We start from the raw sequence: 57,671 nt of genomic DNA, 5'->3' as shown, positions 1-57,671 counted from the left end.
TTTTGCCTGAAGATGTTACACCGTGAAGGAGCACATTTCTTCCTTCATCAAAGGCTTCATCAATTTCTTTTTTAGCAATTAACTGTTCATGCGTTAATTTTTCGATTTCTTCAATTTCGCCCTGATACGCTTCTAATCTATCTTTTTGAAGAAAATATTCCTGGACCAAATTTCTATCAACCAAAGATTTCAGTTGTGAATGGGAAAAATTTCCTTCTTCCAAAATTTCAGATTTCCTGATGGGTTTTTCGGGATTTTCAGTCTGTTTCTCGAGAATCGCGAGAAACATTTCTTGCTGCTTGGGCGACCGTTTCAGCGAAAGAAGGATTTGCGGAAGACTGTTTCCGGCAAGTTCTTCTTCGTTTACGCGCAGGTACGCGATTTCTTTGGCTTTGTATTTTTCTGCAATCTTTTCGTCGATTTCAATATACTGCAGATCGATTAATGATTTTACGGTTTTTACGATATCTTTTTTAGGAATAAAAGCTTCAATTTCAGTAACATTAATAAGCTGCCGAACTTCTAATGCCTGGATGAGATACATTTCATTTACATCCAGATTTTCGAAATCTATCTTTACATTTGGTTTCAGTTTCAGGTACGTTTCACTTTCAAGTTTCAAAGAAGACGGGAAAGCTAAACGATAAATTTCGCCGAGATTACACATATAATATTCTGAAATCCAGTGCCAAAAATTAATCTGTTCTTTTGGAAGAATCGGCGAATCATCGAGAATGCTGATGATTTCTTTGGGAAGAAAAGTTTCGGGATCGTTCTGATGAATTTCAGCAACAATTCCCGTATAAATTTTCTTTCCGCGGAAGGAAACCAGCACCCGCATCCCAATTTCAAAATTTCCCAATAATTCATCCGGAACTTTATAGGTAAATGTTCCTTTAAGATTAAGCGGTAAAATAATTTGGGCGAAATTCAAAATGATCGGTTTAATTGGGTAAAAGTTTGTATGGGTAAGGTTGACAAATTTAGAAATAATTTTGGCTAAAGCCGCGGAACTTTCTAAATAAAAAAACGGGCTAAAGCCCGTTCGATATTAATTTCTCTTATGAGATTATTTGTTTTTTCTACGTTTCAGTTCTTTATTGATGAGTCCTAATTCTCTACCTGTTTGTCCTGCGACTGAAGTGTTTTCCTGTGCTCTTCGGGTAAGGTAAGGAACCACGTCCTTCACGGGACCATACGGAAGATATTTGCAGACATTATACTTTTCTTCGCCCAGATAATAAGTGATATTATCGCTCATTCCATAAAGCTGACCGAAATGAATCTGCGGATGATCATGCGGAAGATTCATGGCGCGCATCTTATCCATAACAAGTTCGGTAGATTTTTCGTTGTGGGTACCAAAAAACGCGGAAACGCGGTCTAAATTATTCAGTACGAAATTGATCGCGGCATTGTAGTTATCATCTGAAGCCTGTTTTGTGGGCTGGATCGGATCTGGATAATTCATTTCAGCTGCACGCTCGCGTTCTTTTTCCATATAAGCGCCGCGGACGAATTTGTAACCCAGGAAATAGTTTTTTGCTTTGGCTCTTTCTAAATCTTCAGCAAGATATTCCATTCGGCCGGTGCGGTACATTTGGATCGTATTCCACACGATTGCTTTTTCTCTGTTGAATTTCTCCATCATTTGGTTTACCAAATCATCGGTTGCGTCCTGCATCCAGGTTTCTTCAGCATCGATCATCAGAACCACATTTCTGTCGAATGCCATTTGGCAAACCTCCTCATATCTTTTTACCACTCTGGCCCATTCTTCTTTTTGAGAGGTGGTTAATTCTACTTTTTTTCCTACTTCTTCATAAATTTCAATTCTGCCAAAACCTGTAGGTTTGAACACTACAAATGGAATTGCCGGATTACCTTCAGCGAACTTGATGTTCTGTTTGATTTCTTCGCAGGTTTCATCAAAAACACTTTCTTCTGCTTTCCCTTCAATTGCATAATCGAAAATACTGCCTACGTGACGTTTAAACATTTGCTTCACCACCTGCATGCTCTCTTCACGGGTTTCGCCGCCACAAAACTGTTCGAATAAAGTTTTTTTAACAATATCAGTTACGAACGGGAAGTTTTTTTCTACCGTAAAATTCAGGGCCGAGATACCTAATTTTGTAACAACGGGCTGTTCGATCGCTTTAAACATCCAGTATGCTTTGCGAAGTTGTGCATCAGTCTTGTCTGCAAAGGCAATTTGTGTATTATTGAAAATGCTCATGAGTAAATTTAAATTGAGCAAATTTAACGATACTATATGAATTGAAAAAACGAATTTAAAGTTTAATTTTGTGAAAAATTTCATAATATGATTTCAGTTTTAGACCAGAATTTTTCCGACCTCAACATTTTTCTTGAAACTTTAAAACCTTCAAAATTGTTTATTCTGGTAGATGAAAACACGCATGAACACTGCCTTCCCACACTTTTAGGAAATCTGGCCACCGAAATTCCTTTTGAAATCATTGAAATTGAAGCCGGTGAAGAACTGAAAACCATTGAAACCGCAACACAGCTTTGGGAAATCCTGGCTGAGTTTGAAGCCGACCGTAAATCGTTGATGATAAATCTGGGCGGTGGCGTGATTACGGATTTGGGCGGTTTCGTAGCTTCTACCTACAAAAGAGGCATCCGGTTTATTAATCTTCCCACCACGCTTCTGGGCATGTGTGATGCGTCAATTGGCGGTAAAACAGGGATTGATCACCACTTTCTGAAAAATATTATCGGAACTTTTGCGGAGCCGGAACAGATTTTTGTCTTCCGGGATTTTTTAAATACATTGCCTTTTGCTCAGCTCAGAAGCGGTTTTGCAGAGATGCTGAAACACGGTTTAATTGCAGATCACAAACACTGGAATGATCTTATTTCAATAGAACACCTGAATCCGGAAGCTATTTTTCCTTTTATCGAAACATCAATGAAGATTAAAGAAAGTATTGTAGCGCAGGATTTTAAAGAGCAACACATCAGAAAGACGCTTAATTTCGGACACACGGTTGGGCATGCCGTTGAAAGTCTTTTTTTACAGAACGGAACTGCGATCCCGCATGGCGAAGCGGTAGCTTTGGGAATGATTTGCGAAACCAGACTGGCGTTTCTGATTAATTTAATTTCTGAAGAATCGGCAGAAAATATTATCAAAAACATCACGAAATTTTATCCTTATATATCCATCAGTGAGTTTTCTGATGAACAAATATTGTCTTTAATGATGAACGACAAGAAGAATTTAGGCGGGAATATCAGTTTCTCACTTCTCAACACTATAGGCGAGGGCAATTTCGACTGTGCGATCTCAGAAACAACGCTAATTTCTGCCGTCCATTATTATCGAAATTTGAATTAAAACCTATTTTACTACTATTTACTACATAATATCATCTAAAAAAACAGCCCGGTTTAAACAAAATATAGATTAAGTAATTATTTGCTAATCAGTATATTACATTAGAATATTTTTAAACCATTGTTTAAATTTTAATATTTTGAAAGATTTTTGGCACACCATTTGTGAATAACCAAGCGTAAAACAAAATTTAAAATGTGAATTGATAAAGGATTGTGCGTTGTATTAAATTTTTTAATCTAAGAATTAACCAACGCTCAAATAAGATTATCAAATTCTCAAAAAATTAATTAAAATTTAAAAATTATGAAAAAGTTATTTTTAGGTGCAGCAATCGCAATGAGTTCATTAACATTCGCACAACAATTTGGTATTAAAGCAGGGATGAACGTTTCTTCACTTTCTACAGATTCTGAATTAAGTGATCAAGCATCGAAAATTGGTTTCAATGCAGGTTTATTTATGAATGCTCCAATTGCTGAAAACTTCAGTATCCAGCCAGAGCTATTGTACAACAATTTAGGTTCTAAAGTTACTAGATCTACAACAGTGAATGGAACTACGTACACTGCAGAATATGCAAGACACTTAGATTATTTATCTGTACCAGTAATGTTCCAGTATAATGCTACTCCATCTTTCTACCTTGAAGCTGGACCTGAGTTTGGATTTATGGTTAGCGCAAGAGACAAATACAAGAGTACTGAAAACGGAACACCTCAAAATGTTATAGAAAATGATTTAGATACTGATGATTTTAACAAATTTAACTTTGGATTAGGTCTTGGTGCAGGTTACTATTTTACACCTAATGTAGGTTTAACTGCGAGATATGTTGCTGGTTTTACAGATATTGCTAAAGACAGACCTAGCGGATCCGATTCAGTAAAAAACAACGTATTCCAAGTTGGTTTAGCTTATAAATTCTAAGACAACAATCATATTACACTTAATATTACAAAGGTTGGGAAATTTCCCAACCTTTTTTTATTTATTCATCAGTATAATCTGGATTTGGCCCCGCCGGAACCGGATATTCTTCAGTAAAACAACCGAAACAATGGTTGGAACTTCCCAGGATAACTTTCAGATTATCCATACTTAAAAACTCCAACGAATCTACGCCCAAATAATTACGCAATTCCTCTACCGACATATTGGCAGAAATTAAATCATCTTTCGAAGGCGTATCGATCCCCAAATAACACGGGGCAATTATCGGTGGTGAAACGCTTCGGAAATGGATTTCTTTAACTCCCGCATCTTTCAAAATTTTCACCAAACGCTTTGAAGTGGTTCCACGAACAATAGAATCATCGATGATGACCACCCTTTTCCCTTTAATTTCGGACAAAATGGGATTGAGTTTTAAATTCACTATTCTTTCCCGCATTTCTTGCGTCGGAACGATGAAGCTTCTCCCGATGTACCTGTTTTTAATTAGAACCGGACGGAACGGAATTCCCGATGCAGTGGAAAAACCAATCGCTGCCGGAACTCCGGAATCGGGAACACCAATCACAATATCAGCTTCCACAGGAGCTTGCTCCCAAATTTTCATCCCAGATTTTTCGCGAATTTCATGAACATTGATATTTTCCAGCACAGAATCGGGTCTTGCAAAATAAATATATTCGAAAGCACAGATTCTTTTCTCGCAGTTTTCTTTAACCAAGAAAGATTTTAAACCTTTTTCATTTTCACTGGTATAAACGATCTCGCCGGGTAGAATATCGCGAACATATTGCGCACCAACCGCGTCTAAAGCGACAGATTCCGAAGCTGCAACGAAGGTTTTCTCGTCAATCGCTCCCAAAATCAGCGGACGGATGCCGTGAAAATCTCGGAAAGCAAAAAATTTATTTCGTGTCATTCCCACCACTGAATAAGCACCTTCAATTTTTTCCATCGTAGCCTTGATGGCTCCTCGCAACCCCAGATCCAAGTTTTTCTGAATGAGTCTTAAAATTACTTCAGAATCGGAAGTTGCCTTGAAAACAACTCCTTCCGCTTCAAGTTCTTTCTTGAGTTCCTCAGCGTTGGTCAAATTACCATTATGAGCGATCGAAAGGATAATTTGGTCGTATTCGTTTTTCGCAAAGAAAGGTTGAAAATTATACTTTTTTTTGTCGCCCGCTGTGGTATATCTTGTATGTCCAATCGCGGAATTTCCCATGAAAGTTTCGGGTTCGCGAATGTTTTTGTACACATCGAGCACGAGACCTTCATCTTTCACATTGACTATTTTTCCGTTTTTCATTACTGAAATTCCGCAAGCTTCCTGACCGCGATGTTGCAATGCAAAAAGCCCAAACTGCGAAAGCGAAAAGGTATCTAAATCGGTGTCGGAATACAACCCGAAGATTCCACATTCTTCAGAGGGAGCATCAAAAACGTCTTCTGATTTCAGCAAATTTCTTCCGTAGGTTCTTTCTTTGAACTGGTTTAAATAATTTACTTTATGTTGTTGTAAATCTTTCATTTTTTACTTTTCTCCCAAAAAATTATTTGTTCAGTACCTTTTTCAATCGTTCGTAGATTTCAACGTAAGCTTCTGTCACCTCGCCCAAATCTCTTCTGAAACGGTCTTTATCCAATTTTTTCATGGTATCTTTATCCCAAAGTCTGCAGGTGTCGGGTGAAATTTCGTCGGCAAGAACAATTTTTCCGTCTGCAGTTTTTCCCAATTCGATTTTAAAATCAACCAGGATAATATTCATTTTATCGAAAAGATCGATCAAAATCTCGTTGATATCTGAAGTAAGTTCATACATTTCATCGAGTTCTTCGTATGTTGCTGCCCCCAAGAAAACTGCATGATGATCATTGATAAGCGGATCTCCCAACTCATCTTTTTTATAGCAAATATCGAAAATGGTGACTGGTGATTTTATGCCTTCTTCCACCCCTAATCTTTGCGCCATACTTCCGGCAGAATAATTTCTTACCACCATCTCTAAGGGAATAATGTTCACTTTCTTAACCAACTGCTCTCTTTCATCGATTTTTTTTATAAAGTGTGTCGGAATTCCTTTCTCATTCAAATATTCGAAAATCAAGGTGGTGATGGCGTTATTCATCTCGCCTTTCAAATCTACACTTCCTCTTTTCTGTGCGTTAAAAGCGGTAGCATCATCCTTGAAACGAACAATCACTTCATTTGGCTGATCGGTTTCGAAAACTTGTTTTGCTTTTCCTTCATAAAGCATTGCTCCTTTTGTCATTTTTATTTTTTATTTGATTATTTCAACTGTTTTTTTAATTTAAATTTTAACTAAAATCCCTGTCAATACAGCGATTCCGAAACTTAGTAAAGTTCCTATCAATACGTATTCGGTCAGTTTTCTTTGCTTTGCTTCTGCCAAATCACTAAATCTGAAAACCGATTTTGCGGCAATCATAAAACCCACGCCTTCCCAATGGTCGACCAAAATGAATACAAAAACCAAAAGTCTTTCGAGGATTCCGATGTATTTCCCTGCATTCACTAAGGATTCCGTTTGTAATTTGCTGTGCTCTACGGTAACTGGAGTCCAAATCGAGATTAATGTTTTGATAAAAATAGAAGACGGAACCGTTAAAAAAACCACGGCCGTTATGAGTTTTAAAGATTCAGAATTAAAGAAATCTTCCCATATAAAGTATGGAAAATACAACATTGATAGCGCGGCAATAACTAAAACATGAAGCAACTGATCGACAAAAAACCAGGTTCGTTTGGTTTTTGCATTTTGAAAAGTGAGTTTTGCCCAATCGATCAAAAAATGGGAAAAGCCGATGGTTGCAGCGATCCACCAAAGTTCAATATTCCATAAAAAAACAAAAGCCAAAACTGTATGAAGCAAAATATGCAAATACAAATAAACACTTCCGGCTTTTTTCCGCTCTTTATCAGCAACCCACGAATTGGGCTGTAGAAGAAAATCTCCTAACAAATGTGCCAATATGAGAGGAATAAAAATCATTAGAGTTCTGCTATTTTTTTTCTGAAAAACAAATCGGTTTCCTGAATCAAATCGAAATGAGACCGCTTAATTCTCTGACTTACTGATGATTGAGTAATATTTAATTCCTTTGCTAATTCTTCTTGCGTTAGCTCCGGATTGATCAGCAAGCGGTGAATAATTTCCGCCGTGGCAATAGACCAACTGTCGAAATCGATCGAGGTCCATTTAAAAAGAATATTTAAATCGCGGTTCACTTTATCATTATCGGTATTTATTGCCAAGGTGCGTCCTTCGGTAGTTATGTCATTTAAAAGTCGCCCGGAATTTACGTAGGCAGAGCCGTTGGATTCGGTGATTTTATCAGACAGAAAAACTTCGTTTCCAATGCCGATTGCTAATCTTACATCCAGATTCTCAAATGTTTTGATGAGTGATTTAATCATCATTGATTTTGCAAAAACTTCATCCACACTGCATTTTAACTGAAATTCGTCGCCGCGATAAACTTCCCAGTTTTCGGGAGTTGCAGACCAACTTCCTAATAAATTTTTCAACTTAGGAAGCCACAATTCGGAATCGGTATTTTGAGAATTGATAATATCTCCGGTAACAATAGCAATCATTTCACAAATATAAGCAATTACCCTTATAAAACATAAATATAAGCTAAATCGCTAATAAATTTATTTTATAAGGAAATTTACTTATAATTTATTTTTAAATTTTAAAATCCTCATAAATCAAAAAACACTAATTACTTGAAGTATTCCACACCATTTTTGAAAATATTATGATAATTGGCGGTCGGAATATTCTTCAGCAAACCTTGCGAAAATCTTTCCGGATGCCCCATTCTACCAAAAATTTTCCCGGATTTACTTGCAATACCTTCAATCCCGAATAAAGAATTATTTGGATTAAAAGGCATTCCGTGCGCAATATTCCCTTCAAAATCAATATATTGCGTCGCAATTTGTCCGTTTTCATATAATTCTTTAATCACTTCCTCAGAAGCCATAAACCTTCCTTCCCCGTGAGAAATCGGAATGGTAAAAACCTGATCTTTCATCCCTTTTAACCACGGCGACTGATCACTGACAACTTTCACATCAACCATTTGAGAAATATGTCTTCCGATCGCATTGTGCGCCAAAGTAGGCGAATTTTCATCTAAATCGCGAATTTCACCATATGGCAAAAGCCCGGATTTTACCAACGCTTGGAACCCGTTGCAAATTCCGAGAATCATTCCATCGCGGTTCAATAATTCGTGAACTGCATTTTTCATTTTCTCGTTTTTCAAAACATTGACAATGAATTTTGCGGAACCATCCGGCTCATCACCGGCAGAGAAACCTCCGGAAAACACCAAAATTTGAGACTGATTGATTTGCGAAATCCACGCATCCAGACTTTCGTTGAGAAGCTGATGATTCAAATTGATCAACGGCAAACTTGAAACTTCCGCACCTTCTTTTCGGAAAGCATTTTGAGTTTCATATTCACAATTGGTTCCCGGAAAAATAGGTGCAAAAACACGAGGTTTTGCAATTCCGTGTTTTTGAATTGTTATGGTTTTTGCTTTTGTGGCATTGAATTTTTCGTCCAGTTCTACCACAATTTTTTCTTTCTCTACCGTCGGAAATAGTTCTTCAAAAGTTCCTTTCCAAGCCTCAAATAAACTTGAGATAGAAATTTTTAAATCATTAATTATTAAAACTTTATCAGCTTTAACCTCACCAATAAATTGAAACAAATTATTTTTCAAATCTGAGGTAGTTTCAATAATTAAACTTCCAATATTTTTATTTAAAAGTAAACCTTCTTCCAAAGAAATTGCAGCTCCTAATTGATTTCCAAAACACATTTTTGCCAAGGCCACTGCTACTCCTCCATCTTTCACAGTTTTAACAGAAACGATATTTCCTAATTGAATATTTTCATAAATATCATCGAAAACTTTCTTCAAATTTTCATAATCCGGCAAACCATTTTCCTGAGGAACATGTTGGAAAAAATACAATTTGTTTCCCGCTTTTTTCAGTTCCGGAGAAATGATATTTTTCTTTTCGCCATTTGCACAAGCAAAAGAAATCAGCGTTGGCGGTACATTGATATCCTGGAAACTTCCACTCATCGAATCTTTTCCGCCAATTGCAGCGAGTTCCAAATTCATTTGTGCATCGTAAGCTCCCAGCAAGGAAGCCAAAGGTTTTCCCCATTTTTCGGGTTTATTTCCCAGTTTTTCGAAATATTCCTGAAAACTCAAACGGATATTTTGATATTTCCCTCCCATTGCCACGATTTTCGCAACGCTTTCAACCACCGCATTTGCAGCTCCAATCATCGAGTTTTGCGAAGAAATTTCCGCATCAAAACCCCAACTTGCCAAAGAAACAGTTTCGATATTTACTGCGTTTAAAACAGGAAGTGTTTGTACGCTTCCTTCCATCTCAGTTTCCTGATATTTCCCTCCGAAAGGCATCGCAACGGAAGTTCCGCCAACGGATGCGTCAAACATTTCTGCCAAACCTTTTTGCGAAGCATTGTTTTTACTAGAAATTGCCTTCAAGAAATTCTCCTCAGTAAATTTGATATTTTGATTATCAACTTTTTGCAAATGTGAAATTTCCGCGCGTTGAGATTTTGCACAACCGTTAGTATCTAAAAAATTGCGGCTTAAATCCACAATTTTATTTCCTTGCCAAAACATCTGCATTCTTCCGGAATCGGTTACTTTCGCCACTTCTACAGCTTTGATATTTTCATTTTCGCAGAATTTGATGAATTTTTCTTTGTCCTTCGCTTCAATCACCACCGCCATTCTTTCCTGAGATTCGGAAATAGCGAGTTCGGTTCCGTTTAACCCTTCATATTTCAAAGGCAAAATATCAAGGTTAATTTCCAACGAATCAGCAATCTCGCCGATAGCAACAGAAACGCCACCGGCTCCAAAATCGTTGGATTTTTTAATTAAAGTAGTAACATCAGGATTTCTGAATAAACGCTGAATTTTACGTTCTTCCACCGCGTTCCCTTTCTGAACTTCTGTAGAAAGCGTATGAATAGAGGTCTCATCTTGTTCTTTTGAACTTCCAGTTGCTCCTCCAACTCCATCGCGGCCGGTTGCCCCACCCAGCAAAATCACCAAATCTCCAGGTTGTGGTTTCTCCCGTCGGACCCAATCTTTCTTCACCGCTCCAACTACAAAACCCACTTCCATTCGTTTTGCTTTGTAACCTTCATGGTAAACCTCATTCACTAAAGTCGTCGCCAAACCAATTTGGTTACCGTAGGAAGAATAGCCGTTTGCAGCTTGTTTAGAAATAGTTCTTTGCGGAAGTTTTCCAGGTAAAGTTTCAGAAATCGGTTCCAAAACATCTGCAGCTCCGGAAAGTCGCATCGCCTGATAAACAAACGCTCTACCGGACAATGGATCGCGGATTGCGCCACCTAAACACGTAGAAGCACCACCAAAAGGTTCTATCTCTGTCGGGTGATTGTGTGTTTCATTTTTAAATAAAAGGTACCAAGGTTCCTTTTTGCCATCAAATTCGGCTTCAATTTCTATGGTACACGCATTGATTTCATCAGAAACAACGAGGTTTTCCAGCTTACCGGTTTTGTGGAAATATCTTGCACAGACCGTAGCCAAATCCATCAAAGAAATCGGTTTTGCTTCTCTTCCGAGAAATTTTCTTTTCTCTAAATAATCATTAAAAATTCTTTCTAAAGTATCTTTAAAAGAATCATTAAACTGAATATCAGTTAATGCTGTTTCGAAAGTGGTATGTCGACAATGATCGCTCCAATAGGTATCGAGCACTTTGAGTTCGGTTTCCGATGGATTTCGGTTTTCAGATTTGAAATAATTCTGAATAAATTCTAAATCATCGAATCCCAACGCAAAACCATGTTGGTGATAAAACTCATTAAGTTGATCCGTAGAAAAATCAATAAAACCCTCGTGAATAATAACCGGATCTGGGGTTTCTTCCGACGGGATTTCAAAATTGGACAAATCTTTTTCCTGACTTTCGACTTTGTTAATTAAATGATTTTTTATTTTATCAATTTCATTTTCTGTAACGCCAAAAAGTTCAATCAACTTTCCGCTTCTCACTTTTGAGTTTTCATTTTCTGTGAGTAGAGCGATACATTGTTGCGCAGAATCTGCTCTTTGATCGTATTGGCCAGGTAGAAATTCAGTAGCAAAATGAAGGTTTTTAGCCGGGTTTTCGGTGTGAAGAATATCAACGACCGGATCTACAAAAGTATTGAATATTACTTTGTTAAGATCGTTTTCTTCGATCCCGAACAGATCATAAATGTTATAAACTTTCACATCCTGAATATGAGGAACGATGGTTTTTACTTCACTGAAAATCTTAGGACTTTCCACATCGAAAATGCCGCGTTTTTCTACAAAAATTCTTTTTTTATCAGACATTCTATGTCAATTTTAAAGGGAGTAAAACATTAAAAAATGCAGACAAAATTGCCTGCATCAATTTATACTTTAAGGTCAGCTTCTAAGCCAATTAAATCGGAATATTTATCAAGAATTGGTTGTGCTTCATTCTGGACAAACTCCTCGGTTTGAATCGGAGCGAATCCGATGAAATTTTTCGGGTCGAGCATTTCCATAAATTTGGACTTATCCATTTTCAGGGAATCATCGTTCAAAATCCTTTCGATCAGGTCGTTTTCTTTGCCTTCGATTTTTACTTTTTTAGAAGCTTCCATGGAGTGCACGCGGATGGTTTCGTGGATTTCCTGACGATCGCCTCCAGCTTTTACTTCTTCCATAATGATATATTCTGTCGCCATGAAAGGAAGTTCGTCCATGATATGTTTTTTGATACGGTTTTCGTAAACCACTATTCCGTTCATAATGTTGTTCCAAATCAACAAAATAGCATCCACAGCAAGGAAAGATTGCGGAATTGCGAGTCTTTTGTTCGCTGAATCATCCAACGTTCTTTCAAACCATTGCGTTGCTGCCACCATGGCGGAACTCGAAGAAAGCGACATCACGAATTTCGCTAACGAGCCGATTCTTTCGGAACGCATTGGATTTCTTTTGTACGCCATCGCTGAGGAACCGATTTGATTTTTTTCGAAAGGTTCTTCAATTTCCTTTAAATTCTGCAATAGTCGTAAATCATTCGTGAATTTATGGGCAGATTGAGCAATATTCGACAATAAAGCCAAAACTTTCGCATCAATTTTTCGGTCGTACGTTTGCCCGGAAACGCCAAAAACTTTATCAAATCCAAAACGTTTTGAAAGTTCTGTATCCAAATGTTTTACTTTGGAATAATCGCCATTGAAAAGCTCCAAAAAGCTAGCTGCAGTTCCGGTTGTTCCTTTAACACCGCGGAATCTTAAAGTTTCGAGGAAAAATTCGAGTTCTTCAAAATCCAAAATTAAAGATTGTAACCAAAGTGTAGCACGTTTCCCCACGGTCGTCAATTGCGCTGGCTGATAGTGCGTAAATCCTAAAGTCGGCAAATCTTTATATTTCAAAGCGAAATCCGACAAATTTTTAATGACATTCACCAATTGTTTTCTCAAAAGCAACAATCCGTCGCGCATTTGAATTAAATCGGTGTTATCGCCTACAAAAGCGGAAGTCGCGCCCAAATGGATAATTCCTTTTGCAGAAGGAGCCGCATCGCCGTACGTGTGCACATGAGCCATCACGTCGTGTCGGAATTTTTTTTCGTATTCTGCAGCTTTCACATAATCAATGTTTTCTGCGTTTTCTTTGAGTTGTGCGATTTGTTCGTCGGAAATATCCAAACCAAGATCTTTTTCGATTTCGGCAAGGGCGATCCACAATTTTCGCCAGTTTCTGAACTTGTTGTTCGGCGAAAAATTATAGAGCATTTCCTCACTTGAATAGCGTTCTTCAAGAGGATTTTTGTAGGAATTCATTCTTTCTTTTTACTTTTTTAGATGCACAAATTTAAGAAAATTATAAGAATCTGAGGACTTGCATTTGCATTTTTTAGTGCTAAAATCAACAAATCCTGTGGGTTACTTTCTGCCTTTGAAATCTTTCATCGTATCGTAAACTCCGAAAACATTTTTCATCACCCAATCGAATATTGGCAGTGGCAAAAGCCCTTGAGAAAGTCGAATAAACCAATACGGCATTGGCATTGCAAGCATTTTTGTTTCGTTCTCAATTGCTTTTATGATTCTTTCTGAAGTTTTTTCAGGTTCCAGAATAGGAAGCAGTTTCGATTTTACACCATCAAACATTCCTGTATTAATATAAAAAGGCATGATGGTGGTGAAGGAAATATTCTTTCCGAGTTGTTCCATTTCCAATCTTAAACTGTCGCTCCACCCGACAACTGCCCATTTTGAAGCGGTATAAACCGACATTTTGGGATTAGAAATTAATCCGGCAGATGAAGCAATATTGCAAATCGCTCCTGAATTATCCGCCATCATTCCGGGAAGAAATTCGAGCCCAATATGCATGAAAGCGTTGGAATTGATGAGCATGCTTTTCTGAATCTCGTCATGGTTATGTTCATGAAAATATTTTCCGACTACAATTCCTGCATTATTAATTAGAATATCAATCTTTCCTACCTCTGTACGTACTTTCTGCGCAGCAATTCTAATTTCATCCAAATTCGAAACATTCACATGATAGGTAAAAATTTCATGGCCAAATTTTGCGAATTCCTGTTTTGTAATCGCTAAATTTTCTTCATTAATATCCCAAATCACCAGTTTTTTGACGCCTCTTTCCAAAGATTTTCTCGCCATAATTTTCCCAATTCCGGAACACCCGCCGGTAATTAGAATTTTTTTACTTCTGAAATCCATTTTATCTTTATCTCTTTAATTTGGAGTAAATTTGTTTGAATTATAAAATAAATGTAATGAATTTTGAAAAGATATTAGCAGATCAGCGTACCTTTTTTAACAGCCAGAAAACCAAAAGCATCAAGTTCAGAAAAATGTATCTGGAAAAACTGCGAGATTTGATCATTAAAAATGAAGAATTGCTTTATGAGGCCATTTACAAAGACTTCGGAAAATCGAGATTTGATACTTTTACGACAGAAATTTCTTTCATTTTAAAAGACATCGATTTTTACCTGAAAAACCTCAATTCCCTGTCGAAGCCAAAGAAAGTAAAAACCAACCTTGCGAATCAACTTGGAACGAGTAAAATCCATAGCGAACCACTCGGTTGTACACTGGTGATTGGTGCGTGGAATTATCCGTACCAACTTTCGCTTTCTCCTCTGGTTACTTCTATGGCCGCAGGAAACACCTGTATTGTAAAACCCAGCGAAGTTGCTGAAAATACGATGAAAGCAATGGCAAAAATCATCAATGAAAACTTTCCTAATGATTATATTTTCGTGGCAGAAGGCGCTGTGAAAGAAATTACGGAAATACTAAAACTGAAATTTGATAAAATATTTTTCACAGGAAGCACAAAAGTTGGACAAATCGTATATGAAGCTGCTGCGAAAAATTTAACACCAGTAACTTTGGAATTGGGTGGAAAAAGTCCGGCAATTGTAACTGCAAATGCTGATTTTGAGGTAGCAGCCAAAAGAATTGTTTGGGGAAAATTTCTCAATGCCGGACAAACGTGTGTGGCTCCGGATTATATTTTGGTGGATGAAAAAGTGAGAGACAGTTTTCTGGATACATTGAAATCTTACATTCAGAAATTCAAGTACCAACCAGATTCGGAACATTATACAAAAATAATCAATCGAAGAAATTTCGACAGACTGGTAAATTTCATTGAAAAAGATAAGATCTATTTCGGTGGAACACACGACGCTCAAAAACTTTATATCGAACCCACGATTTTGCATGAAATCAGTTGGGAAGACGCTGTAATGCAGGAAGAAATTTTTGGTCCGATTTTGCCGGTTCTCACTTTTAATAATTTTAATGAAGCTTTGCTTAAAATCTCAGAAAAAGAAAAACCCCTGGCTGCTTATCTTTTCACCAATAATTCCGAAGAAAAAGAGAGTTTTACTTCGAAAATTTCCTTTGGTGGTGGATGTATTAACGATGTGGTGATGCACTTGAGCAATGAAAATTTACCATTCGGAGGTGTTGGTAATTCGGGAATTGGAAATTACCATGGAAAATTTGGCTTTGAAACTTTTTCCCATCAAAAAGCCGTTCTCGAGCGTGTAAATTGGGGCGAGCCCGATTTGAAATATCCGCCATACACGGAGAAAAAAATGAATTGGATTAAGAAACTGCTATAAAAAAAGTTCCGGAAATTTCCGGAACTTTTATGTTTTATGATTTTGGACTCCACTTCTCGAAAAACGCTTTCACTTTTTCTTTGCTATACCCCTTTCCCTCTTCTAGCACCGCGCTATCTTGGGTATGAATCATCTTTCCGTTTTTGTCCAGAACGACAAAAACCGGGTATCCGAATTTCGCTCCCGGATTATCATATTTCGCAAAAACTTTCTCGTTTTTGTTCTCCGGCGAATAATTCAAGTGGTAATAAAGGAAATTTGCATCTACGATTTCTTTCAATTCCGGAGTTGTTTGAACAAAATTGTTGAACCTTAGACACCAAATACACCAGTTTCCTCCGGCTTGTAAAATGATATTTTTATTCTCTGCTTTTGCTTTTTTTACCAATTCGGAGATTTTACCTTCGGCATTTTCTGTTGCGTTATAAGGTTTCGGAAGTTTGGCTTTCTCCTCAGCTGCGGCTTTCTTCTTTGCTTCAGCAATTGCGGCGGAATCCTGTTCTACGGCAACAGTTGCTCCGGAAGATTTTTCAGCCGATTTTGTATCAGATTTTTGTGCACATCCTATTCCTGAAATAAAGACCGATGCGAACGCAAATATTTTTAAAAAATTAATTTTCATTGATTTTTGATTTTGATGTGCAAATTAACAAAATTAGCGGGACCATTCAAGTTAATAATTGCTAAATTTGCAAACTGTGAATTTTTTATTTAAAATTATCATTCTTTTTTCGAAGCTCCCGCTTCGGGTTTTATATGTACTGTCAGATGTTATTTTTTTTCTGATGTACAGTCTGGTGGGCTATAGAAAAGAAGTGGTGACCGAAAACCTCAAAAATTCATTTCCAAAAAAATCTGAGTCAGAAATTGACAAAATCCGTAAAAGTTTTTATCGCAATTTCTCTGATTATATCGTAGAAACCCTAAAAGCTTTTACCATTTCTTCCAAAGAACTTCGTGTAAGGGTTCAGCATCTTAATCAGGATGTTTTTCATGAGGCAAATGCTGAAAACAAAAACGTAATTCTGCTTACTGGCCATGTTTTTAATTGGGAATGGTTTAATGCTTTGGCTACCATCATTCCGCAAGAAAACTGCTTCCCGGTTTACCGCAAGGTTCAGAACAGTTTTTGGGAAGAAAAAATCAAAGGTATCCGCAACCGTTTCGGCAATACTGCGCTCGAAGCAAAAGAAGTTATTCGGCATATTCTCCGCAATCCTAATGACGGAAAATCAGTGTATATGTTTGTAGCAGATCAGTCACCGCATGTATCAGAAGTTTCTTTCGGATTAAATTTCCTGAACCAGAAAACTCCAGCTTTCATCGGGTACGATAAACTTTCTACGAGGATGGATCTGGCTTTTGTTTTCTGTGAAATGAAAAAAGTGAAGCGCGGCTATTATCAGATCAATTATTACAGAATTTATCCCGACGGCGAGCAGTTTGTGGAACATGAAGTGGTAAAGAAATTTCATAAACTTCTTGAAAACACTATCAATAAAAGGCCAGACAACTATCTTTGGTCCCACCGCAGATGGAAATACCAGCACGCCATAAAAGTGATGGATGACGCAAACTAAAAATCAAAATCCTTGAATTTAGCCATTGCCATATTGAACTGGAACGGAAAAAACTGGTTAGAAAAATTTCTTCCCAATGTAATTTTGCATTCAGAAAATACCGACGTTTATGTGATTGATAACGCTTCAACGGATGATTCTGTAGTGTTTTTGAAACTGAACTTTCCGCAGGTAAAAATTATACAGAATACTGAAAATCAAGGATTTGCAGGCGGTTACAATGAGGGATTAAAAAAAATTGATGCGGAGATTTACTGCCTGCTGAATTCGGACGTGGAGGTTACCGAAAACTGGCTGAAGCCGGTTTTAGATTTATTTCAAAAAGATTTAAAGATCGCGGCGGTTCAACCCAAAATTTTAGATTACAACCGCAGGAATTTCTTCGAATTTGCCGGTGCTGCCGGTGGTTTCATCGATAACCTGGGTTATCCGTACTGCCGTGGGAGAGTTTTTGAAAATATTGAAGAAGACAAAGGCCAATTCGATGACGAAACCGAAATTTTCTGGGCTTCTGGCTGCTGTTTATTTATACGTTCTGAAGATTTCTGGAAGCAGAACGGTTTCGATGCGAGATTTTTTGCGCATCAGGAAGAAATCGATCTATGCTGGCGGCTTAAAAACGACGGAAAGAAAATTTTCTACACCGGAAAATCTACAGTTTATCATGTAGGAGGCGGAACTTTGAACAAGCAAAGCGCCCAAAAAACCTTCCTTAATATGCGGAATAATCTTTCCATGCTTGTGAAAAATCTTCCGTTTTCAGTAGTTTTCTGGATTATTCTTTCACGACTGATTCTTGATGGCGCGGCAGCTTTATATTTTGCATTCAAAAACGGATTGCCTCATCTTTGGGCAGTTTTGCGGGCTCATGTCAGCTTTTACGCGGAGTTGCCGGAAACTATAAAATTACGCGGTAAAAAGCAGATAAGAAATTATTATCAATGTAAATGGCTGATTTTTAAACACTTTATTTAATTAGTCACCAGTGTTTTCTTTATTTAAAATTTTCTAATCTTTTCTTGAAATCAAATAAAATGCATTACATTTATATAAATGAATGTAGATTTATATTTCATCATAACAATCATTGTTATCATTATTTTGGCGATCGGGTTGCTGATTTATTTTTTTCAGCATAAATTTTTCTTTCAGCCGGAAAAACTTCCACCAGATTTCAAATTCGCTTACGAACATTTAAAAGCCGATGAAAAAACGGTTGAGCCCGAATCTGGCGCGAAAATAAATTATCTACATTTTCAGGTTGACGAACCGAAAGGCGTTGTGATTTACCTGAAAGGAAATACCAAAAGCATCAAAGGTTGGGGCAAATTTGCCATTGATTTCACAAGACTCGGCTATGAAGTGATCATGATGGATTACCGCGGTTTCGGAAAAAGTACCGGAAAACGCACGGTAGAAGCCATGAAAAGAGACTCCCAATTTATTTATGATATTGTAAAAAACGAATTTTCTGAGGAAAAAATTGTCGTGTACGGCCGCTCACTTGGCTCGGGATTCGCGGCAAGACTGGCAGCAAAAAATAATCCACGCCTTCTTATTTTAACCTCACCACTCTATTCTCTTCTGCGGACTATTCACAGGTATTTGCCGTTTATGCCGGCAAAACCTTTTCTGCGGTACAACATACCCACATTTCAGTATTTAAAAAATGTAAAATGTCCTGTTAAAATTATTCATGGCAGCGATGACCGACTGGTCCCTATCAAAACCGCCGTAGATCTTTCAGAAATTAATCCTAAACTTACAAGACTCTACGTGATTTTGGGTGCAGGTCATATAAATGTGCATCATTTTGAAGAATATCACCATGTGATGGAAGAAATTTTCGATGAACGGAAAACAGTAATCGATAAAGAAAAAACCAGTTTAAACGTAAGACATAGAAATTAAAATTGCTTCTGCTTTTCACAATTCATTTATCTTTGCTGTAAATTTTTATTCTTAATGGAACTTATTATCATTATATTTCTGGTGCTGCTTAACGGAATTTTTTCCATGTCTGAAATGTCACTGGTGTCTTCCAGAAAATTTAAACTCGAAAATGCTGGCAAAAAAGGCAGTTCAGGAGCTAAAAAAGCGCTTGAACTTTCGGAACATCCCACGAAATTCCTCTCTACAGTACAGATCGGAATCACGCTTATCGGAATTTTACTCGGTGTTTATTCTGGAGAAAATCTGACAACAGATTTGCAGCATTTTCTGAGCAGGTTTTCCGCTATTGAACCCTATTCAAAAACTTTAGCAACGGCCGGTATTGTAATATTCATTACCTATCTGTCGATACTGCTGGGCGAACTTCTGCCGAAGAGAATTGCCATGACGTATCCGGAAATTGTAATAACGATGGTAGCAAAACCAATGGATATTCTGTCGAAAATCACTTCCCCGTTTGTATGGCTGCTCAGTACTTCAAATAATTTAATCCTGAAATTATTGGGAATTAAAAGCAGTTCCGACAGTATTGTGACCGAAGAGGAAATAAAATCGATCATAAAAGAAAGCGCCCAGGAAGGTGAAATCGATATCATAGAACACAATATTGTAGAGCGCGTTTTCGAACTTGGTGACCGAAAAATCAACACATTGCTTACGCACAGAACTGCAATGACTTTTTTCAGTACTGAAGATTCGTTACCGGAAATTCTCGCGAAAATTAAAAACGATAAACATACCGCCTATCCGGTAACCAAAAAAAATAACTTAGATGACATTCTTGGAATCGTTTTACTGAAAGACCTTTTTCCCATTGAAGAATCCGAAAAATTCGATATTAAAAAATATGTAAAACAGCCTCTTTATTTTAACGAAAACAGTTATGCCTATAAAGCTCTTGAAGTTTTCAAAAAAGAGAAAAACCACTACGGAATTGTAATCGACGAGTACGGAAACACGGTGGGAATGATTACTTTGGGTGATTTGCTGGATGCTTTGGTTGGTGACACCACGACCGAAGATAACTTCGATTACCGAATCACCGAACGGAACGAAAATTCCTGGCTGGCTGACGGGCAGGTTCCGATTGTAGAATTCCTAAAGTATTTTGACATTGATTATGAGTTCGATAACAAAGATAATTACACCACTTTGGTTGGCTTTTTCCTGAACCAACATCACGGCGTGACACAGGTTGGTGATAAAATCAATATTGAGGATCTTGAACTCGAAATTCTTGATAAAGATGGCCAGCGTGTAGATAAAATCCTCATTACAAGAACTAAGCCTTAATAATCATGGCAAAAATCCTTCAATACTTTCAGGAAAAGGTAGTGTTTCTTCCCGTTCCATTGCACCCAAAACATGAATTCAACTTTGAAGTTGATTTTGAAGAATATTTATGGGAAACTCCTTTTGAAGGCTTAATAAATGTGCTGCACTTTAAAATTAAAAATCCCAAAGGCATAATCCTGTATTTTCATGGGAATGCCGATAACCTTCACCGTTGGGGAAAAATTGCCTCGGAGTTTACTAAATTTGGTTATGACATACTGATAATGGATTACCGTGGCTACGGAAAAAGCTCAGGTTCAAGAAACGAAAAATTTCTGTATTCTGACGCACAGTTTGTATATGATTTCGCAAAACAGCATTATGGCGAAGAAAATACTGTAGTTTACGGAAGAAGTCTTGGCGGTGCATTTGCCGTAAAAATGGCTGCCGATAACAATCCAAAAGTGGTTATTCTTGAAGCTACATTTTATAATCTGCAGGATATCGCCAACCGTTGGCTTCCTGTTAAAGTAACTGATAAAGTTTCAACCAAAATGACATATCATTTTCTTTCCAACGAAAATATTCTCAATATCAACACCGCTCTTTACCATTTTCATGGAACCAAGGACAAAATAGTTCCGATAAATTCAGGAAAAAAACTTTTCAAAATATTTGCGGATCACCATCCTTCTCTTCCAAAAAAATTTATAGAAGTTGAAGGCGGAACTCATGATGATCTGGCGAAATTTCAGCAATACACTGATGAAATGAGAGAAATTTTAAAATAACTTACAAATCATCAAATTAGAATTAATTCAAAAACCTAGAGCAATTCATGATAGATTTCTGCGCCATCGATTTCGAAACAGCCACCCACGAACGCAACTCTGCCTGCGAAATGGGAATCTGCGTTGTGGAAAACGGAGAGATTGTAAAAACCCAGACCTGGCTTATAAAACCGCCGAGTTTCCCCTACTTCCATCCCCGTAATATTGATGTGCATGGAATTGTTCCTGAAGATGTGCAGGATGCACCTACCTTTGAAGATATTTGGCATGAAGCGGAAAACCTGATGTACGGCAATCTTATGATTGCGCACAATGCAGCCTTTGATGCGGGTGTACTGCGGAGTTGTCTCGATTATTACGGTTTTTTCAAGCCAAAAATTAATTACCTCTGCAGTATTTCGGTCGCGAAGAAATCCTGGAAAAACCTGCCGAAATACGGACTGAAAAGTTTGGCAGAACATCACCAACTCTCGTTCAACCATCACCGTGCCGGGGACGATGCGGAAGTTTGCGCTAAAATTTCGCTGCTGGCTTTCGATAAACTGATGGTTACCTCGAACGACGAAGTACAGGAAGTAATGAAGAAAAACATGAAATTGCTCTAACTTCTCAAACTTTTAAACAAAAAAAACGGCATCAGCAGTAAACTGTACCGTTTAAATTATATTTTGAATCATTTCTTAATTGCTTAAAACCTCTGCCATCAGGTTAAATTTGGGAATATCGATCGCTAAATTTTCGCTGTTGTGAAGATTGATGCAAAAATAAACACCGCTCATACTGCCAACTCCCGAGCGCAGCACAACATTAGAAAAATATTTGAATGTTTCTCCAGGGTTGATCTCGGGAGTAAGACCTATTACACCATCGCCTTCCACTTCAGTGTAACCGAAACCTACATCATAAATCAGCCATTTCCTTTTCAAAAGCTGCACCGGATGGTCGCCAAGGTTTTCGATGGTTACATGATACTTGAATACAAAACGGTTTTCAGACGGAAAACTGTTTTTAATATCATATTCGGGAATTACAGAGACTTTAATATCAAAGGTAGTTGTAGAAAACATTTCAGTAGGTTTTTTAGGGGAAATGCAAAAATCCCGCCTTTTCAGTACGGGATTTCATTTATTTTATAAATCGCTCGGATAAATTTATAATTCAAGCGCTTTTCTTTCGTCGCCTCCCATTAAGAATTCAACAGGATTGTCGATTGCTTCTTTTACTGCAACCAGGAAACCAACAGATTCTTTACCATCGATAATTCTATGGTCGTACGAAAGTGCAACATACATCATCGGACGAATTACTACCTGCCCGTCAATCGCCATCGGTCTTTGCAGGATATTGTGCATTCCCAGAATTGCAGACTGAGGCGGGTTGATAATCGGCGTTGACATCATAGATCCGAAAGTTCCGCCGTTTGTTACCGTAAATGTACCGCCAGTCATTTCATCAACAGTAATTTTACCGTCTCTTACTTTTTCTGCCAAAGATTTGATGTTGGCTTCTACTCCACGGAAGGTCATGTTTTCAGCATTTCTTAAAACCGGAACCATCAAGCCTTTTGGTCCAGAAACCGCAATTGAAATATCGCAGAAATCGTAATTAACTTTGTAATCTCCATCAATTGAAGCATTTACATCAGGATACATTTGAAGTGCTCTGGTAACCGCTTTGGTGAAGAAAGACATAAATCCTAAACCTACACCGTGTTTTTGAGCAAATTCTTCCTTGTATTGTTTTCTTATTCTGAAGATTTCAGACATATCAACTTCGTTGAAGGTCGTCAACATTGCGGTTTCATTTTTCACAGAAACCAATCTTGCTGCCAATTTTCTTCTGAGAACTGAAAGTTTTGTGGTGCTTGAAGATCTTGATCCGCCAGTTAATGATGCAGCACCCATTGCAGGTACCGACGCAGTTTCAGCGTCCTGTTTTGTAATTCTGCCATCTTTTCCTGAACCGGAAACTTGCGATGCATCTACTCCTTTCTCATCAAGGATTTTCTTTGCAGCAGGTGAAGGAGTTCCGGTTGCGTAAGAAGTTGGTTTTGCCTCTTCTTTTTTCGCTTCCTGAACGATTGCAGGTTTTTCAACCACTTTTTGTTCTGCTTTCGGAGCTTCTGCGTTTTCTGCTTTTGGAGCTTCCGAAGCAGGAGCTGAACCTTCAGGTTTTTTGGCATCCATGTCGATTAAACAAACTACTTGACCAACTTGTACCACTTCACCTTCTTCGGCTTTTAAAGTGATAATTCCGCTTTCTTCAGCAGGTAAATCAAGAGTTGCTTTGTCGGAATCAACTTCAGCAATGGGTTGGTCTTTTTCTACATAATCGCCGTCTTTTACCAACCATGATGCGATTTCAACTTCTGTGATGGATTCTCCCGGTGAAGGGACTTTCATTTCTAATATTGACATCGGATATATTTTTTTAATATTTGTTAATTAAGTTCTTTCAAAAATTTTTCAGGGATAAATTGCTTTAAAATTGGAATTTGTTTTTTTTCGATAACCGTAAATTTCCAATTTTTAAAATCTGATGAATTAGCTACTGTACTTTTTATAGTGTTTATCTCAAAAAAATCAGTTTTTTCATTATAGCGCACCTGATTATAACCAAACTGACCTTGCAATGCTGACAACAAATCCTCAGGTTTTACCTTAGAATCCTTGAATTTCATATCAAGTCTTTGATTATAAATTAGTTTTAAATATTTTTTTCCGTTTTCATTTACAACATTCTTCTCATCGATGATTATATTTTCAGGAGGATGCATTTTAAATTCCATTTCAGGAGCATTCATCACCATCTCCATCATTTCGATTAATTGCTCCTTTGGAACTATTTTAAAGAAATCTTCATTTGCATACAGATCCATTGCTTTCTTAAAATCCTTATTAGAAATCAATGAATTATAATCCCGAAATTGGTTTTCCACATCAGTTTTAAAATTCTGTCCGAAAAATAGGGCAGAAAAAAGAATAAACAGTGAAAGAAAAATATTTTTGGTCATAAAATTACGCAGTTACCGGTCTTTTTGCAGGAGCATCATCACGGTCGAAAACTCTGTTGATTACATTATTTTGGTTTCTTTCGAACATTTTGTGACTACCCGGAGCCGGAGAACCACTTGGAACCGGTGCGATTACCTGAATTCCTGTATCTCTGAAATTTCTCAAAATATAACTCCAGGAACCCATATTTTCAGGTTCTTCCTGTACCCAATACAATTCTTTTCTATTGCTGTATTTTGCAAAAATTTCTTGGATTTTATCTTGTTGAATAGGATAAATTTGCTCGAATCTTACCAAAGCAACATTTTCCATATTCAGTTCTTCTTTTTTCGCTAATAATTCGTAGTAAATTTTCCCAGAACAAAGAATTAGTCTTTCAACTTTAGCAGCATCTGCAGTCGCATCATCAATAATTGGCTGGAATGTTCCGTTTGCAAAATCTTCAAGCGGAGAAACCACTTTTGGATGTCTCAACAAAGATTTAGGCGACATCACTACCAAAGGTTTTCTAAAGTTCCACTTCAACTGTCTTCTCAACAAGTGGAAGTAGTTTGCAGGCGTAGTTACGTTCGCAACCACCATATTTTCGTTCGCACAAAGCGTTAAAAATCTTTCCAATCTTGCTGAAGAGTGTTCTGCACCCTGACCTTCAAAACCGTGAGGCAAGAGCATCACCAAACCATTCTGGATTTTCCATTTTTCTTCAGCGGCTGCTAAATACTGGTCGATGATAATCTGAGCTCCGTTGACGAAATCCCCAAACTGTGCTTCCCAGATTGTAAGTGTATTTGGTGAAGCCATGGCATAACCATAATCGAAACCAAGAACTCCATATTCTGAAAGATGCGAATTATAAATATCGAAACGGCTCTCGGAAATATGTCTTAACGGGATGTATTCTTCTTCTGTATCTTCTGTTTTCACCATTGCGTGACGGTGAGAGAAAGTTCCTCTTTCCACGTCTTCCCCGGAAATACGTACATTTTTACCTTCAGTAAGTAAGGTTGCATAAGCTAGCCACTCTCCAATTGCCCAATCGAGTGAATTGCTCTCGATCATTTTCAAACGGTTTTCGAAAAGTCTGGTAATTTTCGAAATGAATTTTTTATCAGCTGGTAAAGTAGTCATTTTCACTGCCAGCTCTTTCAGCATCTTTAAGTCGAATCCGGTATCTACGCTGTTTTGCATAGCGCCGCGCGGACAAAGCGGGAAATCTTTCCAGGCATCTTCCATAAAGATAGCCATGGCATTTTTTTCAATTTCCTTCGATGCGTCATAATCTGCATCCAATAGATTTTTGAATTCGCTTTCCATTTTTTTCAGCACCTCATCAGAAACAATTCCTTCCTTAATAAGCACTTCTTTGTAAATCTCGCGTGGATTTGGATGTTTTGAAATCGCTTTATAAAGATTCGGCTGGGTAAAACGAGGCTCATCACCTTCGTTGTGACCGTATTTTCTGTAGCCTAATAAATCGATGTAGACGTCTTTACCAAACTGAGCACGGAAATCTGCTGCAAATCTGATGGCATGTACTACAGCTTCCACATCATCAGCATTTACGTGCATCACCGGAGATTCGGTAACTTTAGCAATATCTGTACAGTAAATAGAAGAACGTGCATCCAGGTAATTGGTGGTAAATGAAACCTGATTGTTTACAACAATATGAACTGTACCGCCGGTTTTGTAACCTTCGAGGGTCATCATCTGCGCAACTTCGTACACAATTCCCTGGCCGGCAATTGCACCGTCACCGTGAATTACAATCGGTAAAACTTTTTTGTAGTCGTGGTAGGTATCATCTACTTTCGCACGGCATATACCTTCAACCAAAGCTGCAACGGTTTCCAGATGCGAGGGATTCGGGGTAAGGTTGATTGAAACTTCTTCTCCGTTGGCTGTTTTTATTTTTTTGGATGAACCCAAGTGATATTTTACGTCACCTGAAAATACATCCTCCTCAAATTCTTTTCCTTCAAATTCTGAGAAAATCTGTTTGTAAGATTTCCCGAAAATATTGGTGAGTACATTTAATCTTCCGCGGTGAGCCATTCCTAACACCACTTCATCAACTCCGTGTTGCGAAGAACGCGTGATGAGCTGATCAAGCGCAGGAATTAGCGATTCACCTCCTTCGAGTGAAAATCTCTTCTGCCCAACGAATTTGGTGTGCAGATAATTTTCAAAAGCAACCGCCTGGTTCAGCTTGCCTAAAATTTCAGTTTTCTCAGAAGCATTAAGCTGAGCACGGTTTTCGTTTACCTGAAGCCATTTTCTGATATACAGTTTTTCATCCGTATTATTAATGTGCATATACTCTACCCCGATAGATTCGCAATAGATATTTTCTAAACGTTTTACAATATCCTGAAGTGTTGCTGCGCCCGGCATTCCGATTTCTGTAGCGGAATTGAATTTACGGGTAAGGTCGGCCTGCGTAAGTCCGAAATTTTCGATTGCCAGTGTAGGCTCATAATGTCTTCTCTGGCGAACAGGGTTGGTATTGGTAAACAAATGCCCTCTGTGTCTGTAAGCCTCAATTAAATTTAAAACTTTGAATTCTCTCTGAATATCATCCGGAATTTGACCACTTGATGCAGACTGGTTGGCAAACTGCACTACTTTTTCAGATGAATTTGCTGAAACTGAAGTATTTTCAGAATATTCGTCACCGTAATTTTCGAGCGCAAAATCAAATCCCTGGAAAAATGCTTTCCAGGAAGGCTCCAGACTATCGGGATATCTTAAATATTGTTGGTATAAGTCTTCGATTAACTGCGAATGAGCAGCGTTCAGGAATGAAAATTTGTCCATTATTTACAGATTAACTGTTGTTGATTTATTTTACTACAAATTTAAGCAAAATAAGTGAACTAATAAAGCTGAAAAATTTTAAAAAACAATTAAACAAATCATCTGTAAACCGGCAAAGATAATTTAATCACTGTATTACTTTCCACAGCCGGTTCTTCGAGGAAGGTTTGCTGCAGATCGCCGGTACGCATCGTATCTTTATTGGCCTGCTGAAGGAGTTGCTGTATTGCACTAATTCGGCCTGAATAACTGCCCCGGTAATAAATGACATAGTTTCTGGACGCATTCACCGTTCTGAAGGTGAAGTTGTTATCGGATACACCAATTCTTTTGGAAAGCGGTATTCCGTAGTAATAAGAAACTTCTTTATCTTTAAAATTGTTGGCTTTAGTGATTAAAACCGGCTCGCCGTACTCGTCTTCTCTCTTCCCCAAATCCATTGTTATAAAGTTGAGGGTTTTGTTATGGTTCATCACGATATTCTTGAAAAGCGCGTCTTTGGTATTTTTGGAATTTACATTAACGCCTAAGAGAAGCTGGCCTTCTTTTTCTTCCACCATCAAACTGTCGAATTTCAAATTTTCGCGCGCCTGTTCTTTATTGACTTTGTTGCCTAAGATGTTAAAGAGCGTAATCATTCCGCTTTCAATATTCTGGTTGATATCGTCTTCTGAAATTAAATTAAGTGAACGTTTGAGGAAAGGCTGCTTCGGAGTATGAACATACCAAATGACTCTGGTCTTTCCATTTGCCGGAATAAATTTTAAATCGATAAGATAAGGATTGCGGTTTCGGCCTTCGAATAACTGATAACGAAGTGTTTTGTTTGGATTTTCGTAACGGATAAACAAGTCACCAAAAACATCTTCGTTTTTTTTATCGTGGTAACTCATAGAACTTCCCTGACCTTCATAAGGGGTAAAAAAATCGAAAGTAAGATTTTTGTTCCTGGCAAAGAAGCCACTCCAGCGGCTGAAATTCTGGAGATTATTAAACTGTGGAAAAACCTTATCGACAGGATAATTGATTTCTTTTTCAACGGTGAAACTCTTGCTTTCTGCCACGAAAGTCATAGAGACGGCGTACACTGCCAATAAAAAGATGATAATTAAAGTTCCGAATTTTAACCAACGCATGGGCAAAAATACAAAAATCTCTCACACAAAAAACGCGGCAGTATAAATATTACCGCGTTGTATAGGTGTTTCTGTTTTAAGGAATAATTGTTCCGGGGTGTATAACCGCATTCTTCTTCACGACTACAATACCGTCTTTTATCGAATGGGTATCGTAATCACCATCCTGGAGATGTTTACCGCCAATAATTCTTACATTATCACCAATCCTGCAGTTTTTGTCCAAGATCGCACGTTCGATATAGCAGTATTTCCCTACACCAAGATTTGCTGTACCGTTCTGGTCATTTATTACGATTTCTTTGGTATTCTGGTAATAGTCGGCACCCATCATATAAGTATTTATGAGTGTACTTCCTTTATCGATACGGCTTCTGTTTCCCACAATTGAGTTTTCAATTTTATCTGCCATTACCACACAACCGTCACCAAAAATAGCTTTGCTTACATAGGAACCCAGTATTTTGGATGGTGGAAGCATTCTCGCGCGGGTATAAATCGGCGAATGGCTGAATAAATTAAAATTCGGGAAATCCTGTGTAAGCTCCAGATTGGCATCAAAAAACGACTGTATTGTACCGATATCTGTCCAGTATCCGTCATATTGATAACTGATCATTTTAAAGGTTCCAATCCCGTTCGGAATAAGTTCGCCACCGAAATCATCTCCCGGATCATTATCGAACATTCTTTTCAGCATATTTTTACTGAACACATAAATACCCATTGAGGCAAGAAACTCTTTACCCTCGGATCTGCTTTTTTCAGAAACTTCAGATTTCCATTCATCCAACACCTCATGGGGCGGTTTTTCGATAAACGAGGTAATATTACCGTCGTCATCCGCTTTTAAGATACCAAATCCAGGCGCATCATGACAGTTTACAGGAATCGTTGCAATGGTAATATCCGCTTCCTTACTGCAGTGAAAATCGATCATCGCACGAAAATCCATCTGATAAAGCTGATCGCCGGAAAGTATCAGAATATAATCATATTCATACTTATCGAGATGCTTCATCGACTGTCGCACCGCATCAGCCGTACCCTGATACCACTGGTCGTTTTCGACATTCTGTTCTGCAGCCAAAATATCTACAAAACCCTTACTGAAGATATCAAAATGGTAAGAATTTTTGATGTGAGAATTTAAAGAAGCCGAATTAAACTGCGTTAAAACCAAAATCCTGTTGAATCCCGAATTCAGGCAGTTGGAAATCGGAATATCCACCAATCTGTATTTTCCGGCTATTGGAACCGCCGGTTTAGAGCGCGAATAAGTTAAAGGAAACAACCGTGTTCCGCGTCCACCGCCGAGCACTATTGAGATGACACTTGGTTTCATAGGATTAAATTTTTGTGTTTGCCAGCAAGATTGATACCTAACAATATTAGTGATTTTTAAGCACTTTTCAAAATACAAAGACGTAAATCATGCTGAGACATGATAAAAAAATTTAGGAAATATAAAAATCCGGAATTCTAACTGAAAAACCCAATGTTAATGTCGTGCAATAGAAATACAGGACTCGGTATATAACAAAAAAAATCTCCCAAATGATTGAGAGATTTTCGCGATCCGGACGGGACTCGAACCCGCGACCTCCGCCGTGACAGGGCGGCATTCTAACCAGCTGAACTACCGGATCAATTTTTTTTAAAAGTAATTGATAAACTTTTTGCGATCCGGACGGGACTCGAACCCGCGACCTCCGCCGTGACAGGGCGGCATTCTAACCAGCTGAACTACCGGATCATTGATAACTAAAGAACTTCTTTCGTTTTGGTGAGTGCAAAAATACAACTTTCTGGCTATCTACAAAATGTTTTCTCACAAAAAATGCTTTCTTTTTCAGAAAGCATTCATTTTCACGGGATTATTTTTTATAAATGCGCTGATAATTTTTCTGAAATTACCTCTTTTGATGCCACACCTACGATTTTATCAACCACCTGTCCGTTTTTGAAAATCAAAACTGTTGGGATATTTCGGATTCCGTAGTCTACAGAAACCTGCTGATTGTTGTCAACATCCACTTTTCCCACTACAGCTTTTCCTTCAAAATCTGTTGCAATTTCTTCTACAATTGGCCCCAGCATTCTGCATGGTCCGCACCAAACTGCCCAAAAATCAACTAAAACCGGTTTATCGGAATTTAAAACCATTTCCTGGAATGACTGATCTGTTATTTCTAATGCCATTTTTCTATATTTTTATAATTAAATTACTTTTTCGATACAAAATTACAACTTTTCAGCGACTTTGGCTAATCCTCTATCTATGTGAAACATTTGTATTTTCTATCTTAAATGATGCTGAATTTCCTTCAGGGCTGTGACCAAAGCATCAATTTCTTCTCTGGTCGTAAGATGACTGAAAGAAACTCTTAAAGGTGTGGAATCCTGCATTTCCTCCTCATCCAGAATCATCATCATCACCATCGAAGGTTTTGAAGCCCCTGATGAACATGCACTACCCTGCGAGATTGCGATTCCTTTCATGTCAAGTTTGAGGCCGATCATTGGATCTTTAAAGGGTAAAAGCACGCTTAAAACCGTATATAAGCTTTTGTCATCCTCGGCACTTCTTCCGTTGAATTTAACGCCTTCAATTTCAGCAGAAAGTCTTTCCACTGTATAATTTTTTATCCCTTTAATATGAGTGGCATATTCCGTCATATTTTTCAGAGAAAGCTCCAGTGCTTTACCAAGGCCTACGATTCCGCACACGTTTTCGGTGCCCGCACGTAAAGCCCGTTCCTGAGGTCCTCCTGTGATAATACCCTTTAATCCTGAAGATTTTCTTACAAAAGCAAATCCGCTTCCTTTTGGACCATGAAATTTATGGGCACTGCAAGATGCAAAATCCAGCGGAATCTCGGAAAAATCAAGTTCCATGTGTGCCATCGACTGTACGGTATCCGAATGGAACAACGCACCGTTTTCTTTACAAATCTTCGCTACTTTTTTAATATCCAGAAGATTTCCGATTTCATTATTGGCATGTATTAAACTTACCAGTGTTTTCTTTTCTGAAGCTTTAAGCAATTCCTCTACTTCATTGAGGTTGAAATCTCCTTTATGGTCGGGACGAAGATAAACCACTTCAACTCCCTTCCTTTTCTTCATATCCAAAACCGTTTCAGCAACGCATTTGTGCTCCATTGGTGAAGTAATGATGCGTTCTACACCCAAATGATTGATGCAGGATTTAATAATCATGTTGTTGGATTCGGTTCCGCAGGAGGTAAAAATAATTTCAGAAGGCGATACATGGAGATAGTCAGCCACTTCGCGCCTTACATTTTCGATGAGAATTTTCGCTTCCTGGCCGAGACTGTGGGTGGATGATGGGTTACCGTAATTTACTTTCATCACATTTACCATTGCATCGATTACTTCTTCGGCAAGTGGCGTGGTAGCCGCATTATCCAAATATATTTTATCCATTTTCTTAACTTTCTTTTTAGCGGTATAGCGGGTATAAAATTAGTGAAAAAATTCAAACTGGCTTTCATCTGCCCAAGACAACATTTCAGTATCGCCGGATGTGTCGCCAAAAGCTATGGTTTTATCGAATTTTCTGCCTTGCAATGCTTCATTAATCCTGTTCACTTTTTCCGGGCCGTTGCAGTTTTTTCCAATAAAATCCCCTGTAAAAATATCATTTTTAAACTCTGCCCGGGTTGACAATAGATTCATCCTGAGCTTCTCCGCGAATGGTTTCACCCACATGTCCAGGGAAGCGGTAACGATATAGCATTCAGTTTGGTTTCTGTCGATATTGGTAATGAATTCTAAAGCATTTTCACGAAAAATTTCGTGTTGGTATTTGTCAAAAAAAGCCTGCGATTTTTTTTCAATTTTCGTACGGCTTTGGCCTTTGAGGATTGAGGCAATAAAACTTTTTTTCACTTTCTCAGCATCCGCGAGCTTCAGTTTTAAAAGCAAAAAAAGCGGAATATGTTTCAGAAACTGTAAATAAAATTTCGACGGATTATAGAATTTAAGATACAGAAACATGGTGTCTTTGTAGGTTAAAGTACCATCAAAATCGAAGAGATACAGTTTTTTCATTTCCAGTTCATTAAAGTTTTAATTTTTTAAATATAAACTCCGGTATATTCTTAATAATCAACATAATAATTTCCCAAACCGGCAAAACATATGCTGTGTTTTTATTCTTTCTAAAAGCTTTATAAATTCCTTCTGCAGCCTGTTTTGGCGTTGCTGTAAGTGCAGGATTCAACGGTAAACCTTCTGTCATTTTGGTGTCCACAAAACCAGGTTTTATGGTAAGAACATGAACTTTTCTACTGAAGAGATAATTCCTTAAACCGCTTAAATACGCCGATAATCCTGCTTTTGCGCTGCCATAAATAAAGTTGCTCTGCCTCCCGCGGTCTCCTGCGACAGACGAAAGCACAATTAAGGTTCCGGAGCGCTGTCTTTCCATTTTACCGGCAAAAAAATTGAGAACAGGAATTAGTTTCGCGTAATTTATATCAATAATTATTTCAGTATTTTTATTGTTATACAGGCCTTCTTCCGTGTTTTCGCCCAAGTATCCTGTAGCGCAAAACAGTAATTCGGAATTGATCTCATCAAGCTGAGTATAGTCGATTTCCTTCATCAAATCAAGTTCGATGATTTCGGTACGCTGAAAAAATTTCACATCAAGATGGCGGGCAAACTTTTCTGCAGTTTCGTGATTTGATGTGAGAAGATAGATGACCGGATATTTTTCACCAGCTTCTAAAACCTTTTCTACAAAGGCCTGGGCGATTTCTGAATTGCTGCCGAGAACGATCATATTTTGTAGATTTAATTGCTGTTGCTGAGGATTCTCTTGTGTTGAACCGACACAAATTTAGGATTCTGAACGTTTCGAAGATAATTGGTAAGTGATGATTTGCTCATGCTGTCTTTGGTTAAATAAATCCTGCCGCCAAATTCTTCTACAATTTCATCTAAATCTGAAACCAATTTTGCAAGCTTTGGATTTACTTTAAAATCCAACGCCAAAGTATACCCTTCCAGAGGGAAAGAATTGTAAGCCGAAGGATTTTCTTTGCCGAAAAGTTTCAGGACAGCGAGGAAAGATCCGTTTCCGCTTTTGGCGATGGTTTCAAGTATTTTTTTCATGCCCGCTTTTCCTTTATCCTTCGGAATTACCATTTGGTACTGGATAAACCCTTTCTTTCCGTAGATTTTATTCCAGTCATTCACCACATCCAAAGGATAAAAAAAGGTTTCGTAATCCACAAAATTCTTCACCTCTTTTTTTTGTTGCTTACTGTAATACAGATAGTTGAATAACTTTACACTCCATTTATTAAGCATAAAATCAGGAAAATAGAAAGGCACTTTTGGAATGAATTTCTGTTTTAGCCTCAGTGGATTCTGGTGCAATTTCTTAGGAAGTTCATGTTTAAAAGCATGTTCGCCACGCATTATGATACTTCTGCCAATATTTTTTCCGGTTTGCAGGCAATCAATCCACGCAACATTATACGTCCAGGACTCGCTTTCATCAAAAAGTTTAAAAATTTCATCGAGATTTTCTGCCTTGATGGATTCCTGGCGGATATAGGCAGTCTCAATATTCTTTAATTTGAATTTTGCAGAGAGAATAATTCCTGTAAGTCCCATTCCGCCAATTGTTGCCCAGAATTTATCCTCATTTTGAGTTCTTGAACACGTAATTACTTCGCTGTTTTCATTGAGCAAAGAAAATTCCTCCACATATTCGGAAAAACAACCTTCGGCATGATGATTTTTGCCATGCACGTCCGAAGCTATAGCTCCACCGACGGATATAAATTTGGTTCCCGGAGTTACGTACAGGAAATACCCCTGCGGCACAATTACTTCTAAAATTTCAGAAAGTAAAACCCCTGACTCGCATTCAATGACACCGTTTAAACGGTCGAAACTGATGAATTTATTAAGCCGCTTGGTTGAAAATATATGTTCTGAAAGGGAAGCGTCGCCATAACATCTGCCGTTACCGCGGGCAATAACTTCATTATTGTTTCTAACGAAATCTTTTATTTTTTCAATAGAATCTTCTGACTTTATTTCCTTTTCCACCACAGGGAAATTCCCCCAATTTGTTACTTTCTGTATAAAATTCGGTTTCATTATTTGAAATAAATTTGAAGTAAAAATGCTGCGAGCCAAAGCACAAAAGTGACCTGAATATATCTGTCGCGGTATACTATTTTTGTTGGCGATTCGGTTTTATTATACACGAGCGTTTGCTGCAGATATCTTAAAAACGCAAATACAACAAAAATTACAGTATAAAAAACCCTGGAATGGAATTTCTGCTGAACTTCCGGTGAAAGCGTAAACATTAAATAACAAACGATTGCAAGGGTACAGCTTATTGAAAGCGCGATATCGGCAAACTGAACATTGTAACCATCGAGTGCCCGACGGGTTTTTCCGGAAATCTGCGCATTGATAAGTTCGCCTCTTCTTTTACCGATTGCCAAAACCAGCGCCAGAACGAATGTTAGCAGAATTGCCCACTGAGAAATATAAATACCTGTCGCATATCCGCCTGCCAAAACCCTAAGTACAAAACCGATGGCGATGATACAAACATCGATTATGGCTACATGTTTCAGTTTGAAAGTGTAGGCCACATTCATTAAAAAATAAAATACCACGATGGAGGCGAACTTCCAGAAATTATTCTGGAAATATGCTCCTCCGCAAAATATCAAAACTGAACAAAGGGCAATTAATCCTATAAAAATAAAAACCGCTGTAGGCTTTGAAATCGCTCCGCTTGCGAGTGGTCTTTTGCTTTTTTCCGGATGTTTTTTGTCGGATTCGATATCTGAATAATCATTTAAAATATAAACTGTACTGGCCGCAAGCGAAAATACTGCAAAAGCAAAGAAACTTTTGATCAGCAAATCGGGATTGGTAATATTTCCGGAAAAGAAAAGTGGCGCAAAAACGAAAAGGTTTTTCACCCATTGTTCAACGCGAAGCAGTTTTAAATATTTCGTCATTCGTATTACAGAGTATCACAAAATTAGTGATTTTAAAATAAATTTTCAGTAAAAATGAATCAAAGATAAAAAACTGGGAAAACGATGGAAGGAGATTATATTAAATATTTCATACCCAACCCTCTCTGATTGATTTTACCAATAATTCGTGCACATTGTTGCAACCCGATTTTTGAAGAATATTTTTGCGGTGATTGCGAACGGTGTGAATACTCCGTGCCAGCAGATCCGCTATTTCCTCACTTTTTTTACCCTGAATCATATGCTGTAAAATCTCCAATTCTTTTTTCGAGAAAAGCGAATCTATCATTCTAAAATCCTCTTCCAGATGCACGTTGTAATAAGAGGGCGCACCTTGCATCCCTATAAAAGACAGTTTTGGAATGCCATGGATATTAAAATGCGTTAGATCAGTAAAAATCCCTAAAGTTCTTACCCCACCTTCCGGAAAATAATAAATAGGTACAATTTGTTGCTGCACGCGTTTGTAACTTCCTTCTTTGGTTTTTAGACGGAAATCATAAGCAAATTTATAACTGAAAAATAGATCGGGAGCTAAGCCTGTGAAAAACCGCACTGCACTTTGCTCATAATGGTAATAATACGGCAGATCGTCTGCGTGTATACTATCCATAACAACTTGCAGGTGAAAATCTTCAGGTGCATAACCCAGTACTTTTTCCACATTTGGACTTACAAATTCCATTTCGGCAGTACGTGTATTGAAGATTACATAAAAATAATCGCCAAAATGAAACACATCCATATAACGGTTAATAAGTTCTTTCTGTGAAAGGTCTATTTGTTCAATTATTGATCTTGGAATGTTTTCCCAAATATTTCGCAGTTTCTCTATCTTATCCATTAAAAACAAATGATTTATAACTTATAAATAGCTAGATATAGCTATTTCTTTGTGAATATATTAAATTTATTTTTGCTAAAAACGTTAACATAAAAATATTTACTATGAAAACAATTACAAAATTAGGATTAGCTGTAACGCTACTATTCTTAGTGAGTTTTTTTACGCAGGCAAAGGCACAGTCTCACAATATAAAAGCAAGAAATTGCAAGTATTGGAAAGAGCCTCCGAGAATGGGAAGTGGTGCACAAGTTACAGATTTTAGTGTTTGCAAAGTATGTTCGGAGAAAAAAGACAAAGAAGAAGCTGCAAAACGAGCCGAAGACAAAAGACGCCACGAAGCCTTAGTGGCCAAAACCAAAGCCGAAAACGAACGCAAAGCTAAAGAAGATGCCGAAAAACAAAGATTGCAAAACGAAAAAAACAAACCAACAAATGCAACTATTGTAATGTCGCCGAATACGGGTAAAAGTACGCCAGCAAAAACAGAAGAAAAAAAAGACGTAAAAATGGAGAAAAATTATTTCTACGTTTCTCCTGAAACTGCCGGAATAACGCGCGAGAAACATTATTATGGGAGTTACGACTTTAGTCACGGTGATGATGGTTGGCATAATTTAATTGATTCTAACATCCCATACCCCGTAGAACGATTGTCGGAAGGGTTCATTATCAATAATCAAAAGGTTTTTGCACAGAAATACATTTTATGCAAAGGCATTGCAAATGATACAGACAATCAGTTCAATTTCCCTCCTAATATAGGCATTGTACAATTAAATGAATTCCCATTTAGTTTTAATGGTAAACACTATCCTATTTATAAGAAGTTGTATGACTTGATTGATATAAAAGGAAATCGGATTTTGAACGATAATACAATTATATTTATCGACCATATTATAGATGACTGGTTTATTATAGAACGTGATCCTAACCGCGTGAGTGAAAAAGGTAGGTCGCTCTACAACTACAAAACGAAACAAAATTTGATTTTTGATTATCCAGACCTTTATGAGGTTCTTCATAGAAGCTATACCAAAGAATCAATTAAAGATGATAAGTTGATAAATGAGGATTATCGGGCAAAGTTAGGAGGTAGATATAGTAAGCTTTATATACTTATTAAAGCAGATGGCACAGTAAAAACAATTAAAAAATAAAATCATGAAAACAACATTATTTACATTAGTATTACTTGTTTTTGCGGGGATGGTTTGGGGGCAGGAATTTTTCAAACCAAAAAAAGAAAATTTGAAGATTTTTTGACTGCATTTAGGATTTAGTAGAACCACTTCACTTTAAATAATTAAAAATTATGAAAACAAAAATACTTACTTTATTATTTCTGTCAATAGCACAATGTGTATTCGCGCAGGAAGAACCCGTATCGTATGAATGGCTGGAAAAGCAATCCAAAATCATTTCGGATTTGCAATACAAAGCCAACGGACAGGAAATAGATTTTGGCGACAACAAAGTGGTAACTGCCAATTATATTAAAGACAATTTTAGTGTTAGTTTCAGCGATAAGCTCGCCTCTGTTTCAGTTAATTTTAGTGCAAATGGCAATGAAGGGCTTATCGTTGTAGAAAATATCGATCTTACAAGGGTTCAATATCTGGCTGACGACAACGACGGAGTATTACTTTGGTTTCCAGATACTGAGCTGGAATGGCAACTTTATTTGGGTGGAGAACCAAATGTGCAAAAAGATAAGTTCTTTTATTTCAAAGCAGCTAATGAAGCTGATAGTAAAATGATGTTTACAACTTTTTGGCAAATCATAAACCGTTTGAAAATTGATAAAGAGTTAATTACTAAAAACGAAGCCGAAAAACAATGGAAAGACTGGGAAAGCCTTGCTATTGAAGATTTTTACATTAAATACCCTAAATCTATTTTAGCACACGAATTTAATGATGAAGCTTTGGAAAAAGTAGGATCTAAATATTACTTTGAGAAAAAATATTCGGAAGCGCTGCCTTGGTTACAGCGAGCTGCAAATCTTAAGAATGGATATGCAAACTATCTATTAGGCTATATGCACAATAAAGGACAAGGAGTTGATAAGGATGAAAAGAGAGCTTTTGATTATTACTTGAAAGGAGCAGAACAAGGTAATATCAATTCTTTAATAGAAGTAGGAAACGCATATGACTTCAGATCTAATATCGTAACAACCAATGATGATAAAGCAAGAGAATATTACCAAAAAGCAATTGATTTAGGCAGTATAGAAGCAATGAGATACATGGCAAATTCGTATGATGATAGCTCAAGAGAAGCGTACTATTGGTTTGATAAATTTCTAAAAAGCGGCGGAGTTATTACAAGTGGGTATTATAAAAAACAAATAGGTAAGGTTTTATATCTCAATCAGCGATACGATGAAGCAAAAAAATATCTAACAGAAGGATGTAAAGAAGACGGATGTGATAGCAGTTCTGTTGCTGGCTATATTGAAGAAATATATAAAAAAGGACTGGGCAGTACAGCCAAGGACAGAAGTACAGGACGATATTGGTGGAAAGAGTGCTTTTGTTGGAAATATAAATAAAAAAGATAAAGATAATTATGAAAGTAAAAATAATCATTACAGCAATTATATTGCTGTTTAGCCTTACAAGCTTTGCGCAAACCAAAGACGAAACCATAAGCTGGCTAAAAGAGAACCTACAAGCCAATATTTCGCCAGGTGGCAGTTCTTTTAAAGAAATTACAATACAATCTGTAAATGAATGCGAAATAGTAATCATGCATAAATTAGGTGAAGCAAATTGGAAATATACGCTTCCCACTAAAATCAAAAATATTATTCAACCCGGATTTCAGTATGAGGATGAAGTCGTTTTATTGGAAATAGATGATAAAGCTCCGATTAAGTCAAAATTTTGCTTTCTTCAACTAAAAGATAATGAAGAAAACCTTCGCGCAGAGGTAGTAAAAGCGATGAACCATTTATCCACATTTTGCAAGGAAAAGATATTTTAACCAACGGTTTAAACCGTGGACAAAAACTATGGGTGGCTAAAAAAACAAAAAAACATGAGTCTATTCAATCTATTCAACAAACCTGAAAAAACAACGCAAACTCCAACTTATAAAGTTGGACAAGAATGGCATTACCATACGTGCCCCGGCGAGGAAGAATCTACGGTAAAAATCACCAAAATAGAATATTATACCGCGGTGGGCTGCATTATTCATATTGCGATACTTAATGTTAATATTCAAAATCCTCAGCATCCTAATGGATTAAAAGAAATATTGCACATTCCCATTGCCGAAGCCGCTTTGCGCAAAAGTACCACACAGCTCAAAGATGATCGTTGCGAATTACCCGATTACGAATTTGGGTTTGTGCATTGGAAAAACCTATACGACGAAGAAAAAGCCGGCTATTTTGATACATCTGTGGACGAAATTGTCAATTATTTAGAATCGGGATCTTTTGAAAAAAAATAAATGAAATGAAAAAACTGTTTTTAATTCTTTTGTTAGGAGTAAGTCAATTATCGTTGGCTCAAAACCATAAAATTGTAACACTGCTCAACAAGCAACTACAAAAGGAAATGACTCATTTTTATGACGATGAAGAAAGAAAAAACTTTATCGTTACAGAAGCTTTTCGTATTGATGAAAACAACATCTTGCATTTTGGTTATACAATAAAGAGTTACGATGGAGGAAAAATAAACGTCTACAGTAAAATTCCATTAAACAAAATAATCAATATTGGAAGGGATCACAACATTTATTTTGAAACGTTAGACAACGACGTTACCGAAACCCAAACCCACTACGAAAAAAACGGCAATATCCTGAAAAAAAAGTCAGAACAAACTCATTTGTTTTCCACCGAAATCAATAAAGAAAGCTATCCCCACCGATTTATGAAACAAATGGATAAAGCATTAAAAAAAGCAGGTTACGACATCGAATGCAGTTATTGAATTGGCTGTAGAAATCAAGAAAAAAATATTTTATGAAAACAATCTTATTCTTGATGCTGATAATTAATATTCAGCTCATTGCGCAAACCAACAACAACAATAATTTCGACATTACAAAAACATATTTGTCCCAAATACAAGAAGCAGTAGATTACGCGCCTAATGCGATGAATCAGAAAATAAACAAACTTAAGCATGTTATTGAGCAAGGAAAACATCAAAGGAATATCTTAGAAAAGCAACTCCAAAAAACAAAAAGTGAAAAAGAACAACGGGAAATTATCCGTGATTTTAATTTTATTTTACAATCTGTTATTATGCTTAAAACAGATATTCAAAAAAACTTTCCCGTTTCTTCTGAAATAAATTACCTTAACCGTAATATTCCTCTTTTACTAAAGAAGTTGTAAAAATAATTTAGGCTTTATTTTTGAAGAAATCCTCACATTATAAAATCCAAGCCTAAACTTTTTAACTTACACACTTTACGATATAGTGTCCTAAATCGTTAACTACTTTTTTGATAATCTTTATAAAAACGTAGTACTCAACCGATACAGCTTTTTCCTGAAAACTTTAAAATAAAAAAATCCGCCGAAGCGGATTTAAAAATATAATGATTGTGATTTGGTCTTATTTACTGACCGGTTTGTGCATCGTTGATCATTTCTTCATTTGCGGTAATCGCAAATTCAACACGTCGGTTTTCTGCTCTGCCTGCATCTGTATCATTAGAAGCGACAGGTTCTTTTTCACCAACCCCCATTGTAAACATTCTGCTTGCTGAAACACCCTGAGAAACCAAATAGTTTTTCACTGCTGCGGCTCTTCTTTCAGACAAAGAAAGGTTATAAGCATCTGTCCCTTTACTGTCGGTATGTCCATAGATATTAATGTTAGTATCCATGTTATTTTTAAGAACCTGAGCCAGCTTGTCTAAGTTTGCTTTAGCTGCTGATGTTAAATCTGATGAATCGAAACCAAAGTTTACCATATTTTCTTTCATGGTCACTTTAATACCTTCTCCTACTCTTTCAACTTCTGCACCCGGCAAAGTTTCTTTAATCTCTTTGGCTTGTTTATCCATATTTCTACCGATAACATTACCTGCAACACCACCTACGATTCCGCCAAGAACTGCTCCGGCTGGTGCATTTTTGCCTTTTCCTAAGTTGTTTCCAAGAACTCCGCCAATTACAGCTCCTGCTGCAGTACCGATTACAGTACCTTTCTGTTGGTTATTGGCATTTTTTACTGATTCGCAACTTGTTAACATCATTGTAGATGTAATGAAGAAAGCTGCTATGTTTGTTGTATTAAATATTTTCATTTTTATAATTTTAGATTATTTCATTCCTGTTCTTGCAAAGTTATATACAATTCTTACGTTTTGACCACCTGAAGGGACGTTTTGTTCCAAACTGAAAGAATCTGTTGTTTGGCTGATTAAGTTTAAAGAGTAGCCTTGGGTTACAGCTTTTGCTTTGGTATCTTCCAGTAATTTTTTGAATTTAAATTCGTTACCGTTTACCACTTCAAATTTAATTGGCTGAATAACACTCGGGCAGGCACCACCTCCGTTAAGGGTATAAGATCCGCTCCAGTTATTAGGAATTAATCTCCAGTGGCTGCCTACGAAACATTTTGCATCTGCACCTTCATCAAAAGGCTTTACACTGTAATTTTTGTCGTAGTCGACACTTGTGATTTCCCAATCTCCTTTTAGCTGTAGAAATTCTGCTCTATTTGCCTGAGCGGTTTTTGCTGTGGAACAGGAAATGCTGATTGCAGCACCTAAAATTCCTGTAAGTAGTATATTTTTCATAGTAGTAAAATTATAACTACTAGTTACAAAAAACCGTGCCAAGTTTAATTTACAGATAAGAAAAGCCCGGATAAACCAGGCTTTTTATAGATAGTCTAAGTAACTATTACTTTCTTTTTACAGTTTTCTTCACCGTTTTCTTTACAGCTTTTGGCTTTGCTGTCTGTACAGGTGTTCCGGCTTTATAGAAATTTGTGAATGCATATTCCGCGGCTTTACGAAGGTCAATGACTCCGCCAGCTTCAGAGATCAAATCGAATCTGTTATTTGTATTAGAGTTGATCATTGCATTAACAGAAGATTTGTTGGATGTTTTCACCAATGCTTCAATGATCTGTTGCGGTTTTAAATTCGGCATATATGCCCAAAGAACAGAGGCTGCACCGGCAACTACAGGCGATGCCATTGAAGTTCCCTGCAGATACTCATATTTACCATCCGGAACGGTGGAATATATTTTATCTCCCGGCGCAAACACATTCACCATCTTTTGGTTATAGTTGGAAAAATCTGCCCGCAGGAATTCATTATTATTCGTAGAAGCTCCCACTACAAGCATGTTATTGATTAAGGGTTTAGCATCTGTTACCTCTTTAAAATTTGTTGGATAATAGACATTTTCAGCAATATTTTCATTTTCGTTGCCTGCAGCTTTAACCAAAAGAACACCTTTGTCCTGTGCGTACTTAAAGGCATCCCAAACTACAGTTTTACCCGGGGAAACAGGCTTGCCAAAACTCATATTCAGAATTTTAGCACCATTATCTACAGCGTATCGAATTGCATTTGCGACATCTTTATCCCGCTCATCACCATTCGGCACCGTTCTTACGGTCATAATTTTAGCCGTTTTGTAACCAACTCCGTACTGCGTTTCTGTACCTTGCGGATAACCTGCAATGATTCCAGCAACGTGGGTCCCGTGCTGGGCATCGGGACCTTCATAATGATTGTTGCCGTAATATTTCTGAGTATAATCTTCGTAATTATCACCAACCACAGATGCTCTTGGATCGAAATCAAGGTTATACTGCCGTGTGGCCTGCGGTGTGTAATAATCTAAAGCTTCTTTCATTTGCGCCTCCAAAAACTTCTGAACATCTGCAGGAGATTTTCCTTTTACAGAAGGATCTTGTGCGACCTGACCAAGCACTGATGCTGCCATTGCCTGCTCCTGGGTAGTTGGTCTTATTGCTGCCACCGCCTCTGGAGTCAGATTCTGGCCATTCAACAACTTAACCATATCCGGAATCATTTTCTGAATTCTGGAATAAGTTTCGTAACCCTGCTTTGCTTCGATGCTTTTCTTGGTGAAGATTTCTTTGGATTTCATGTACATTGCAAATTCTTCGGGCATTTTCGCCTGATTTGCTTTGTTTGTGGCAGAATTTGGACCTTCAAAAAGTGATTGGTATTTTTTTACCACTCTGGTCACTTCCATATTGTCAATATCAATATCAACATTTTTTCCACCAATGAAATTCCAACCGTAGATATCATCGACATAACCGTTTCCGTCGTCATCTTTTCCGTTGTTTGGGACTTCATTAGGATTTTTCCACATGTTTTTAATTAAACCCGGATGATCAACTTCTACCCCACTATCAAGAACGCCCACAATTACAGGCTTTGGTTTTAAACCTTTGGATTCAAGATATTTATAAGCATTTTGTGTATTAACTCCGTAAGTATTTGAAGAAGAAAAATCTTTGTGATACCAGGTCATTAAATCTTTGTCCTTCATGGGATCCAAAGCAACGTCGGTACTTTGGGCAAAAGAAGCAACTCCTGAAAGGAAGGCAGCTGCAATAAGTACTTTTTTCATTATAAATTTTTATTTGGTCTGAATATTCTTTAAATAAGTCAAAGTTTCCGGTCCTTTGTTACAAATCAGATCCAGAATTGAAAGGTCTTTCTCGAACCCCAACTTATCACTGAAGGTTTGGTAATATTCTTCCATTTCAAATTCTGTTTCTTTTTTAGCTGAAAATTTCGCACGATAATTTTCTTCCAACGGAATTTTGACATAGTCATTATTCAAAGAGTATGCCTTTTCGGTCTTCAGAATATCCTGAATAATTTTTAAGGCATTCAGATTAAACTCAATCAAAGAATCCGTTTTAAATTCAAATATTTTTTCAATTTTTTCCTCATAAAATTCAAAATAAGGAGAGCGCTGATACGCAGTTTTTATCGATTTCCAGTGAAGTTGCTGCCAGTTTTCGCGGTGAGAAATTTCGGTTTCCTTCATTATGCGTTTGCCGGTGTGCCGCGTGGGAATGATTAAAGACAGTCTTCCGTTGGCACCATAAATATTGGCCCTGTTCCGATAGGTTTGTTTCGGAAAGTTTTCGAATTGCTCCAAAACCACCTCGTTTTCAACCTTCAAAAAAACCGCAAACCACGAAAGGGGTGGCAGATAAAATATGGGTAATAAAATTTTCATAATCGGTTTAATAAAAATCCCCCTCCGATGGAGAGGGACTGTATTTATATCAGGATAGATTATTAGTCTTCGTTATTTTTCTTTTTGAAGAGTTTAGCAAAGTAATCCCAGCCAAAAAACAGTACTAAAAGTATCACCGCTACCCACCAGTAAGATGTCTTGTTTGCTTCGCCGGTGTTGGTGGCTTTGAACATACGGTCCCAACGGATTTTTTTACCGTCCGGTTGGTAAGATGAGCTTTTATCAGAAAACAGGCCTTCCACACTCATCCAGGTAAACATCGGGCTGCCGACAATATTTTCTTCCGGCACGAACCCGAAAAACCTGGCGTCGAGTGAAGCATCTCGGTTGTCCCCAATCATCATATAATAATCCTGTTTGATGGTATATTGATTCGTTTCCTGGCCGTTTACAAAGATTTTTCCGTTTCTGTTTTCGAGTTTATTATGTTCGTATTCAGAAATAATCCATTGGTATTCAGGTAAAGTTTCCTGATTTAAAGTTACCACATCTCCTTTTTTAGGAATTTTCAATGGTCCATACCAATCCTGATTCCATTTTTTATTGATTGGGAAAATAGACTGAGTCGTATCTAAATTCTTCGTATAGCTGTCTCTTGCGGCATTCACTTTATAGGAAAGCGCTGCCGAATCTTTTGGCCAGATGTGTTCTTTAAGGTCGATAACCTGTGGCAATTCTTTTATTTCTTTAGCCGTTTGATCGGTCAGACCTTGAAAATCGTACAAATAACCGGTTTCTGTTTGTATTTCCTGCACAGGCAGGAAACCGTATTGTCTGTAAAGCGCCGGAATATCTAATTGACTCCCTGTAGTTGCAATAAATTTGTGCTGTTTCTGCTGATCTCCTAAGATTGTTTCCGGCTTTCCGTTAACGAAAAGTCTTCCGGCTTTAATTTCAATAATATCTCCGGCTACAGCAACACAACGTTTTACGTAAGGATCTTTTCTGTCGATTGCTTTATGCACCGAATCCTGAGGATAATTAAAAACTACAATATCATTTCGCTCAGGTTTGCTGAACTGAAAAATTCTGGCGTAAGGTAATTTCACCGCTTCCACATATGATTTCGGATCGTCTTTCGGATTGCCTTTTTCGCCTGTATCCATAATGGTTCCCTGCAAGAACGGAATTGCCACAGGACGCATCGGCATTCTGAATCCATAACTCCATTTATTCACAAACAGGAAATCTCCCACGAGAAGGGTACGTTCCATGGAACCTGTCGGAATTCCGAAAGGCTGGGTCATGAACACGTGAACGATTGTCGCAAAAACTACAGCAAAAGTGATGGAACCTGCGAAAGACTCTTTCTTTTTCTCACTTTTCTCGTCCTCAGTTAAATACAGTTCGTCTTCAGTTTCTATCTCTGGATCTTTCGAATAATTGATGAAAGCCATATAAATGAAAGGAAGAATCACAGTAAGTAACCGCTGCGAGAAGGTGCTTTTACCGAAATGTTTCATCAGAAACAGATGAAAAACGGTCATCATAATAGGCCCGACAATCGGAAGATAAGCCATTGCGACCCACCATTTCGGGTGGCCGGTTTCTTTCTGTATGATATAATAATTATAAAAAGGTACAAAAGCAAAAAGCGGATTGTAACCCATTTTTTTATAGAGTTTCCAGGTTGAAACCCCCATCAGAACTGAGAGGATTAAAACATAAACTGTATAAGTGAGAAAATAATTCATAATGTGGTGTTGGTGGTTGTTTAATGGCTTATTAGTTAGCAGGATAGTGTAACTGTTACAAAATAATTTTTACTAAGAGAAAAGAACATCTTTCATGGAAAAGTTACCTGTTTTTCCCTGAATCCACTCTGCAGCAATTACAGCGCCCAGCGCAAAGCCGTTTCTGGAGTAAGCCGTGTGTTTTATCTCGATTTCATCGACCTCACTTCTGTAAAAAACGCTGTGCGTACCGGGAACCTCATCTTCACGGATTGCAAAAATTCCCAGTTCCTTATCTCTGGTTTCATCGAGCTTCCAAACTTCAAATCTATTGTCATTTTTGATGATTCCTTCTGCCAGGGAAATCGCCGTTCCGCTTGGAGCATCTTTTTTGTGAATATGATGAATTTCTTCAAGCTGAATATTATAGTCAGGAAAATTTTTCATCAGATCAGCTAATTTTTCATTCAGCGCAAAGAAAAGATTTACTCCCAAGCTGAAATTTGAGCCATATAAAAAAGAGGTATTATTTTCAGCTGCGATTTTTTCGATTTCGTGTTTTTGGTCGAGCCAGCCTGTCGTTCCGCAAATCACCGGAATTTTATTCTCCAGGCAGGTTTTAATATTGTTAAAAGCCACTTCAGGATTCGAAAATTCGATGACTACATCAGCATTATTTAGGTTTTCTGAATTTGGAGACTCATTAAGTTTTGCAACGATTTCATGATTTCTTTGGGTCGCTATTTCATCAATAATTTTACCCATTTTTCCGTATCCTACCAGTGCTATTTTCATACTTTACGTTGATTTTGCTTTAAAAATTATAACTTAAACTAAGACCTGCTTTTGAATTCTGTTTTCCGAATTCATCATAAATTACTGTAGGCTGCAAAGCCAAATCGGGATCCTTTCGGCCTTCATAAAGGTGTGCGTCCACTACCGCATCTACGATATTGAGAATGTAAACTAAGCCGGTAACCGCGATGGCGTAATCGCGCTGCCGCTTTGCCCTGTCCTGCGTTCTTCCCAAAGCTTCTGCCGTAATTCCGGGAATGTCGGAAAATTCATGAGTCTGGCCATTGAGCTGCGCAATAAATGCATCCCGGTATCTGTTATACTGTTTCTGGTTCCAAAGGGTAATCCCGATTCCGGTACCGATTCCGCCCCAAACGATTGGGATTTTCCAGTATTTTTTGTTATAATACTGGCCGAGTCCAGGTAAAACAGCCGAATATAATCCTGCTTTTGTGGGATTGAATTTTGCCACACTTGGCGCAGCGTTGGATTCCTGAATTTCGGTATAAACTTCGATTTCAGATTTTGGGGTTACTGCAGAGATGGAGTCTGTAGGATAATTTTCAACACGAATTGTATCTTTCGGACTTACCTGTGCGAAGATTTTCATTGAAAACAGTAGGACGAAAAGTACCGTTAGTTTCTTCATTTATCTGAAATGTGAAAGAATATTATCGAGCTCTTCTTCGTTTTTGAAATCGAGTACAATTTTTCCTTTTTTTCCGTTGGCAGCAGCTTTAATTTCAACCTTAACATCCAAAATATCGGCAAGGTTTTTCTCAGCTTTTTTAATATGATTCGGGACTGCGGCTTTCTCTCTTTTGGGTGAATTATCCGGATTCTTAAGCCGGTTGGACTCTTCTTCTGCCTGGCGAACGCTTAAATTATTCTTCACAATCTTGGCAAAAAGTTCTTCCTGCTTCTTCGGATCATCCAAACTGATGATTGCACGGCCATGGCCTGCCGAAATTTCTCCGCTGCGGATCGCATTCTGCACGTCCGGATTTAGCCTTAAAAGACGGATGGAGTTGGTGATGGTACTTCGTTCCTTCCCTACACGCTGACTCAAATTTTCCTGAGTCATCCCGATTTCTTCGAGAAGTCTTTGATAAGTTAAAGCAATTTCGATGGCATCCAGATCTTCTCTCTGGATGTTTTCAACCAAAGCCATTTCCAGCAGTTCCTGATCGTTAACCAAACGGATGTAGGCAGGAATAGTTTCCAAACCTGCAATTTTACTTGCACGGAATCTTCTTTCGCCGGAAATAATTTCGAATTTACTGCCGTCTTTCCTTAAAGTGATGGGCTGAATAATGCCTAAATTTTTAATCGACTGCGCTAAATCATTCAGGGCTTTTTCATCGAAATATGTTCGCGGCTGCGAGGTATTCGCGTAAATATCATCAATAGAAACCTGTACGATATTTCCCACAAACTTATCAGCTCCTTCATCGGTAGCGGAGTTTACCGTAGCTTTGGATTCGGCACTTAAAATAGCGCCCAAACCACGTCCCATTGCTCTTTTCTTGTCTTTCATTTTTTATGAATGATGATTTTTTATTATAGCGATCCGTATTAAAAGTCCAGTTTAATTTTTTACTAAGTTCTCGTTTTTCAACAAAACCTCTTCAGCCAGCTGAAGATACTGTATCGCTCCTTTGCTTTCTGCGTCGTAATTCAGGATACTTTCACCGAAACTTGGTGCCTCGCTTAAACGCACATTTCTGCTGATGATGGTTTCGAAAACCATTTCCGGGAAATGAGAATTGACTTCTTCCACCACCTGATTCGAAAGTCTTAAACGGGAATCAAACATCGTCAGCAATAATCCTTCGATATCCAGATCTTTATTATGAATTTTCTGCACATTCTTAATGGTATTGAGCAGTTTACCCAAACCTTCCAGCGCAAAATACTCACACTGAATCGGAATAATCACGGAATCAGCCGCAGTTAAAGCATTAATTGTGATTAATCCCAAACTTGGTGCACAGTCGATAATGATATAATCGTAATCTTCTTTTACAGACTGCAAAGCTTCTTTCAGCATGTATTCACGGTTTTCGCGGTCAACAAGTTCGATTTCTGCTGCCACCAAATCGATGTGGGAAGGAATAATATCCAGATTTGGAGAAGCGGTTTTCTGAATACAGTTTTTCGCATCTGTACTGTGCTCCAATAAATTGTAGGTTGAGAAATTAGCTTCATCAATCCCCAATCCTGATGTTGCATTAGCCTGAGGATCTGCATCAATCAAAAGGATTTTCTTTTCCAGAACTCCAAGTGCGGCTGCCAAATTAACCGCAGTAGTTGTTTTACCAACGCCGCCTTTCTGATTTGCAACCCCTATAATTTTAGCCATTAGTTAAATTTTAATCACCAAAAATACACTTTTTTATCATTTTCGGATGATTGTTAATAACTTGGTTTAAGTTAAAGTATTGTTAATTAAAGCTTTATAGCGGAAAAAAATTATCCACAAAACCTGATATTTTGTGGATAACTGAAAATTAAGAAATTCATGCTGAGCTTTTACTCAAACTGCATAGAAATTGGGAATTTAAAATAACTTCGCACATACGCCCCATTGAGTTTTGCAGGCGTCCATTTTCCTTTGATTTTTTTGATGGATTTTTCTGCTTCTGCATTAAAAGCCTTATTGCTTCCATTTGCTTTGATGTTCGAGATGGTACCGTCTTTTTCCACAATAAAAGTGACTGTAGTTTTCATAAGCCCAAAAGAGTCGTCGAAATCCTCTGAGTTAAAATTCTGCACGACCTGCGCCCGAAAGGAATTAATTCCTCCATTGAAACCCGCTTCAACATCTACCCTATCAACCGGAGTATTATCCACTTTTTTCGGAAGTTCAGGTACAATTGGAGCAGTGATTTGCGGAGTTTCTACAACCGGCGGAGTAAGTACCGGCGGATTGTCCAAACTTGTTTCTGTTCCCGGAATCGCATTTTGTTTTTGATCCGGAGTTACAGGCTTGGCTTCACGGGCGTTTTTTGTCGGTGTAGCAACCCTGGAATCATAAGTATTTATTTTTGGCGCAACTGGAGGCGCAGGTTTAATAACATCAGGCTCTTTATCTCTGATAATTGGGATCGGTGTTAAATCATGAATAACTGGCGGCGCCGGAAGCACTGTTTCTTTCACCACCAAGGCATTAATTAATAATGGAGTTAAAGCAATGGCAGCAAAAAAGGCAACTCCGATAAAGAGTGACTTTTTCATAATCAAGCCTTCTTCGTTTCGCAGCACGTACGCACCATAACTCTTGTTCCGGTTTTCGAAAAGAATCTCATTAAACCGAGATTCTCTGTCAGAAGTTAAAAAATTTTTCATGATCCTGTAATTTAAATGTTAAATATAGCAGTATTAAATTATCTAATTTGAATTAAATTTTTAATACCTTTAAATAATCATCAAAAAACAAACCAAATTTTTAACAATTAAAATTAAAAACTATTCTATTCATAGCAATGTGAAAATTTTAAACTAACCCAAACTGAATTTCATGACGAAGCAGACGAATTGATTTAAATAATTCTTAAATAATATGTTTATGGTTAAAAATATTTAAAATAAATTTTTAACATATTAAAAAAATACCATAAAAAAGCTGCAATAATTTCTTACCGCAGCTTTTTGATATTTCTAAATAACCTTTTAAAACAACTCTTTACGGATGATGTTCTGACTTCTTTCTGGTCCTACAGAAACCAAATACACACTAATTCCTAAATAGTTTTCAATAAACTCAATGTACTTTTTGGCGTTTTGCGGAAGCTCGTCGTAACTTCTAACTTTAGTAATATCTTCAGTCCAGCCTTCAAGCTCCTCGTAAATCGGCTCGTATTTATAAAGTTTTGTTGTGGAAGAAGTGAAATAATCGATGATTTTTCCGTCTTCAGTCTTATATTTTGTTGCAATTTTAATTGTTGGTATACCGGAAAGAACATCTAATTTAGTAATCACCAAGTTATTGATTCCATTGATCATGGTGGCATGTTTCAGGGAAACCAGATCTAACCAACCGGTTCTTCTTGGTCTTCCGGTTGTGGCACCAAATTCAAAACCAATCTGTCTTATTTTTTCACCCAGTTCATTGTTCAGTTCGGTGGGAAAAGGGCCTTCGCCCACTCTTGTAGTGTAGGCTTTTGCTACGCCGATTAAATTCTGCAAACTCGTCGGAGGAACACCCGCCCCAGTACAGACACCACCCGTTGTAGGCGAAGACGAAGTGACATAAGGGTAAGTTCCGAAATCAATATCGAGCATTGCAGCCTGCGCGCCTTCAAAAAGAATGTTTCTTCCGTCGTGGATGGCCTGGTTAAGTTCAACTTCAGTATCTACGATTCTGTCTTTCAGTTTTTCACCCAGCTCGAGGAATTCTTTATAAATTTCATCAAATTCTAAAGTGGGTTTTTCAAAATATTTCTCGAAAAGAGAATTTTTAATTTTAAGATTTTTTCGGATTTTTTCTTCCAGAACTTCAGGATTCAGCAAATCTACCATTCGGATGCCGATTCTGGCGATTTTATCTTCATAACACGGTCCGATTCCTTTTTTTGTGGTGCCGATGTGCGTTCCGCCGGCTTCTTCTTCACGGTAGGTGTCGAGTAAAATATGATAAGGCATAATCACGTGGGCTCTGCGGCTGATAAAAACATGATCTGTTCTCATCCCTTTTTCTTCAATTTGCCCGATTTCTTTAAGAAATGCTTTAGGATTTACTACAACTCCGTTGGCAATGATACATTTCCCTTTACACTGTAGAACGCCGGATGGAAGAAGATGCAATACAAATTTTTCTTCGCCCGCATACACTGTATGTCCTGCATTATCACCGCCCTGAAAGCGTACCACGTAATCGGATTTTGCCGATAAAACGTCTGTTATTTTACCTTTACCTTCGTCCCCATACTGAAGACCTACAACTACATAAGTTGACATATTTTACTTTTTTTTAGATTTCTACAAAAATAGATTTAATTAAGGTTTTGCGCAAAAGTTTTAACTCTAAATAATACCATCAACCTCTGTAAATGGATCAATTTGAATGGTCTGTAATTTATAATTCAAAAAAATTCCTTAAAAAACCTTAAATTTGCATTTTGTAAATATATATGGAGTCCATTCAAATTCACGACAAAACTTTTGTTCCGTATCTTAAAGATGCTGAAATCCAGGAAATCGTAAAAGCAACCGCGCTAAAAATCTATGAAGATTACAAAGATGAAACCCCAGTATTTATTGGTGTTTTAAACGGAGTGATCATGTTTTTTTCTGACCTGCTGAAACACTATCCCGGGAAATGCGAAATCGCTTTCATCCAGATGAGTTCTTACGCCGGAACCCAATCTACGGGAATCGTATACCAGAAAATGGAACTTACAAAAGACATCAAAGACCGCCATATTATTTTAGTTGAAGACATTGTAGACACCGGAAACACAGTAGAAAGCCTATTTCAGTATTTCACAGAAACCCAGCGTCCCAAATCGGTAAAATTAGCCTCTTTCCTTCTGAAACCTGATGTTTACCAGAAAGAATTTAAACTTGATTACATCGGCAAAGAAATACCGAACAAATTTGTTTTAGGTTACGGTTTGGATTATGATGAACTGGGCAGAAACCTCAGAGATTTGTACCAACTTGAAGAAGGCAGGATAAACGAATAAGTAAAAATTGAGTATCAACACTCAAATTCAAAATATAAATCTAATAAAATGATAAACATCGTTCTCTTCGGTCCTCCGGGAAGTGGAAAAGGTACGCAAGCACAAAATCTGATTGAAAAATTCAATCTGAAACAAATCTCTACCGGTGATCTGTTCCGTTACAACATGAAAAACGGCACAGAACTGGGCAAACTCGCTAAATCCTATATCGATAAAGGCGAACTTGTACCCGATCAGGTAACCACCGATATGCTGATTGATGAAGTAAAAAAACCGACTGATACTAGCGGTTTTATTTTCGACGGCTATCCAAGAACTGCAAATCAAACGGAAGCGTTGGAAAAGATCGTGAAAGAAATTCTGAATGGTGAAATCTCCGTTTGCCTTTCTTTGATCGTAAACGATGAAATTTTGGTGGAAAGACTTTTGAAAAGAGGCGAAACCAGCGGAAGAACAGATGATTCGAATGAAGAAATCATCCGGGCAAGAATTAAAGAATATTATACAAAAACTGCAGAAGTTGCAGAACTTTACAAGCAGCAGGGCAAATACGTTGAAGTAAACGGCGTAGGCGGAATTGATGAAATTTCCGAAAAACTCTTTGCAGAAGTAGAGAAGATTAAATAAAAAGCCGGTAAAGTAAGACGCGGAATTTCCGCTAAAACTTAACTTCAGTAAGGCAGATCAACCGATTCAGGAAGAACTTCAAAAGTTTTTAACTGAAATCAGAATTTAAAAAATATGTCAAATTTCGTAGATTACGTAAAAATCCATTGTAAAAGTGGTCATGGCGGCGCAGGCTCTGCACATCTCCGACGTGAAAAATATATACCCAAAGGCGGTCCCGATGGTGGTGATGGCGGAAGAGGCGGCCACGTAATCATGAAAGGAAACGCTCATGAATGGACGCTTCTACCTTTACGTTTCACCAGACACATCAAAGCGGAACGTGGCGAAAACGGCGGCAAAAACCAGCTCACAGGTGCTTATGGAGCCGATGTTTACATTGAAGTTCCTATCGGCACCATTGCGAGAAATGAAGAAGGCGAAATTATTGGCGAAATTATGGAAGACGGCCAGGAAATCATCATTATGCATGGCGGAAAAGGAGGTCTCGGAAACGAGCATTTTAAATCTGCGACCAACCAAACACCCCGCTACGCGCAGCCTGGACTTCCTGGTGAAGAAGGTTTTGTAACTTTCGAGCTGAAACTTTTGGCCGATGTGGGTCTTGTAGGTTTTCCAAATGCGGGAAAATCTACCCTTTTAGCCGCAGTTTCCGCAGCGAAACCAAAAATTGCAGATTATGCGTTTACCACGCTTACTCCCAATTTAGGAATTGTAGATTACCGGAATTACAAATCTTTTGTAATGGCCGATATTCCCGGAATTATTGAAGGTGCAGCAGAAGGAAAAGGTTTAGGGCACCGGTTTTTAAGACATATCGAGCGAAATTCAATTCTCCTATTCTTAATTCCGGCAGACGCTGAAGATTACTATAACGAATTTGAAATCTTGGAGAATGAGCTGAAAAAATTTAATCCAGAACTTTTGGATAAGGATTATATCATTTCCATTTCCAAATCTGATATGCTGGATGAAGAACTGAAAGAAGAAATTTCAAACAAATTCCCTGAAAACAGAAAACCCATTTTCTTTTCGTCGGTAACGCAGGAAGGTTTAATGGAACTGAAAGACGCGATCTGGAAGAAACTTCACGGATAATAATTCTAAAAATTTAAAAATAGATTTGAACATTCAAATCTATTTTTTTTGGAATAAAAGTTGCCGCAAATGTTTAAAATTAAATTATGAAATATATCGTTTTTCTCCTGTCACTCGTTTTTCTCGCTTCATGTGCAACGCCTGCAACTTCCAACTATTCCAAAATTGAATACAACGCTGAAGCCTGTTTTGGGTTCTGCCCGATTTTCAAAATAACCATTAATCCCGACAGAACCGCGGTTATTGATGCAGAAAGATTCACTTTTACTGATGGGTCGAAAGACGATTTCAGTGGCCCAAGAGAAGGTATTTTTAAAACCACAATTAAACAGGCAGACTACAACAAATTGATTTCACTTCTGGATGAGTTAAATCTTAAAAATCTAAACAGCTATTACGGAAACAAAAATATCTCCGATTTACCCACTGCGCATTTAAGAATCACTTTTACTGACGGAAGTACAAAACATATTGAAGATTACGGAAAAGGCGGCACCGAAAAACTGGATGAAGTTTATACTTTCATCGAAGAGCTACGTAAAACCCAAACGTGGACAAGGGTTGCGAAATAAGCATTAATACACGTTAAATAATTTTACACTATCTTTGCAGCACAAAATTCCTTCCTCGCCGGAAGGATTTTTTATGAACGATGTCATTCTTGATGAATCCGCAACCTGCGGAACCCTGAAAATTTCACGGATTTTCTAATTCATTTCTTCGTTACATTATAGAAAGAATGACGCCAGCTCATTTTATTTTAATTAAAAACATTTCATTTGAATTTTACCGACTTACAATTAATAGATCCTATCGCAAAAGCGTTACAGGAAGAAGGTTACACCCAACCAACACCTATTCAGGCAAAAGCAATCCCCAGCATTTTACAGGGCAGAGACCTTTTGGGAACCGCACAGACCGGAACCGGAAAAACCGCAGCATTTGCCATCCCGATTCTTCAGAATTTAACAGAAAAAAATATCCGTAACAATCAGATCAAAGCTTTGATTTTAACGCCTACAAGAGAGTTGGCCATACAGATTGAAGAAAGCTTTAATGCCTACGGACGACATTTAAAACTCAGAAATCTTGTCGTATTTGGCGGAGTAAAGCAGGGCGCGCAGGAAGCTGCTCTAAAAAAAGGCGTAGATATTCTGGTTGCAACACCCGGAAGACTTCTCGATTTTATTTCACAGGGAATTATTTCACTGAAAAATCTTGAAATCTTCGTTCTGGATGAAGCCGACAGAATGCTCGATATGGGTTTCGTACACGATGTGAAACGGATTATAAAACTGCTTCCACAAAAGAGACAGACGCTTTTTTTCTCGGCAACATTTCCGGAAGAAATCAGCAAACTGGCCAACTCGATGCTCACCAATCCTGTAAAAGTAGAAGTAGCTCCTGTTTCCGCAACTGCAGATACCATTCAGCAAAAAGTATATTTTGTTGAAAAAGAAGATAAACTCGATTTGCTTACTCATATTCTGAAAAACGATATTTCAGATTCTGTTTTGGTGTTCTCGAGAACGAAGCACGGCGCTGACAAGATTGCAAGAAAACTGCAGTCACAAAAAATTTCGGCGGAAGCAATTCACGGAAACAAATCTCAAAACCAAAGACAGAACGCTTTAAATAACTTTAAATCCGGCAAGACAAGAATCCTTGTCGCCACCGATATTGCAGCGCGCGGAATCGACATTGATGAACTGAAATATGTGGTGAATTTTGAACTATCTGATGTTTCGGAAACTTATGTTCACCGTATTGGCAGAACAGGAAGAGCCGGCGCTGATGGAAGTTCGATTTCGTTTGTTGACGGCCTCGACTTGCTGAATTTAAAAAACACAGAAAAACTCATCGGAAAGAAGATCCCTGTGGAAACCGATCATCCGTATCATACAGACGGTTTGGTGCCGCAAAAAAGAGATTCGAACAACAAACCTTTCACCCCAAGGCCGAAGCCACAGAGCAAAGAAAATATCGGTTACAAAAAACCGAAGAATAAAAGCAATTTTTCAAGGAAAAAATAAATATATAAAAAAACCGCGAAGCACATTTCGCGGTTTTTTAATTTTAATTCTTAGAAAAAATCCGTTCAGCATTTTCGGTCGTGATGCGGTCGATTTCTGAAAAATCTTTCCCATAAATATTCACGAGCTTTCCGGCAACGAGATCAAGGTAAGAACTTTCATTTCTTTTGCCACGGTGCGGAACCGGAGCCAGGTATGGTGAATCGGTTTCGAGCACAATTTTATCTAATGGAATTTCATGGAGAAACTGGTCGATCTTACCGTTTTTGAATGTTACTACTCCACCAATTCCTAACAGAAAATTCAAATCCACTGCATGTTTTGCCTGCTCAAGATTTCCGGAAAAACAATGGAAAATTCCACGGAGTTTTGGATGTTTCTTCCTTTCTAAAACCTCGAAGACTTCATCGAAACTTTCACGCGTATGGATTACGATCGGTAAATCCCTTTCAACAGCCCAATCGATTTGCTTTTCAAAAGCTTTCACCTGAATATCAAGGGTAGATTTATCCCAGTAAAGATCGATCCCAATCTCCCCGATTGCAGGAAAACTTCTTTGATTTAGGTAATCCTCTACAATTTTCAGTTCTTTTTCCCACGATTCAGGTTTTACGTAGCACGGATGAAGTCCCATCATCGCAAAAATCTGTCGTGGATATTCACTTTCCAGGGTAAGCATTTTTCCGTGAGTTTCAGAGTCGATCGCCGGAAGGTAAAATTTGGAAACTCCTTTATTCAAAGCTCTTTCGATCATTTCTTTCCGGTCAATATCGAATTCTTCGGAATATAAATGGGTATGGGTGTCGATCATTTTTATAGATTAAGATTTAGTTACTTCGATGTTTTAAATAGCAAGATTAAAATGTAAATCTGCAGAACAATCGAAAATAAATCAATTATTAGGAGGATAGGACTTGCGCCTCTAAAAAGAGTGGCGGGACTAAGAATGATACCAACAAAACATAAAAGCGTTATAATTAAAAGCACGTACTTAATCCAACTTACATTTTTCAACACTAATAAACCAGTTCCAACATTTAATGCTAAAGCAAACAATAGTACTGAGAAAGTAACGTCCGATTTTGGAATTTGATCATCTAATAAAAAAGAAATAAATGTAATAAACGCAGAAACAAATATTAATTTCGCAGCCAATCTACATTCTTTGGAGAGTACATTTTCCATCTTAAAATATTTTATGCTTCACTTTGGCCTGCTGATTTGCTATTCTTTTTTCAATATTTTCAAGAAATTCCAGATGTTTCGGGCTTTTCTCATCACCGGGTTTATGTTCCAAAGCCTTGGCTATTTTGAAGTTTTCTTCCACAAAATCCATGGTTTCATCGGAAAAATAAGCATTCCCGAATTTTTCCCAGATATACTGAATGGCCTGCCGGTTGGGATGAATTAAATCTTCTTTATAAAAACGGTAATCCCGTAAATCATCCATCAGAATCTCGTAAACCGGCA

The 57,671-nt window shown here is 37.7% G+C and carries 56 protein-coding genes and 2 tRNA genes (2 of these 58 cut by a window edge); 20 read left to right on the top strand and 38 right to left on the bottom strand.

The window, feature by feature from the left end; all coding sequences use genetic code 11:
* Together priA and CDW55_RS05730 are read right to left on the bottom strand one after the other, a co-directional pair.
* On the bottom strand, positions 1–934 hold the 5' end (the start) of the coding sequence (gene priA / locus CDW55_RS05735; protein WP_088468816.1) for a primosomal protein N'. Its footprint begins 1,514 nt before the window's first position; 934 of the gene's 2,448 nt are visible here — the first part of the coding sequence; its start codon is at positions 932–934; the stop codon falls past the left edge of the window.
* A 135-nt stretch (positions 935–1,069) separates the two neighbouring features.
* Positions 1,070–2,239, bottom strand: coding sequence for a proline dehydrogenase family protein (locus CDW55_RS05730; protein WP_088468815.1), 1,170 nt, complete (start codon positions 2,237–2,239; stop codon positions 1,070–1,072).
* A gap of 87 nt (positions 2,240–2,326) precedes the next feature.
* On the opposite strand from CDW55_RS05730, the gene aroB reads away from it, so the two are divergent.
* A complete protein-coding gene (aroB, locus tag CDW55_RS05725; protein ID WP_088468814.1) occupies positions 2,327–3,367 on the top strand; it encodes a 3-dehydroquinate synthase in 1,041 nt (346 codons plus the stop codon).
* A 306-nt stretch (positions 3,368–3,673) separates the two neighbouring features.
* Positions 3,674–4,297, top strand: a complete 624-nt coding sequence (locus tag CDW55_RS05720) for a porin family protein (protein ID WP_088468813.1) — start codon at positions 3,674–3,676, stop codon at positions 4,295–4,297.
* Between the two features lie 61 nt (positions 4,298–4,358).
* Here CDW55_RS05720 and purF read toward each other — a convergent pair whose 3' ends face one another.
* The 7 genes from purF to CDW55_RS05685 form a co-directional block, all read right to left on the bottom strand.
* Positions 4,359–5,849 (bottom strand): amidophosphoribosyltransferase, encoded by a 1,491-nt coding sequence (gene purF, locus CDW55_RS05715; protein WP_088468812.1) that lies wholly within the window; start codon positions 5,847–5,849, stop codon positions 4,359–4,361.
* Between the two features lie 22 nt (positions 5,850–5,871).
* Complete coding sequence (gene purC / locus CDW55_RS05710; protein WP_088468811.1) at positions 5,872–6,591, bottom strand: phosphoribosylaminoimidazolesuccinocarboxamide synthase; 720 nt, start codon at positions 6,589–6,591, stop codon at positions 5,872–5,874.
* Between the two features lie 39 nt (positions 6,592–6,630).
* Positions 6,631–7,332: a DUF3307 domain-containing protein gene (locus CDW55_RS05705; RefSeq protein ID WP_088468810.1), complete on the bottom strand. Its 702-nt coding sequence runs from the start codon at positions 7,330–7,332 to the stop codon at positions 6,631–6,633.
* Complete coding sequence (locus CDW55_RS05700) at positions 7,332–7,937, bottom strand: SatD family protein (RefSeq protein WP_088468809.1); 606 nt, start codon at positions 7,935–7,937, stop codon at positions 7,332–7,334. The genes CDW55_RS05705 and CDW55_RS05700 overlap by 1 nt, the downstream gene beginning before the upstream one ends.
* Before the next feature lie 131 nt (positions 7,938–8,068).
* Positions 8,069–11,764, bottom strand: coding sequence for a phosphoribosylformylglycinamidine synthase (locus tag CDW55_RS05695; RefSeq protein WP_088468808.1), 3,696 nt, complete (start codon positions 11,762–11,764; stop codon positions 8,069–8,071).
* A 62-nt stretch (positions 11,765–11,826) separates the two neighbouring features.
* On the bottom strand, positions 11,827–13,254 hold the full coding sequence (gene purB, locus CDW55_RS05690; protein WP_088468807.1) for an adenylosuccinate lyase: 1,428 nt from the start codon (positions 13,252–13,254) through the stop codon (positions 11,827–11,829).
* A gap of 102 nt (positions 13,255–13,356) precedes the next feature.
* Positions 13,357–14,163 (bottom strand): SDR family oxidoreductase, encoded by an 807-nt coding sequence (locus CDW55_RS05685; RefSeq protein WP_088468806.1) that lies wholly within the window; start codon positions 14,161–14,163, stop codon positions 13,357–13,359.
* Positions 14,164–14,219: 56 nt separating this feature from the next.
* Between CDW55_RS05685 and CDW55_RS05680 the strand changes: the two genes are divergently transcribed.
* Positions 14,220–15,581 carry an aldehyde dehydrogenase gene (locus CDW55_RS05680; RefSeq protein WP_088468805.1) on the top strand — a complete coding sequence of 454 codons (1,362 nt, stop codon included), beginning with the start codon at positions 14,220–14,222 and terminating at the stop codon, positions 15,579–15,581.
* Positions 15,582–15,615: 34 nt separating this feature from the next.
* Here the strand turns inward: CDW55_RS05680 and CDW55_RS05675 are convergent, their stop codons facing one another.
* Positions 15,616–16,203: a thioredoxin family protein gene (locus tag CDW55_RS05675; RefSeq protein ID WP_088468804.1), complete on the bottom strand. Its 588-nt coding sequence runs from the start codon at positions 16,201–16,203 to the stop codon at positions 15,616–15,618.
* Positions 16,204–16,279: 76 nt separating this feature from the next.
* On the opposite strand from CDW55_RS05675, the gene CDW55_RS05670 reads away from it, so the two are divergent.
* The 6 genes from CDW55_RS05670 (at position 16,280) to CDW55_RS05645 (ending at position 21,785) form a co-directional block, all read left to right on the top strand.
* Positions 16,280–17,161 (top strand): lysophospholipid acyltransferase family protein, encoded by an 882-nt coding sequence (locus tag CDW55_RS05670; protein ID WP_088468803.1) that lies wholly within the window; start codon positions 16,280–16,282, stop codon positions 17,159–17,161.
* Positions 17,162–17,173: 12 nt separating this feature from the next.
* Positions 17,174–18,136, top strand: coding sequence for a glycosyltransferase family 2 protein (locus CDW55_RS05665; RefSeq protein ID WP_088468802.1), 963 nt, complete (start codon positions 17,174–17,176; stop codon positions 18,134–18,136).
* Between the two features lie 78 nt (positions 18,137–18,214).
* Complete coding sequence (locus CDW55_RS05660; RefSeq protein WP_088468801.1) at positions 18,215–19,072, top strand: alpha/beta hydrolase; 858 nt, start codon at positions 18,215–18,217, stop codon at positions 19,070–19,072.
* A gap of 54 nt (positions 19,073–19,126) precedes the next feature.
* Complete coding sequence (locus CDW55_RS05655) at positions 19,127–20,407, top strand: hemolysin family protein (protein ID WP_088468800.1); 1,281 nt, start codon at positions 19,127–19,129, stop codon at positions 20,405–20,407.
* A 5-nt stretch (positions 20,408–20,412) separates the two neighbouring features.
* Positions 20,413–21,180, top strand: coding sequence for an alpha/beta hydrolase (locus tag CDW55_RS05650; RefSeq protein ID WP_088468799.1), 768 nt, complete (start codon positions 20,413–20,415; stop codon positions 21,178–21,180).
* A 47-nt stretch (positions 21,181–21,227) separates the two neighbouring features.
* Complete coding sequence (locus CDW55_RS05645; protein ID WP_228399614.1) at positions 21,228–21,785, top strand: 3'-5' exonuclease; 558 nt, start codon at positions 21,228–21,230, stop codon at positions 21,783–21,785.
* A gap of 75 nt (positions 21,786–21,860) precedes the next feature.
* Here the strand turns inward: CDW55_RS05645 and apaG are convergent, their stop codons facing one another.
* The 15 genes from apaG to CDW55_RS05570 all read right to left on the bottom strand — a co-directional run bounded on the left by apaG (position 21,861) and on the right by CDW55_RS05570 (position 36,040).
* Entirely contained in the window at positions 21,861–22,247 is a 387-nt protein-coding gene (gene apaG / locus CDW55_RS05640; protein ID WP_088468798.1) for a Co2+/Mg2+ efflux protein ApaG, read from the bottom strand.
* Between the two features lie 84 nt (positions 22,248–22,331).
* A complete protein-coding gene (gene odhB, locus CDW55_RS05635) occupies positions 22,332–23,597 on the bottom strand; it encodes a 2-oxoglutarate dehydrogenase complex dihydrolipoyllysine-residue succinyltransferase (RefSeq protein ID WP_088468797.1) in 1,266 nt (421 codons plus the stop codon).
* Between the two features lie 23 nt (positions 23,598–23,620).
* Entirely contained in the window at positions 23,621–24,193 is a 573-nt protein-coding gene (locus tag CDW55_RS05630; protein ID WP_088468796.1) for a hypothetical protein, read from the bottom strand.
* A 4-nt stretch (positions 24,194–24,197) separates the two neighbouring features.
* On the bottom strand, positions 24,198–27,011 hold the full coding sequence (locus CDW55_RS05625) for a 2-oxoglutarate dehydrogenase E1 component (RefSeq protein ID WP_088468795.1): 2,814 nt from the start codon (positions 27,009–27,011) through the stop codon (positions 24,198–24,200).
* A gap of 98 nt (positions 27,012–27,109) precedes the next feature.
* Positions 27,110–28,147: a polyketide cyclase gene (locus CDW55_RS05620; protein WP_088468794.1), complete on the bottom strand. Its 1,038-nt coding sequence runs from the start codon at positions 28,145–28,147 to the stop codon at positions 27,110–27,112.
* Between the two features lie 76 nt (positions 28,148–28,223).
* On the bottom strand, positions 28,224–29,492 hold the full coding sequence (locus tag CDW55_RS05615; protein ID WP_088468793.1) for a glucose-1-phosphate adenylyltransferase: 1,269 nt from the start codon (positions 29,490–29,492) through the stop codon (positions 28,224–28,226).
* Between the two features lie 230 nt (positions 29,493–29,722).
* A tRNA-Asp gene (locus CDW55_RS05610) sits at positions 29,723–29,796 on the bottom strand.
* A 33-nt stretch (positions 29,797–29,829) separates the two neighbouring features.
* A tRNA-Asp gene (locus tag CDW55_RS05605) sits at positions 29,830–29,903 on the bottom strand.
* A gap of 128 nt (positions 29,904–30,031) precedes the next feature.
* Positions 30,032–30,349: a thioredoxin gene (gene trxA, locus CDW55_RS05600; protein ID WP_088468792.1), complete on the bottom strand. Its 318-nt coding sequence runs from the start codon at positions 30,347–30,349 to the stop codon at positions 30,032–30,034.
* 99 nt (positions 30,350–30,448) lie between these two features.
* Positions 30,449–31,597, bottom strand: coding sequence for a cysteine desulfurase family protein (locus tag CDW55_RS05595; RefSeq protein WP_088468791.1), 1,149 nt, complete (start codon positions 31,595–31,597; stop codon positions 30,449–30,451).
* 39 nt (positions 31,598–31,636) lie between these two features.
* Positions 31,637–32,224 carry an HAD family hydrolase gene (locus CDW55_RS05590; RefSeq protein WP_088468790.1) on the bottom strand — a complete coding sequence of 196 codons (588 nt, stop codon included), beginning with the start codon at positions 32,222–32,224 and terminating at the stop codon, positions 31,637–31,639.
* 10 nt (positions 32,225–32,234) lie between these two features.
* Positions 32,235–32,960 carry an SDR family NAD(P)-dependent oxidoreductase gene (locus CDW55_RS05585; protein WP_088468789.1) on the bottom strand — a complete coding sequence of 242 codons (726 nt, stop codon included), beginning with the start codon at positions 32,958–32,960 and terminating at the stop codon, positions 32,235–32,237.
* An 11-nt stretch (positions 32,961–32,971) separates the two neighbouring features.
* Complete coding sequence (locus tag CDW55_RS05580) at positions 32,972–34,291, bottom strand: FAD-dependent oxidoreductase (RefSeq protein WP_088468788.1); 1,320 nt, start codon at positions 34,289–34,291, stop codon at positions 32,972–32,974.
* A complete protein-coding gene (locus CDW55_RS05575) occupies positions 34,291–35,175 on the bottom strand; it encodes a decaprenyl-phosphate phosphoribosyltransferase (protein ID WP_088468787.1) in 885 nt (294 codons plus the stop codon). The genes CDW55_RS05580 and CDW55_RS05575 overlap by 1 nt, the downstream gene beginning before the upstream one ends.
* Positions 35,176–35,284: 109 nt before the next feature.
* On the bottom strand, positions 35,285–36,040 hold the full coding sequence (locus CDW55_RS05570; protein ID WP_088468786.1) for a LuxR C-terminal-related transcriptional regulator: 756 nt from the start codon (positions 36,038–36,040) through the stop codon (positions 35,285–35,287).
* A gap of 104 nt (positions 36,041–36,144) precedes the next feature.
* On the opposite strand from CDW55_RS05570, the gene CDW55_RS05565 reads away from it, so the two are divergent.
* The 6 genes from CDW55_RS05565 to CDW55_RS05540 all read left to right on the top strand — a co-directional run bounded on the left by CDW55_RS05565 (position 36,145) and on the right by CDW55_RS05540 (position 40,406).
* Positions 36,145–37,203, top strand: coding sequence for a cell envelope integrity protein TolA (locus tag CDW55_RS05565; protein ID WP_088468785.1), 1,059 nt, complete (start codon positions 36,145–36,147; stop codon positions 37,201–37,203).
* Positions 37,204–37,358: 155 nt separating this feature from the next.
* Complete coding sequence (locus CDW55_RS05560; protein WP_088468784.1) at positions 37,359–38,600, top strand: tetratricopeptide repeat protein; 1,242 nt, start codon at positions 37,359–37,361, stop codon at positions 38,598–38,600.
* A 17-nt stretch (positions 38,601–38,617) separates the two neighbouring features.
* A complete protein-coding gene (locus CDW55_RS05555; protein ID WP_088468783.1) occupies positions 38,618–39,034 on the top strand; it encodes a hypothetical protein in 417 nt (138 codons plus the stop codon).
* A 54-nt stretch (positions 39,035–39,088) separates the two neighbouring features.
* Entirely contained in the window at positions 39,089–39,508 is a 420-nt protein-coding gene (locus tag CDW55_RS05550) for a hypothetical protein (RefSeq protein ID WP_143332926.1), read from the top strand.
* A 5-nt stretch (positions 39,509–39,513) separates the two neighbouring features.
* The gene (locus tag CDW55_RS05545; RefSeq protein ID WP_088468781.1) at positions 39,514–39,996 is read left to right on the top strand and encodes a hypothetical protein; all 483 of its coding nucleotides are present in this window, start codon (positions 39,514–39,516) and stop codon (positions 39,994–39,996) included.
* 32 nt (positions 39,997–40,028) lie between these two features.
* Positions 40,029–40,406: a hypothetical protein gene (locus tag CDW55_RS05540; RefSeq protein WP_143332925.1), complete on the top strand. Its 378-nt coding sequence runs from the start codon at positions 40,029–40,031 to the stop codon at positions 40,404–40,406.
* A 227-nt stretch (positions 40,407–40,633) separates the two neighbouring features.
* On the opposite strand, the gene CDW55_RS05535 is transcribed toward CDW55_RS05540, so the two are convergent.
* From CDW55_RS05535 to CDW55_RS05485, 11 genes are all read right to left on the bottom strand, one after another.
* Positions 40,634–41,326, bottom strand: coding sequence for an OmpA family protein (locus CDW55_RS05535; RefSeq protein WP_088468779.1), 693 nt, complete (start codon positions 41,324–41,326; stop codon positions 40,634–40,636).
* 15 nt (positions 41,327–41,341) lie between these two features.
* Complete coding sequence (locus tag CDW55_RS05530; protein ID WP_088468778.1) at positions 41,342–41,821, bottom strand: lipocalin family protein; 480 nt, start codon at positions 41,819–41,821, stop codon at positions 41,342–41,344.
* A gap of 106 nt (positions 41,822–41,927) precedes the next feature.
* A complete protein-coding gene (locus CDW55_RS05525; RefSeq protein WP_088468777.1) occupies positions 41,928–43,646 on the bottom strand; it encodes a S8 family serine peptidase in 1,719 nt (572 codons plus the stop codon).
* A gap of 9 nt (positions 43,647–43,655) precedes the next feature.
* The gene (locus CDW55_RS05520) at positions 43,656–44,267 is read right to left on the bottom strand and encodes a WbqC family protein (protein WP_088468776.1); all 612 of its coding nucleotides are present in this window, start codon (positions 44,265–44,267) and stop codon (positions 43,656–43,658) included.
* A gap of 62 nt (positions 44,268–44,329) precedes the next feature.
* Positions 44,330–45,982, bottom strand: coding sequence for a signal peptidase I (gene lepB / locus CDW55_RS05515; RefSeq protein ID WP_088468775.1), 1,653 nt, complete (start codon positions 45,980–45,982; stop codon positions 44,330–44,332).
* Between the two features lie 72 nt (positions 45,983–46,054).
* On the bottom strand, positions 46,055–46,756 hold the full coding sequence (gene dapB / locus CDW55_RS05510; protein WP_088468774.1) for a 4-hydroxy-tetrahydrodipicolinate reductase: 702 nt from the start codon (positions 46,754–46,756) through the stop codon (positions 46,055–46,057).
* Between the two features lie 19 nt (positions 46,757–46,775).
* A complete protein-coding gene (locus tag CDW55_RS05505; RefSeq protein WP_088468773.1) occupies positions 46,776–47,405 on the bottom strand; it encodes a DUF5683 domain-containing protein in 630 nt (209 codons plus the stop codon).
* Positions 47,406–48,293 carry a ParB/RepB/Spo0J family partition protein gene (locus tag CDW55_RS05500; protein WP_088468772.1) on the bottom strand — a complete coding sequence of 296 codons (888 nt, stop codon included), beginning with the start codon at positions 48,291–48,293 and terminating at the stop codon, positions 47,406–47,408. It lies immediately after the preceding gene.
* Between the two features lie 51 nt (positions 48,294–48,344).
* Positions 48,345–49,118 (bottom strand): ParA family protein, encoded by a 774-nt coding sequence (locus CDW55_RS05495; protein ID WP_088468771.1) that lies wholly within the window; start codon positions 49,116–49,118, stop codon positions 48,345–48,347.
* Between the two features lie 170 nt (positions 49,119–49,288).
* Positions 49,289–50,104 carry an energy transducer TonB gene (locus tag CDW55_RS05490; RefSeq protein ID WP_088468770.1) on the bottom strand — a complete coding sequence of 272 codons (816 nt, stop codon included), beginning with the start codon at positions 50,102–50,104 and terminating at the stop codon, positions 49,289–49,291.
* A gap of 324 nt (positions 50,105–50,428) precedes the next feature.
* A complete protein-coding gene (locus CDW55_RS05485) occupies positions 50,429–51,715 on the bottom strand; it encodes an adenylosuccinate synthase (RefSeq protein WP_088468769.1) in 1,287 nt (428 codons plus the stop codon).
* Between the two features lie 173 nt (positions 51,716–51,888).
* On the opposite strand from CDW55_RS05485, the gene CDW55_RS05480 reads away from it, so the two are divergent.
* From CDW55_RS05480 to CDW55_RS05460, 5 genes are all read left to right on the top strand, one after another.
* Positions 51,889–52,443, top strand: coding sequence for a phosphoribosyltransferase (locus CDW55_RS05480; protein WP_088468768.1), 555 nt, complete (start codon positions 51,889–51,891; stop codon positions 52,441–52,443).
* 48 nt (positions 52,444–52,491) lie between these two features.
* On the top strand, positions 52,492–53,070 hold the full coding sequence (locus CDW55_RS05475; protein ID WP_088468767.1) for an adenylate kinase: 579 nt from the start codon (positions 52,492–52,494) through the stop codon (positions 53,068–53,070).
* Between the two features lie 114 nt (positions 53,071–53,184).
* Positions 53,185–54,168 carry a GTPase ObgE gene (gene obgE, locus CDW55_RS05470; RefSeq protein WP_088468766.1) on the top strand — a complete coding sequence of 328 codons (984 nt, stop codon included), beginning with the start codon at positions 53,185–53,187 and terminating at the stop codon, positions 54,166–54,168.
* Positions 54,169–54,254: 86 nt separating this feature from the next.
* Positions 54,255–54,740 carry a DUF6438 domain-containing protein gene (locus CDW55_RS05465; RefSeq protein WP_088468765.1) on the top strand — a complete coding sequence of 162 codons (486 nt, stop codon included), beginning with the start codon at positions 54,255–54,257 and terminating at the stop codon, positions 54,738–54,740.
* A 207-nt stretch (positions 54,741–54,947) separates the two neighbouring features.
* On the top strand, positions 54,948–56,201 hold the full coding sequence (locus CDW55_RS05460) for a DEAD/DEAH box helicase (protein WP_088468764.1): 1,254 nt from the start codon (positions 54,948–54,950) through the stop codon (positions 56,199–56,201).
* A gap of 43 nt (positions 56,202–56,244) precedes the next feature.
* On the opposite strand, the gene CDW55_RS05455 is transcribed toward CDW55_RS05460, so the two are convergent.
* Both CDW55_RS05455 and CDW55_RS05445 read right to left on the bottom strand, forming a co-directional pair.
* Positions 56,245–57,012, bottom strand: a complete 768-nt coding sequence (locus CDW55_RS05455) for a TatD family hydrolase (protein ID WP_088468763.1) — start codon at positions 57,010–57,012, stop codon at positions 56,245–56,247.
* A gap of 375 nt (positions 57,013–57,387) precedes the next feature.
* Positions 57,388–57,671: the end of a GSCFA domain-containing protein gene (locus tag CDW55_RS05445; RefSeq protein WP_088468761.1), read on the bottom strand. It continues 667 nt past the right edge of the window; the window shows 284 of its 951 coding nt (coding positions 668–951); the start codon falls outside the window, past its right edge; the stop codon is at positions 57,388–57,390.

Origin of the sequence: Chryseobacterium sp. VAUSW3, assembly GCF_002205795.1 — a bacterium.
Classification (GTDB): Bacteria; Bacteroidota; Bacteroidia; order Flavobacteriales; family Weeksellaceae; genus Kaistella; species Kaistella yananensis.
Note: the sequence above shows the minus strand (reverse complement) of the source record. Positions and strands in the feature narration are given on the sequence as shown.

What these genes read in the sequence shown, in the direction of transcription:
- purB (WP_088468807.1), bottom strand. Translation starts at nt 13,254, where the DNA reads ATGAATTCCTACAAAAATCCTCTTGAAGAACGCTATTCAAGTGAGGAA.
- CDW55_RS05465 (WP_088468765.1), top strand. Translation starts at nt 54,255, where the DNA reads ATGAAATATATCGTTTTTCTCCTGTCACTCGTTTTTCTCGCTTCATGT.
- CDW55_RS05535 (WP_088468779.1), bottom strand. Translation starts at nt 41,326, where the DNA reads ATGAAAATATTTAATACAACAAACATAGCAGCTTTCTTCATTACATCT.
- purC (WP_088468811.1), bottom strand. Translation starts at nt 6,591, where the DNA reads ATGACAAAAGGAGCAATGCTTTATGAAGGAAAAGCAAAACAAGTTTTC.
- CDW55_RS05580 (WP_088468788.1), bottom strand. Translation starts at nt 34,291, where the DNA reads ATGAAACCGAATTTTATACAGAAAGTAACAAATTGGGGGAATTTCCCT.
- CDW55_RS05620 (WP_088468794.1), bottom strand. Translation starts at nt 28,147, where the DNA reads ATGCGTTGGTTAAAATTCGGAACTTTAATTATCATCTTTTTATTGGCA.
- odhB (WP_088468797.1), bottom strand. Translation starts at nt 23,597, where the DNA reads ATGTCAATATTAGAAATGAAAGTCCCTTCACCGGGAGAATCCATCACA.
- CDW55_RS05570 (WP_088468786.1), bottom strand. Translation starts at nt 36,040, where the DNA reads ATGGATAAGATAGAGAAACTGCGAAATATTTGGGAAAACATTCCAAGA.
- CDW55_RS05590 (WP_088468790.1), bottom strand. Translation starts at nt 32,224, where the DNA reads ATGAAAAAACTGTATCTCTTCGATTTTGATGGTACTTTAACCTACAAA.
- CDW55_RS05555 (WP_088468783.1), top strand. Translation starts at nt 38,618, where the DNA reads ATGAAAGTAAAAATAATCATTACAGCAATTATATTGCTGTTTAGCCTT.
- CDW55_RS05695 (WP_088468808.1), bottom strand. Translation starts at nt 11,764, where the DNA reads ATGTCTGATAAAAAAAGAATTTTTGTAGAAAAACGCGGCATTTTCGAT.
- CDW55_RS05540 (WP_143332925.1), top strand. Translation starts at nt 40,029, where the DNA reads ATGAAAACAATCTTATTCTTGATGCTGATAATTAATATTCAGCTCATT.
- CDW55_RS05520 (WP_088468776.1), bottom strand. Translation starts at nt 44,267, where the DNA reads ATGAAAATTTTATTACCCATATTTTATCTGCCACCCCTTTCGTGGTTT.
- CDW55_RS05645 (WP_228399614.1), top strand. Translation starts at nt 21,228, where the DNA reads ATGATAGATTTCTGCGCCATCGATTTCGAAACAGCCACCCACGAACGC.
- CDW55_RS05545 (WP_088468781.1), top strand. Translation starts at nt 39,514, where the DNA reads ATGAAAAAACTGTTTTTAATTCTTTTGTTAGGAGTAAGTCAATTATCG.
- CDW55_RS05505 (WP_088468773.1), bottom strand. Translation starts at nt 47,405, where the DNA reads ATGAAGAAACTAACGGTACTTTTCGTCCTACTGTTTTCAATGAAAATC.
- CDW55_RS05485 (WP_088468769.1), bottom strand. Translation starts at nt 51,715, where the DNA reads ATGTCAACTTATGTAGTTGTAGGTCTTCAGTATGGGGACGAAGGTAAA.
- CDW55_RS05685 (WP_088468806.1), bottom strand. Translation starts at nt 14,163, where the DNA reads ATGGATTTCAGAAGTAAAAAAATTCTAATTACCGGCGGGTGTTCCGGA.
- dapB (WP_088468774.1), bottom strand. Translation starts at nt 46,756, where the DNA reads ATGAAAATAGCACTGGTAGGATACGGAAAAATGGGTAAAATTATTGAT.
- aroB (WP_088468814.1), top strand. Translation starts at nt 2,327, where the DNA reads ATGATTTCAGTTTTAGACCAGAATTTTTCCGACCTCAACATTTTTCTT.
- CDW55_RS05500 (WP_088468772.1), bottom strand. Translation starts at nt 48,293, where the DNA reads ATGAAAGACAAGAAAAGAGCAATGGGACGTGGTTTGGGCGCTATTTTA.
- CDW55_RS05560 (WP_088468784.1), top strand. Translation starts at nt 37,359, where the DNA reads ATGAAAACAAAAATACTTACTTTATTATTTCTGTCAATAGCACAATGT.
- CDW55_RS05680 (WP_088468805.1), top strand. Translation starts at nt 14,220, where the DNA reads ATGAATTTTGAAAAGATATTAGCAGATCAGCGTACCTTTTTTAACAGC.
- lepB (WP_088468775.1), bottom strand. Translation starts at nt 45,982, where the DNA reads ATGAATTATTTTCTCACTTATACAGTTTATGTTTTAATCCTCTCAGTT.
- CDW55_RS05595 (WP_088468791.1), bottom strand. Translation starts at nt 31,597, where the DNA reads ATGGATAAAATATATTTGGATAATGCGGCTACCACGCCACTTGCCGAA.
- purF (WP_088468812.1), bottom strand. Translation starts at nt 5,849, where the DNA reads ATGAAAGATTTACAACAACATAAAGTAAATTATTTAAACCAGTTCAAA.
- CDW55_RS05675 (WP_088468804.1), bottom strand. Translation starts at nt 16,203, where the DNA reads ATGAAAATTAATTTTTTAAAAATATTTGCGTTCGCATCGGTCTTTATT.
- CDW55_RS05455 (WP_088468763.1), bottom strand. Translation starts at nt 57,012, where the DNA reads ATGATCGACACCCATACCCATTTATATTCCGAAGAATTCGATATTGAC.
- CDW55_RS05720 (WP_088468813.1), top strand. Translation starts at nt 3,674, where the DNA reads ATGAAAAAGTTATTTTTAGGTGCAGCAATCGCAATGAGTTCATTAACA.
- CDW55_RS05660 (WP_088468801.1), top strand. Translation starts at nt 18,215, where the DNA reads ATGAATGTAGATTTATATTTCATCATAACAATCATTGTTATCATTATT.
- obgE (WP_088468766.1), top strand. Translation starts at nt 53,185, where the DNA reads ATGTCAAATTTCGTAGATTACGTAAAAATCCATTGTAAAAGTGGTCAT.
- CDW55_RS05530 (WP_088468778.1), bottom strand. Translation starts at nt 41,821, where the DNA reads ATGAAAAATATACTACTTACAGGAATTTTAGGTGCTGCAATCAGCATT.
- CDW55_RS05615 (WP_088468793.1), bottom strand. Translation starts at nt 29,492, where the DNA reads ATGAAACCAAGTGTCATCTCAATAGTGCTCGGCGGTGGACGCGGAACA.
- CDW55_RS05630 (WP_088468796.1), bottom strand. Translation starts at nt 24,193, where the DNA reads ATGACCAAAAATATTTTTCTTTCACTGTTTATTCTTTTTTCTGCCCTA.
- CDW55_RS05585 (WP_088468789.1), bottom strand. Translation starts at nt 32,960, where the DNA reads ATGATCGTTCTCGGCAGCAATTCAGAAATCGCCCAGGCCTTTGTAGAA.
- CDW55_RS05525 (WP_088468777.1), bottom strand. Translation starts at nt 43,646, where the DNA reads ATGAAAAAAGTACTTATTGCAGCTGCCTTCCTTTCAGGAGTTGCTTCT.
- apaG (WP_088468798.1), bottom strand. Translation starts at nt 22,247, where the DNA reads ATGTTTTCTACAACTACCTTTGATATTAAAGTCTCTGTAATTCCCGAA.
- CDW55_RS05705 (WP_088468810.1), bottom strand. Translation starts at nt 7,332, where the DNA reads ATGATTTTTATTCCTCTCATATTGGCACATTTGTTAGGAGATTTTCTT.
- CDW55_RS05625 (WP_088468795.1), bottom strand. Translation starts at nt 27,011, where the DNA reads ATGGACAAATTTTCATTCCTGAACGCTGCTCATTCGCAGTTAATCGAA.
- CDW55_RS05655 (WP_088468800.1), top strand. Translation starts at nt 19,127, where the DNA reads ATGGAACTTATTATCATTATATTTCTGGTGCTGCTTAACGGAATTTTT.
- CDW55_RS05550 (WP_143332926.1), top strand. Translation starts at nt 39,089, where the DNA reads ATGAGTCTATTCAATCTATTCAACAAACCTGAAAAAACAACGCAAACT.
- CDW55_RS05480 (WP_088468768.1), top strand. Translation starts at nt 51,889, where the DNA reads ATGGAGTCCATTCAAATTCACGACAAAACTTTTGTTCCGTATCTTAAA.
- CDW55_RS05700 (WP_088468809.1), bottom strand. Translation starts at nt 7,937, where the DNA reads ATGATTGCTATTGTTACCGGAGATATTATCAATTCTCAAAATACCGAT.
- CDW55_RS05475 (WP_088468767.1), top strand. Translation starts at nt 52,492, where the DNA reads ATGATAAACATCGTTCTCTTCGGTCCTCCGGGAAGTGGAAAAGGTACG.
- trxA (WP_088468792.1), bottom strand. Translation starts at nt 30,349, where the DNA reads ATGGCATTAGAAATAACAGATCAGTCATTCCAGGAAATGGTTTTAAAT.
- CDW55_RS05495 (WP_088468771.1), bottom strand. Translation starts at nt 49,118, where the DNA reads ATGGCTAAAATTATAGGGGTTGCAAATCAGAAAGGCGGCGTTGGTAAA.
- CDW55_RS05490 (WP_088468770.1), bottom strand. Translation starts at nt 50,104, where the DNA reads ATGAAAAATTTTTTAACTTCTGACAGAGAATCTCGGTTTAATGAGATT.
- CDW55_RS05730 (WP_088468815.1), bottom strand. Translation starts at nt 2,239, where the DNA reads ATGAGCATTTTCAATAATACACAAATTGCCTTTGCAGACAAGACTGAT.
- CDW55_RS05650 (WP_088468799.1), top strand. Translation starts at nt 20,413, where the DNA reads ATGGCAAAAATCCTTCAATACTTTCAGGAAAAGGTAGTGTTTCTTCCC.
- CDW55_RS05575 (WP_088468787.1), bottom strand. Translation starts at nt 35,175, where the DNA reads ATGACGAAATATTTAAAACTGCTTCGCGTTGAACAATGGGTGAAAAAC.
- CDW55_RS05565 (WP_088468785.1), top strand. Translation starts at nt 36,145, where the DNA reads ATGAAAACAATTACAAAATTAGGATTAGCTGTAACGCTACTATTCTTA.